Here is a 57,671-nt window from a genome sequence, read left to right as displayed (position 1 = left end):
GGCTCAGCGCGCGCCCAGGAGGTGGTCCATGGCCAGCTGGTCCAGGCGCTCGAACGCCATCCCGCGCTGCGCCGCGGCCTCCGCGTCGAACTCCTCGTACGCGCCGCGGTCCGCGAGCAGTCCGGCGAGGCCGTCCTGCGCCGTGGGCAGGGCGAGCTGGTCGAGGCGTGAGGCGCGCAGCGCCTCCTGGACCTCGGGGTCGGCGCGGAAGGCCGCCGCGTGGTCCTTGAGGATCAGGTAGTTGCGCATGCAGCCGGCCGCCGAGGCCCAGACCCCGTCGAAGTCCTCCGTGCGCGGGGGCTTGAAGTCGAAGTGGCGGCAGCCGTCCCAGCCGGCGCTCTCCAGCAGGTCCACGAGCCAGAACGCGGCCCGCACGTCGCCCGCGCCGAAGCGCAGGTCCTGGTCGTACTTGATGCCGCTCTGCCCGTTGAGGTCGATGTGGTAGAGCTTGCCCGCCCACAGCGCCTGCGCGATCGAGTGCGGGAAGTTGAGCCCGGCCATCTGCTCGTGGCCGACCTCGGGGTTCACGCCGAACAGCTCGGGGCGCTCCAGGCGCTCGATGAACGCGAGCGCGTGGCCGACCGTGGGCAGCAGGATGTCGCCGCGCGGCTCGTTGGGCTTGGGCTCGATGGCGAACCTGAGGTCGTAGCCCTTCTCGGTCACGTAGTCGCCGAGGAGGTCGAACGCCTCCTTCATCCGGTCGAGCGCGAGGCGCACGTCCTTCGCCCCGCCGGACTCGGCGCCCTCGCGCCCGCCCCACGCGACGTAGGTCTCCGCGCCGAGCTCGGCGGCGAGGTCGATGTTGCGCATCGTCTTGCGCAGGGCGAAGCGGCGGACGTCGCGGTCGTTGGCCGTGAAGCCGCCGTCCTTGAACACCGGGTGGGTGAAGAGGTTCGTCGTGGCCATCTCCACGACGATCCCCGTGGCGTCGAGCGCCTGGCGGAACCGCTTGATGTGCGACTCGCGCTCCGTGTCCGACGCACCGAACGGGATCACGTCGTCGTCGTGGAACGTGACGCCGTACGCGCCGAGGTCCGACAGGCGCCGCACCGACTCGGCGGGGTCGAGGGCGGGGCGGGTCGCGTCGCCGAACGGGTCCCTGCCCTGCCAGCCCACCGTCCAAAGGCCGAAGCTGAACCTGTCCTCGCGGGTGGGTGTGAAGCGTTCCGTCATGCCCCTGGCCGCCTTCGCTGCCTCAAGGTCCGTGCGAACCTTTTTGTTTTCTGACATGACTAATATGGCACGGCGCCGCGGGTGCGCAAAAGCCCTCGCGCGTCCGGCCGGCGCACGACCGGCATCCGCGCTCCCACGCGTGACGGGACCGCCCGCTCTCCCGTAATTTGTTCGCCACCGTTCAAAAAGGCGCCGCAAGCCGCCCGTTCGAGAAGAGGTCCCCATGCCGCGATCCCCGCTCGTGATCGGCGTGGACAGCTCCACCCAGTCCACGAAGGCCGCCGTCACCGACGCGGCGACCGGCGAACTGCTCGCGGTGGGCCGCGCGCCGCACCGGGTCACCGGCGAGGCCGGTGCCCGCGAGAGCGACCCCGAGGTGTGGTGGACGGCCCTCGGTGAGGCCGTCGGTGCCGCCCTGTCCGAGGCGGGCGCCGAGCCGTCCGCGGTGACCGGGATCGCCGTCGCGGGCCAGCAGCACGGCCTGGTCGTGCTGGACGGAGCCGGGCGCCCGCTGCGGCCCGCGATGCTCTGGAACGACACCCGCTCGGCGCCGCAGGCCACCGCCCTGACGGACGCGCTGGGCGGGCCCGCGTCCTGGACGGCCCGCGCCGGGTCCGTACCGGTGGCGTCGATCACGGCGACGAAGTGGCAGTGGCTGCGGGAGAACGAGCCGGCCGTCACCAAGGCGGCGGCAGCCGTGCGGCTGCCGCACGACTTCCTCACCGAGCGGCTGTGCGGCGAGGCGGTCACCGACCCGGGCGACGCCTCGGGCACCGGCTGGTACGCCACGGCGACGGGCGCCTACGACCCGGCGCTGCTCGACCTGCTGCACCTGGACGAGGGGCTGCTGCCCACGGTCGCGGCGACGGGCGGGGCGCGGGCCGGCTCGCTCACGGCGGCGGCGGCGAACGCCCTCGGGCTGCCGGCCGGCATCGCCGTGGCGGCGGGCACCGGCGACAACATGAGCGCGGCCGTCGGCCTCGGGCTCGGCGGGCAGGGACTGCTCGACCACCCCGTGCTGAGCCTCGGCACGTCGGGCACGGTCTTCGCCGCGACCACGACGCGCCCCGACTCGGTGGCGCTGAACGGCTTCGCCGCCGCGGACGGCTCGTACCTGCCGCTCGGCTGCACGCTCAACTGCACGCTGGCGGTGGACAAGGTGGCGCGGCTGCTCGGCCTCGACCGCGAGGACGCGGTGCCGGGCGGCGAGGTCGTCGTCCTGCCCTACCTGGACGGCGAGCGCACGCCCGACCTGCCGACCGCGGCGGGCCTGCTGACGGGCATACGGCACGACACGACGCCCCAGCAGCTGCTCGGGGCGGCGTACGAGGGCGCGGCCTTCACGGTACTGCGCGCGCTCGACGAGGTACTGCGCGCGTGCGGCCTCGACCCCGCGGCGCCCGAGGTGGCGGCGCGGCCGCTGCGGCTGATCGGCGGCGGCGCGCAGGGCCGCGCCTGGACGTCGACGGTGCGCAGGCTCTCGGGCCGCGCGGTGATCGTGCCGCAGAGCGGCGAGCTGGTCGCGCTGGGCGCGGCCGCGCTCGCGGCGGCGGCCGCCACCGGCGAGGACCCGGTGGGCCTCGCGACGGCCTGGAACACGGGCGCGGGCCCCGAGCTCGAGCCCGTCGAACGCGACAGTGAGGCGTGGGAGCGGGTGGCATCGGTCCTGGACCGGGCGACCCCCGCGTTGCTGACCTGATGCCCCGGCGGGCGGGCGCAGGCGCGCCGTCGGGGACAACCAGGGCCAGCGCCGCCAGTGCTCGGACCGCCTCCACGTGGTGCGCAGGCCTCACGCGCCCGCGACGCGCCCGTCCCCGGCGGCGGACGCAGGCGCCACCGGGACGACCCGGACTCGCGCCGCCGTACCGCCCTCAACGGGAAGGCCCGGCTACCGCGCCGGGCGGGCACCGGCGATGCCGGACCGCCCGCACGCGGTGCGCGGCCCCGGCGGGCGGACGCAGGCGCGCCGCCGGGGACGACCCGGGCTCGCACCGCTCGGCCTCCGGTCGGGAGGCCGGGCTACCGCGCCGGGCGGCGGCGCAGGCCCCCCACGGCACTCCGGGCGCACAGCCGCCCTGAAGCGGCACGAGCCGTTGAGCCGGCCCGCTCGCCCACGGGGGCCGACGGTGGCCCGCCCGGCAGCTCGCGGTCGCGGTGTGCGCCGGACGGCCGCTCAGCCCGTCGTCAGTCCGTCCGCCGCCGCGTTCAGGGCCGCCAGCACCGGGGCGATCAGGGGGTGCGTCTCGGCGCCCCTGCGCACCGCCGCGAAGACGCGGCGCGTGGCGCGCGGGCCGGCGACCGGGCGTACCACCGCGCCCTTCAGTTCCATGCCGCGAAGCGCTGAGCGCGGTACCAGCGCGACGCCCGCGCCCGCGCCCGCCAGCGCGGCCACCGCGTGGAAGTCGTCCGAGGCGTGCACGAGCCGTGGCGCGAACCCGGCACGCTCGCAGGCGAGTTGCGTGACCTCGTAGCACGGGTTGCCCGGATGCTGCCCGATCCAGTCGTCGGCGGCGAGCGACGCGAGCTCGACCTCCGGGTGCGGCGAGAGGCGGTGGCCGTCCGGCAGGACCGCGTCGAACGGCTCCGCGTACAGCGCCACGCGCGACAGCCGTACGTCGTCCTCGCGCGGCGCGCCCCGGTACTCGACCGCGACCGCCACGTCCGCCTCGCCGTCGAGCACCATCGGCAGGCTCTCGTCGCCCTCCGCGTCACGCACCCGTACCCGTATGCCGGCGTGCGCGGTGGCCAGGCCGCGCACGGCGGGCGCGACGACCTCGGCGATGCCCGTCGCGAAGGACGCCACGGTGACCTCGCCGGCCGCGCCGCCCGCGTAAGCGGCGAGTTCCGCCTCCGCGCGCTCCAGCTGCGCGAGTACCGCGTTGGCGTGGGTCAGCAGGATCTCGCCCGCGGCGGTCAGCCGCACCCCGCGCCCGCTGCGGGTCAGCAGGGCGTGCCCGGTCTCCTGCTCCAGCGCGGCGAGCTGCTGGGAGACGGCGGAGGGCGTCAGGTACAGCGCGGCGGCCGCGGCGGTCACCGTGCGGTGGTCCGCCACGGCCCGCAGGACGCGCAGGCGCTTGGGGTCGATCACTCCCCCATTTTCGCAGGGCGGCGCGGGAGCGCCGGGATGGGCGGCGCCGGGTCAGCCGTGCAGGGCGGCCCGCGCGTCCGCGAACGCCGACACCGCGCGCTCCACGTCTTGCGTCGAGTGCGCCGCGGACAGCTGCACCCTGATGCGCGCCTTGCCCATCGGCACCACCGGGTACGAGAACCCGATCACGTAAACCCCGCGCTCGAGCAGCAGCTCGGCCATCCGGCCCGCCTCGGCGGCGTCGCCGATCATCACCGGGGTGATGGGGTGGTCGCCGGGGAGGATCTCGAACCCCTCCTCGGACATCCGCCGGCGGAAGAGCGCCGTGTTGGCCCTGAGCCGCTCGCGCAGGTCGCCGGCGGTCTCCAGCAGGTCGAGGACCTTGATGGACGCGGCGGCGATCGTCGGCGCGAGCGAGTTGGAGAAGAGGTACGGGCGTGAGCGCTGGCGCAGCAGCGCGACGATCTCCGCACGCGCGGCCACATAGCCGCCCGACGCGCCGCCCAGCGCCTTGCCGAGCGTGCCGGTGATGATGTCCACGCGGTCCATGACCCCGTGCAGCTCGGGCGTGCCGCGGCCGCCATCGCCGACGAAGCCGACCGCGTGCGAGTCGTCGACCATGACCATGGCGTCGTAGCGCTCCGCGAGGTCGCAGATCTCCCGCAGGGGGGCCACGTACCCGTCCATGGAGAACACGCCGTCGGTCACGATCAGGCGGCGGCGCGCCTCTTGCGTCTCCTTGAGCCTGGCCTCGAGCTCGGCCATGTCCCGGTTGGCGTAGCGGTGCCTGGCGGCCTTGGACAGCCGGATGCCGTCGATGATGCTGGCGTGGTTGAGCGCGTCGGAGATGACGGCGTCCTGCGCGTCGAGGAGGGTCTCGAAGACGCCGCCGTTCGCGTCGAAGCAGGACGAGTAGAGGATCGCGTCCTCCTGGCCGAGGAAGGCCGAGAGGCGGGCCTCCAGGTCCTTGTGGATCTCCTGGGTGCCGCAGATGAACCGTACGGACGCCATGCCGTAGCCCCAGCGGTCGAGCGCGTCCTTGGCCGCGGCGAGCACGTCGGGGTGGTCGGCGAGGCCGAGGTAGTTGTTGGCGCAGAAGTTGAGCACCTCGGCGCCGGACCCGTCGGCGCCGACGGCGACCGACGCGCTCTGCGGGCTGGTGATCACCCGCTCCGGCTTGAAGAGTCCTGCCTCGCGGATCTCGTCGAGGGTGGCGCGCAGGTCGTCCCGTACAGACGCGAACATGTGATGGGCTCCCGAGGTCGGTCGTTCAGTCGTTCCAGTTGAGGATGATCTTGCCGCTGCGTGCGGTGGCGGCCTCGTCGAACGCGGCGTCGTAGTCCTCGTACCCGTAGTTCCCGGTGATCACGGGGCCCAGGTCGAGGCCGCCCTCGATCAGCACCTGCATCGCGTACCAGGTCTCGAACATCTCGCGGCCGTAGATGCCCTTGATCGTGATCATGTGCTGGACGATCTTGGACCAGTCGACGGCGAACTCGTCGGCGGGCAGGCCGAGCATGGCGATCCGGCCGCCGTGCGTCATGTTGTCCAGCATGTCGCGCACGGCCTCGGGCCTGCCGGACATCTCCAGGCCGATGTCGAAGCCCTCCTTGAGCCCGAGCTGCTCCTGCGCGTCCGCGATGGTGTGCCGGGAGACGTCGAGGGCGAGCGAGACGCCGACCTTCCGGGCGATCTCGAGGCGCTCGGGGCTCACGTCGGTGATGACGACGTTGCGCGCGCCGGCGTGCTTGACCACCGCGGCGGCCATGATGCCGATCGGGCCGGCACCGGTGATCAGCACGTCCTCGTTGAGCGAGGGGAAGCTGAGCGCGGTGTGCACAGCGTTGCCGAAGGGGTCGAAGATGGCGGCGACGTCCAGGTCGACCTTGGTGCGGTGCACCCAGACGTTGGTGGCCGGCAGCACGACGTACTCGGCGAACGCGCCGTCGCGGCCGACCCCGAGGCCCACGGTGTTGCGGCACAGGTGGCGGCGGCCCGCGAGGCAGTTGCGGCACTTGCCGCACACCAGGTGGCCCTCGCCGCTGACGAGGTCACCCACGGCGACGTCGGCCACGTCGCCGCCCACCGCCGCGACCTCGCCCACGAACTCGTGGCCGATGACCAGGGGTGTGGCGATGGCCTGCTGGGCCCAGCCGTCCCACGCCCTGATGTGCAGGTCGGTGCCGCAGATGCCGGTGCGCAGGACCTTGATCAGCACGTCCCCCGGTCCGTGCTCGGGCTCCGGCACGTCCATGAGCCGCAGCCCTGGCTCGGCGGTCTGCTTCACGAGTGCCTTCATCGGCGGGGCTCCCGGCGGTGGCGAGATGGATGATCGTGTTTCGCCACCAATCTCGCCTCAGTGGGGCTCCGGCGTCCATCGAGGATTTCTTAACCGGGCCCTCAGGCAAGCTTCACGCGCGCTCCGCACGGTGCTTCTCGGGCTGCGCCGGAACCGAGTGCATGGCGCTCGCGCCCGGCCGTCCGCCGCCACCGCGCGGCGCGTTGTCGCTGCTCGGCCGCCGTGCGGGGCGGGCCGAGCGTGCCAGCAGGACCACGCCGCGCGCGGCGAGCACCGATCCGGCGGCGGCCGCCGCGATCCCGAGCGGACCCCCCTGGATCCGTTCGCCCAGCAGGATGAGTCCGATCGCGGACGCGGCGACCGGATTGGCGAGGGTGAGCAGCGCCAGCGGTGCGCCGAGCCCGCCCCGGTAGGCGGCCTGGGCGAGGAGGAGGCCGCCCACCGCGAAGACCGCCACGAGGGCGACGACGATCGCGCTCCCCCATCCGGGCATGCCGCCGTCGCCCGTGAGGGTGACGGTGACGGTCTGGGCCAGCGCGGACGCGACGCCGGAGGCGAGGCCGGACGCGATCGCGTGCCGCAAACCCGGTCGCGCGCCGGGCAGCGAGAACACGAGGAGCGCACAGAGCGCGGCCGCCGTGGCCGAGACGCCGGCCGCCTGCGGCAGCGAGAGTGCTTCGGCGGGGCCGCCGCCGGCGGCCGCGAGCAGGATCGCCGCGAGCCCGGCGAGCGTGTACGCGGTGCCCGCCCACTCCCCCCTGGTGACCCTGCGCCCCGCGCGGTACGCGCCGAGCGGCACGGCGGCGACGAGGGTCAGCGCCCCGAGCGGCTGCACGACGGTGAGCGGCCCGCACGTGAGTGCGGCGACGTGCAGCAGGGCGCCCCCGCCGTTCAGGGCGACGGCCGACCACCACGCCCCGTGCCGCAGCAGCGCGAGCAGGTCGCCACCGCGGCCGGTGCCCGGCCGGTGCTCGCCGCGCGCGGCGAGCCGCTCCTGCGCCACGGCGGCGACGGCGTAGGCGACGGCGGAGACCAGGGAGAGGCCGACGGCGGCCCACGTGCCCCCCGTCACCGGCGATCACCGGCCGGCTGCCGCGACCGCGGCTCGCGGCGCCCGTGCGTGCGACCGCGCGCGACGAGCCTGGTGCCTCGTGGGGCGGTGCCCGGCGGGCGCAGGAAGGCGAGGGCCACGGCCACGAGCGCCGCGGCGACGAGGGTGTCGAGCCAGTAGTGGTTGGCGGTGGCGATGATCACGAACAGGGTGACCAGGGGGTGCAGCAGCCACAGCCACCGCCCGCGCGCCCGGGTCGCGGCGATCAGCCCGAGTGCCAGCACGAGCGCCCAGCCGAAGTGCAGGGACGGCATGGCGGCGAACTGGTTCTCCAGTCCGTCGGCCGCGGGATCGGAGCCGTACACGGAGGGGCCGTACACACGGGCGGTGTCGACGAGCCCGGTCAGCGCGAGCATGCGGGGCGGGGCGAGCGGCACCAGCAGGTGCAGGACGAGCGCGCCGCCGGTGACGGCCGTCAGCACGCGCCGCGCCCACACGTAGTGGCGCGGCCTGCGCCAGTAGAGCCAGGCCAGGAAGAGGATCGTGGCGGGAAAGTGCACGGCCGCGTAATAGGTGTTGGCGATGTGCACGAGCGTGTCGCCGTGCAGCAGCAGGTGCTGGATCCCCGCCTCGCTCGGCAGGTGGACGTCGCGCTCCAGGTGCCAGACGGAGCGCGCGTTGTCCATCGCCTCGCCCGTGCGGCCGCGTGCGAGCTGCCTGCCGAGCTTGTACAGGAGGAACAGCGCGACGACGAGCCCCAGTTCACGCATCAGCGGCGGGCGCGGCGAACGCGCCGGGCCGCCGCCCCCGGGTATTCGCCCGGCGGCGGGTCCATCGGGGACGGACGCGTCGTCGCGGGTGCGTCGTGCGGGGGTGAGCCTGCGACGCAGGTCGGGACCAGTCCGGGCGTTCATTGACCCGACCCCTTCGCGTGGCACGGCACGGCGTCGACGTCGTGGTGCGATGGCGGCTCGGCACACACTCGCGCCAGAAGCCCTTATCGATACGCCAGTGTACCGATACGCCGTCGTATCGGTACACTGGCGTATCGATGTCGCAAGCGTTTTCGATCACACGTCCAGGCGGGGCACGCGCCACGCTGGGAGCACGGGCCCGTCGGTGGTCCGTGGTCGCCTCGTGCGGAAGGGAGAGACGATGACGTCAACGTCGAGCCGCTCCAAGATCACACCCGAGCGCGAGATGGAGTTCTATGCCGCCGCGCTCGACCTGCTCAGGGAGGGCGGGTACGAGGCGCTGACCATGGAGGGCATCGCCGCGCGCACCAAGTGCGGCAAGTCGACGCTCTACCGGCAGTGGCGGTCCAAGCCGCAGCTCGTCTGCGCGGCCCTGCGCGGCACGCGGTGCGTGACGCTCTCACAGATCGACACCGGCACGCTCACCGGCGACCTGCGCGCCGTGGCCCGCGCCACCAGCGCCAACGCCCGCCGGGACACCGCGCTGACGCAGGCGCTCGTGCACGCGGCCAAGCAGAACCCCGAGCTGGCGAAGGCGCTGCGCGAGAACCTGATCGAGCCCGAGGTGGCGAAGATCGACGCGATGGTGCGCAGGGCCGTGGACCGCGGCGAGGTCGCGGCGGACAACCCGGCGATCGAGTTCGTGGCGGTGCAGCTGTTCGGCGTGATGCGCGCAGCGCTGCTGCTGCACGGATCCCACGCGGACGAGGCGTACATGACGCGCTTCGTCGAGGCGGCGGTCCTGCCCGCGCTCGGCGTCACGGCCACGCCTTCCGGCCCCTGAGGGGCCGGTCACGAGACGGCGGCAGGACCCCCGAGCGGAGGGTTCCGCCGCCTGGCGCCGCACCGTGGGGACGGGGGCGGCGCACCCACCGGCCGGTGGGCCCCCGCGACCAGGGGGCCCACCGGCACGCGGGCGGCGGTGGCGGCCTGCGAGAATCGGCCGTGCCCCGCGCCCGCCACCACGGCGGGCCACGCCCGGGCCGGACCACGGAGGCGAGAGATGAGCGGCGCGCCGGAGCGCGAACCCCACTTCGTCCGGTCCTTCGAACGCGGCCTGGCCGTGATCCGGGCGTTCGACGCCGACCATCCCGAGCTGACGCTCAGCGAGGTGGCACGCGCCTGCGACCTGACGAGAGCGGCCGCACGCCGCTTCCTGCTGACGCTGGCCGACTTGGGCTACGTGCACACCAACGGGCGCACCTTCCGGCTCAGCCCGCGCGTGCTGGAGCTCGGATACGCGTACCTGTCCAGCTTCTCCCTGCCTCAGATCGCCCAGCCGCACCTGGAGCGGCTGGTGGCGGAGGTACACGAGTCGTCCTCGCTGTGCGTGCTGGACGGCGACGACGTCGTGTACGTGGCACGGGTGCCGGTCAGCCGGATCATGACGGCGTCCATCACGGTCGGCACGCGCTTCCCCGCATACGCGACCTCTGTGGGGCGTGTGATGATCGCGCACCTGCCGGAGGACCGGATCGAGGAGATCGTGCGGCGCAGCCGGCCCGCGGCGCTCACCGGGCGCACCATCGCCTCGTCCGAACTCCTGCGGGCCGAGCTGGACGTGATCAGGGATCAGGGGTACGCGATCGTGGACCAGGAACTGGAGCCGGGGTTGCGCTCCGTCGCGGCGCCGGTCCGCGACGGCGCCGGGGTGGTCGTGGCAGCGGTGAACATCCCCGTGCACGCGAGCCGCAATTCGATCGAGTCCGTCCGCGAGGACCTGCTGCCGCACCTGCTGGCGACGGTCGCCCGCATCGAGAAGGACCTGCGGGTGGCGGCGCCCCGCTCCTGACCGGCCGGCCCCGCCGCCTGCGCCCTCACGCTGCGTGACGCCGGCCGCGCTCCGTGGTCGGGGAGCCCGACGCCGCGCACGGCCGGGCTCCCCCGCCGATACTGGGGCCATGACCCGACATGGAGAGCTGGGCGCGGCGCTTCATCGCTGGCGTGACCGGATATCACCCGCCGAGGGCGGGCTGCTGGAGGGCGGCCCCGAGGATCCGGGCATGGGGCGTACGGAGCTGGCGCGACTGACCGGACTGTCCGTCGACTACATCACCCGTCTGGAGCAGGGCAGGGCCACCACACCCTCGTCGCAGGTGCTCGCCTCGCTGGCCCGGGCACTGCGGCTGGACGACGTCGAGCGCCGCCACCTGTTCCTGCTCGCGGGACACGCACCGCCGGCCACGGATCGCGTACCGCGCAGGGTGCCGCCGAGCGTGCGGCGCATGCTGGACGGCATGGCCGGCACGGCCGTGGGCGTGCACGACGCCGCGTGGTCGCTCGTCACCTTCAACCCCCTGTGGGCCGCGCTCCTCGGCGACCCGTCGAAGTCCGCGGCGAGCCCGTGCCGCAACGTCGCCTGGCGCCACTTCACGGAGGCGCCGAGCCGTGTCACCCGTACACCTGAGCAGGCGGCCAGGTTCGAGATGGCGCTCATCGCGGACCTGCGTGCGGCGGCGGCCCGCTACCCCACGGACGTGGACCTGCGCGCGCTCGTGGCGGAGCTGCGGCGGGCGAGCGGCCGGTTCACCGAGCTGTGGACGTCCCGCCTGACCGGGTCGCACGAGAGCGAGTCGGTCACGGTCCACCACCCTGACGTCGGACCCGTCACCGTCGACTACGACATCATCACGGTGCCGGGGTGCGACCTGCGTGTCATCGCCCAGTCGGCACCTCCCGGCAGCCGCGCCGCCGAGGCGTTCGACCTGCTGGGAGCATGGTCGGACGGGCCGGTCCCGCTCACCGTCGCGGGCTGGGACGAGGGCCGCGAGCAGGAGCCCGCCGGCGTGTGACGGCGAGGTACGCCGAACACCGGGGCGCGGTCCGCCGCAACAGGCGGGCCGCGCCTTCGCGTATGCGCGGCACGCGCACCGCCGCGCCGGGGTACGCGCTGGGCCCCTCACCGGCCGGAGCCGGGCGCAGCGCCCTGCCGCGTGAGCGCGGGACCCATCCCCGCAGCGTCCCGAGCACCCCGGCCGCGTGCGTTCGGGCGCACACGGGCGACGGGCCGGAAACCCCGCGTAGGGCCGGGGCCCGGTCACGCGAGAGCCTGATCGCCTCCCCGCCCGGGCGCACACGACGCAAGGGCACCGGACCCGCGGTACCACGTGCCGCCACACGCGCCGCTACCGCGGGCGAGGATCACCGCCACGTCGGACCAGGGGCCGCCTCGCGGCGATCCGTGCGCCCGCCGCCGCGTGCGTCGAGCCTGGCCGCCCCCCGCGTGGAGACCAGGCGCACCGCCGCACGAGAGCCTGATCGCCTCCCCGCCCCCGGCGGACACCACGCGTGGGCGCCTGACCCGCAGCACCACGTGCCGCCGCACGCACCGCTCCCGCGGGCGACGATCACCCGGGCGCCGCCTCGCAGCGGCCCGTGCATCGGGCCAGGCCGCACCCCCGCATGACGACCGGGCGCCCCACCACGCGAGAGCCTGCTCGCAACCACGCCCCGGGAGGCGCGCTGCGGTGGGGCCGCCTTGTGGCCGGGCCGCAGGCCCGTGTCGCGCGGCGTCCCCGCGAGTGTGCGTACCTCCGGTCGGCGCACGTGGCCATGCGCGCCCGGCCGGGCGTTCTTACCGTGGCTGAATGTTCATCAGATCCGCGACGCGCTCCGCGCTCACCGGTACGGCCGCGCTTGCCGCAGGCCTGCTCGTGCTCCTGCCCGGGTCCGCCCGGGCGGCCGTACCCGCGCGGTCCGCTCCCGCCCTCGCCGTGTCCCCGCCCGCCCAGCCGCGGGCCGATCCCCTACCGCCCGCGCCCGCTCCCCCCTACGTCGACAGTTCGGCCCTCTACGACAGCGGCACGCAGGCGAAGCCCGCGCCGGGCACACCCGCGCCGCCCGGCGACATCTCCGCGCTGTCCTGGCTGGTCGCGGACGCCGACACGGGCGACGTGCTCGCCGCCGACAACGCGCACCGCAAGCTGCCGCCCGCGTCGACGCTGAAGACGCTGTTCGCCCTCACCGTGATGCCCCATCTGTCCGCCTCCTCACGGCGCACCGTCACCCAGGCCGACCTGTCCGGCATCGATCCGGGCGCCAGCATGGTGGGCATCGTGCCGGGCGAGTCGTACCAGGTGCCCGACCTGTGGCGGGGGGTGTTCCTCAGCTCGGGCAGCGACGCGGTGCACGCGCTGGCGGCCATGAACGGCGGCTGGGACGCCACCGTCACCCAGATGCAGCGGGAGGCGAAGCGGCTCGGCGCGCGGGACACACACGTGGTGTCCTGTGACGGGTACGACCATCCCGGCCAGGTCTCGTCGGCGTTCGACCTCGCCGTCTTCGGCCGCGCCGGCCTCAGCAACCCGCAGTTCGCCGCGTACGCGTCCACCCGCGACGCACAGTTCCCCGGCAAGCCGGGCGAGACCTTCGGCATCCAGAACACCAACCGGCTGCTCAGCGGCGCGCACGGCGTGCAGACCTACCCGGGCATGATCGGTGTCAAGAACGGCTACACCACGCACGCCGGCAACACGCTGATCGCGGCCGCGCGGCACGGCGACAGGACGATCCTGGTGACCGTGATGAACCCGCAGTCGGGCGAGTCGGAAGCCGTCTACAACGAGGCGCGCGAGCTCCTCGACTGGGGCTTCGAGGCCGACGGGCACGCCACCCCGGTGGGCTCGCTCAGGCCCCCGCCGCGCGTGCAGGCGGCGGGCGCCGACGGCACGCGAAGTGCCCACGGCGCGGCGCCCGCGGCCCGGCACGGACGCGTGGCGGAGGCGTCAGGCGCGGGCGGCTCCTCCGGGTTCCTGCTCCCGATGGCGCTGATCGGCGCGGCGGCCCTCGCGTCAGGCGGGCTGTTCGCGCTGCGGCGGGTCAGCAGGCGGCGCAGGACGGCCGGCTGACGCACCGGCGGCCGGCCAGTGGGCGGGGCGGACGAGGGAGGGCGGCAGCGCGGTGGCGCCGTCGCCCTTCGCCGATTCCAGCTGGGCCTGGGTCAGGAACAGCGCGCCCCTCAGGTCCGCGCCCGCCAGGTCGGCGTCCCTGAGGTCGGCGCCGATCAGATCCGCGCACCTCAGATCGGCGGCGCGCAGGTCCGCGGCGATCAGGCGGGCGCCGCGCAGGTCCGCACCCCGCAGATCCGCGCGCACGAGCCGGGCGCCGAACAGGTCCGCGCCCCTGCGGCTCCTCGTCCCGCGGCCCTTGGCGCGCGGGGCATCCGCGCGCACGAGCGCGCTCGCGCGATCGAGCAGCGGGGCCACGACCTGCCCGCGGTGCCCGGCGACGTCCGTGGCGAGCAGCGTGTCCGCGTCAGCGAGCGTGAGGCGCTCCGTCTGCTCGTACGCGCGGGTCAGCTCGGCGCGCAGCGGGCGCGTGCCGGGCAGCGACAGCGCCTCGGCGAGGTAGTACAGCAGTTCCTGGAGCTGCCGCATGACGGGAAGCGCGGCGAACATGGCGGGCGCCGTTTCCGGGGCCCGGCGCCAGTCCGTACCACCGAAGGTGTGGCGGGAGACCTTCTGGCCCGCGCCGAAGCAGTCGTAGACGGCGCAGCCCGCGTAACCGCGCCGCCGCAGTTCGCGGTGGACGCCGCAGCCGAAGTCGGCGCCGAGGTGGCGGCAGGGTTCGCCCGCGTCCTTGTCGGCCGGGAACCCGGCCACGGCCGAGAAGGACAGCGCGACGCAGCACAGGCCGAAGCAGGAGGCGCAGTCGGCGCGCAGACCGGGGTCGTCGGAGGCGGCAGGCACCTGGGCGAGTCTACGGCCTGGCGGCCCGGTCAGTGCCGCAGCCGGGTCGACTCCAGCGCCCTGTTCGCCCGTGCGGCCAGGCCGTCGGCGCCGCACCCGACCGCGAGGTCGTGGCCGAGGGAGAGTTCGGCGGTGAATCCGGTTGCGATGCCGTACTCGACCCGCGCACGCGCCAGTTCGTACCCGGAGGGCGAGGCCTCCAGGTGGTCCACCGCCCGCTCCAGCAGCCCGGTGCGCTCCCGCCCCTGCCGCAGCGACGCCGCGCACACCAGCGCCTCGCCCATGGCGGTCCTGGTACCGAGCCGCGCGGCCTCGTGCTGTACGTACCCGGCGAGCTCGGCTGCCCTCGCGGGGTCGGTGACGGCGAGTGCGCGGGCCAGGTCGAGCGCCCAGGGCCCGGCGACGATGTTGTGCCTGCCGCGCCCCGTGAGCGCGCGTCCCGCGGCCTCCAGCTCGTCGACCGCCTGCTCGGTGCGGCCGAGGGCGAGCAGCAGCCTGCCGTGCACGCACGCGCCGTCGGGCAGCAGCATCGTCGCCGGGTACGGCGGCCCGAAGCCGTAGCGCTCGGCGCACGCGGCGGCGCGCTCGACGTGGCCGCGGGCGAGCAGAGTGTCGACGAGCACGCAGACGGCTTGCGCGCGCACCGGCAGGAGGTCGCCGACTCCGTCGGCGAGCCGTACGCCTTCCCGCAGGTAGCCCTCGGCCTCGGCGAGGCGGCCGCGCCTGCGGTGCGTCAGGCCCATCATGGCGTGCGCGAACGCGAGGTGCCCGCCGCTCCAGCCGGAGAGCTCGAAGTCGCGCAGGGCCTCGGTGAACAGTGCCTCGGCCCGGTCGAGCCGGTCGGTGAGGACGTACGCGAGACCGAGCAGCGCGGGCACCTCGAAGCCCCACTCGGTGTCGGTCCAGTGCAGCCCGGGCGCCGGCCCGCCACCGACGAGGGCGCGCTCCGCTGTGCGGACGCTCAGCGCGGCGCTCTCGCCGCGCACCGCGGCGTCGAAGGCGCGCAGCGTCAGCAGGACGCGCTTTGTGCTCCCCTCTCCCGTCAGGTGCACGGTGGCGTCGGCGAGTCGCCGGGAGCGCTGCGGGCCCTGCGCCTCCCCTGCCTGCAAGCCCTCCCAGAGGAAGCGGACCGCGGTGTACCGGTCCCGCAGCGGCCCCGGTGGGCACAGTTCGGCCTCGGCGGCGAGCATCGCCGCCGCCTCGGCGCCGCGGTCGGTGTGTGCCAGGACCTGCGCGAGTTTGAGTACGGCTTTGACACGGTCGCCGCCGGCGAGCCCCGGGCCCTCCAAGGCGTCGCGCAGGTGGCCGACCGTGGTGGCGGGCGCGGTCAGGAGCGTTGCGCAGCCGAGTTCGTAGAGCACCGCGGCGCGTTCCGCCGCCGGCGGCGGCTCGTCCAGCGCGCGCCGCAGGCAGCGGCGTGCCGCGTCGGGCGCGCCGACGGCGAGGTGCTCGGCCGCCGCCTCACGCAGCTGCCTGACGAGCTCGTGGTCGCCGTCCGGGTGCACTTCGAGCAGGTGCGGCGCGGCGGCGGCCGCTCCCCCGCCACCACGGGTGATGACCCAAGCGGCCCTGCCGTGCAGGGCGGTGCGGGTGGCCGGCGGGATCGCCCGGTAGACAGCGCTCGCGATCAGCGGGTGGACGAATTCCAGCGGGTCGGTGCCGACGAGTATGCGTGCCGCGCGCAGCCGCTCGGCACACCCTTCCGCATCGGCGCCGCCCATGCCGGCGACCGCCATGGCGGTCGCGAGGTGGATGCCGGTGCCGAGGACCGCCGCGGCGCGGGCGAACTGGATGGTGGGGGTGCCGAGTTCCGCCAGGCGCCGCACGAGTCCGCTGCCGCGGGTCGACGCGCCGAGCCCCCGCAGCGCGGCGGCCGACGCCCCGACGGGGTCCATGCCGCTGTCGCGTGCGCGTACGAGGAGCTCGACCGCCTCGTACGCGTTGCCGCCGGTGACGGCCCACACCTCGTGGCAGAACGCCGCGTCGGCGCGCGGTCCGAGCACGGTCCTCGCGAGCCGCGCGGTGGCGTCCGCGGTGAGGGGTTTGAGGGTGCCGACGAGCCGCGCGGACTCGCCGATGGTTGCCAGCAGTTCGGCCGCGGCGCCGATGGCGTCCTCCGTGCGGTAGGCGACGACGAGGAGGACGGGCAGTCCGGGTCCGGGCGCGCGGGCGAAGGACGCGAGCCAGGCCAGGGTCTCCAGGTCGGCCCACTGCGCGTCGTCGACGAGCAGCAGCAGGGGCCCGTAGGCGTCCGTGAGACCGTGCGTCAGGGCTTCGAGGCCTTCCCTGACCCGGTGGGGGTCGCCGTACTGCGCGCCGGGCGGCGCGACGCCGAGCGCCGGGCCCGCCGCCTCGTACCACTCGCCGAGCAGTTCGCCCGGGCCCGCGGTGAGCGCGGGCTGGAGCAGTTGGCGTGCGACGTGGAAGGGCACCGAGGACAGCGCCTCGCCGCAGCGGGCCGACCACACGACGCAGCGCTCCGCGGCGATCGCCCGGACCTCGGCGAGCAGGGCGGTCTTGCCGAGGCCCGCCGCGCCGCGGTAGACGAGCACGCCGCCCGTGGGCGCGGCGCGCGTGCCCGGGTCCCCGCGGCCGTCCGCGGCGGCCGCCGTGCCCGCGGCGGTTCCCGCGCACAGGGCCCGCACCGCGCGCGCCGCGGCCGCGAGTTCCGGCTCGCGCTCCAGCAGGGGAAGGCCTCGGGAGAGGCCGGGGCCGGCGACCATCCGCTGCGCCCCCTCTCGCTCCGTGCCTCGCCACGCGACGAACCCGTGGCTGCCGAGGTTAGCGCCGGCGCCGTGCGCGGGGCAGCGATCCGGATCGATTCCTGCCCGTGTTCGGCGTGTCGATCCCGCGATGAACATCGGCGGAGTATCGTGCGCCGCCGCACGGGCCGGTGCGGCCTCGCCGCGATCAGGCGGGCACGGCGGCCGCGCCGTCGGAGTGGGCGCCGCCCGCGGCCAGTTCGAAGGCGGCGCACACGACCCTGAACTGGTGCTCGACCTGGTCCTCGACGGGGATCCAGCGCGGCCTGCACCGTTCCTCGAACGCGGCGCAGCGCGCGGTGAGGAACCGGTCGAGGCGCTCCCGCACGTCCCGCGCCCCGGGCCCGCACGCCTCGACGGCCTGGTAGAGCATGCCCGCGGTGCGCAGGACGAGCCGGCGCGCGGCGATGGTCAGCGCGAGCACCTGCGCCCGGTTGAAGCCCCCGAGGCCGCCGGGGAACGCGGCGAAGGACTCGGGCCGCCACTCGTCGACGAGCGAGGGGCAGCTGCGCAGGAACTCGTCGACGGTGAGCAGCAGCGGCATCCCGTGGTCCGGGATGCGCGGCCTGACCCGCTCGGCCGTATCGGCGAGGAACGCCGCGTCGCGCTCCGTGGTACGGCTCGCAAGCGCCATGGCTCCGCACGGGTCGGGGTGCGGCGAGGGGTCGGCTATCTCGTCGGCCGCCCACATCGGCGCCTCGACGATCGCGGTGACCGTGCCGTACGCGTAGGGGTGGTACCAGGTGGAGGCGTGGCTCGACGACAGCGCGACCGCGAACTGGTCGCGCCTGCTCGGGGGCGGCATGTCGAAGACTCCGGTGCCGGGGCTCGGCCAGAAGAAGGCGTCGAACGGGGAGAGTTCCACGGGAATGCCCAGCCGCGCGGCGGACCTCGCGAGCGGCCGCGCGATCCCCGGCAGGTCGCGCGTGAGCTGCACGAAGCTGCCGCCGACGTCGACACCGTGCAGCGAGCACTGGAGGAAGGGGCGCACCTCGTCCTGGAGGTCGATCAGGGCGCGGGTCTCCGGCAGCAGTTCGGCCTCGGAGCGCGCGTGCAGCCACTCGGGCTGCTCGTAGAAGTTGGGCCGGAACATGCGCCTGAAGTGGTGGTCGAACGTCATCGGCCCGTTCAGCCAGCGCTCGTTGCGGCGTGCGCCGTCGGGGTCGAGGCACAGCAGCAGGTGCCAGGTGGCGGCGCCGGGGCCGTCGTCGCGCTCGCGGGAGACGAGGTGCTCGGCGATCCTCAGGGCGGTCGCGCCGCCGACGGGCTCGTTGGCGTGCGGCCCCGCGACGACGAGGACGTCGCGGTCGCCACCGCCGCCGACGGTCAGCAGGGTCAGCGGCTCGCCGCCGCGTGAGGAGCCGATGCGGCGCACGGTGGCGCGCCCGGGGTGGGCGGCGGCCAGCGCGCCGGCACGCGCGGTCAGTTCACCGACGGTGGGATAGCGCGGCGGCACAGCGCTCCGATCTGTCGTCCTCAGGTGCACGGCCGGCCCGCCGCGCACCGTGCGATAGTCAGTCACTGGAAGGCACGACGTCAACACTGCCCGTCACGTCACCCGCACGGTTTGGGGAGACCTTGGGGTGGGCCCGGCCCTGCCGTGGCCGCCCGTGAGGCAATACGCTGTGGCCGCCCAGCGGTACACGGCACGTCCGGGACGAAGGGGACGGTGCCGGTGGTGGAGATGGAGGGGGATCGCGTGGACGAGGCCGCGGAGGCCGACGGGACCGGTTCGGCCGGCGCGGCCGCCCCGGGGGCCGCCGGCTCGACGTTCAACTCGGTGTCGGGCCACGCCGTGGTCTCCGGCATGGTGATGGCCGAGCGGATCGGCGCCCTGACCATCAACGCGCAGCCACCGCGCGAGCTGCCGATCCCCCGGCAGGTGCCGCCCCCGCGCGGCGTGTTCGTCAACCGGGTGCGGGAGCTGGCCGGGCTGCGCGCCTCGGCCGCCACGCCCGCCGGCGGGCGTGGCGGCTCGTCCATCGTCGCCGTGACCGGACTCAGCGGGGTCGGCAAGACCGCACTGGTGGCCCAGTGGGTGCACCGCGATCTGCGCGAGAGCTACCCGGACGGCCAGCTGTACGTGGACCTCGACGACTTCAGGCGCGACGGCGTCGTCGACGTGACGGGCGTGCTCGCCGGCTTCCTGCGGGCGCTGCAGCCCGGCCGCGCCGAGGCGCCCGGTCATCCCGCCGCGTGCGCGGCGGAGTTCCGCAGCGTCGCGGCGGGTCGCCGCCTGCTGGTCGTCGCGGACAACGCGCGCCAGGCTCCCGAGGTCAGGCCGCTGGTGCCGCCCGACGGGCTGCTGGTGGTCACGAGCCGCACCTGGCTGCCCGCGCTCAGGCTCGACGGCGCCGCGCAGATCACGGTGGACCCGCTGGACGAGGCGGCGGGTGTCGCCCTCGTACGCAACTGGCAGGTGACGGCCGCGGCGGGAACGGCGGCCGAACTGGTGCGGCTGTGCGGCGGATTGCCGTTCGCACTGCGCGCCGCGGGCGAGTGGCTGGCCGGCCGGCCGCATCTGGGGCTCGACGCCGTCGTGCGGGCGCTCACCGCGCAGGGGCACGGATCCGGCGGGGAGATCGAGGGGGTCGGCGTGGTCCTGGACGCGGTGCTGGCGGAACTGCCGGAGCACTCACGGGCGTTGTACCGGCTGATCGGCTGCCTTCCCGGCAACACCGTCACGGTCGCCGTCGCCGAGGCGGCCGGTGCGCCCCGGGTGGACGACGCGTTCGGCGACCTGGTGACGGCGCACCTGGCGCAGCTCACCGAGGCGCGGAGCGGGCCGCGCAGGTTCCGGATGAACGACGCGGTCAGGAGCCACACGCGGCAGGCCGCGGCCGCCCTGCCCGAGGCGGAGCGCACGGCGGCGCTGCGGCGCGTCGTGGACTTCTACGTCGAGGCGGTGGCGCACGCGGACGCCGTCGTGCTGCACACCCGCTTCCGCATCCAGCCGCCGCCGTCCCGCACCATGGCGGAACTGTCGCCCTCGGGACCGCTGTTCGGCGACACCGGCGAGGCGCTCGACTGGCTGGACGCGGAGCGCGCCAACGTCCTCGCGGTGCTGCGCGCCGCCTCGAAGGAGCGGTGGTACGACGCGGTCTGGCGGCTGTGCGAGTCCCTGTGGGCGCTGTACCACAGCCGCGCCCACTGGGCGGACGCCCTGGAGGCGTACCTGCTCGGCATCGAGGCGGCACGCTGGGAGCGTCGTGACGACGTCGAGGTCAGGATGCGCAACCATCTGGCCCGCGTGCACGACGGGCTGGCCGAGTACGACGAGGCGCGCGCCCAGCTGGCGGCCGCGAGCGAGCTGCTGCCCGCCGTTTCCGACCCTCGGCTGACGGGCGTCGTGCGCGAGACGCAGGGGCTGATCGCGCTCAGGCTCGGCCGGCCGGGCGAGGCGGTCGGCCTGTTCCGCGAGGCGCTGCGGGCCAACGAGGGCGACGAGCACGGCATGGTGGTGCAGGCGTACCAGGTCGGCCAGGCGCTCCTCGCCTCGGGTGACGCCTCCGGGGCACTCGACGTGCTGGCGGAGGCGGCGCGGCGGGCCGAGGCGACGGGCGACCTGGCGATGCGCACCCGGCTCGGGATCGTGACCGCGCGGGCGCTTGACGCGCTCGGACGCACGGACGAGGCGGTCGCGACCGCGGTCACCGCCGCGGAACGCGCGTACGCGCAGCGCCTGATCCCCAAGCTCGACCAGGCGCTCGACCTGCTGGCGTGGCTGGCGGAACGTGCCGACCAGGCGGTGCTGCGCGAGAGGGCGGCGGGCAAACTGCGCGAGCTGCGGCAGGCGCGCGAGGACGGGCAGCCGGACGTGCTGGGCTGAAAAGCGGCGCCCGCTCGCGCTCGAAGCTGAACGGCGGTGATCAGGCCCGCGAGCCCCTCGTGGCGCGAGGCGGAGTGCGGTGCCGGCGGGCGGTGGCCCCGAGGGCTGCGCCCAGAACTCCGCCGCTCGGGCTGCAGCGGACTGCGTGGCGTCGATGATCACGGCGTACGCACGGCTGCGGTGCAGGGCGTCAGATCGGCCCGTGGCCGGCGCCCTGCTGGTGGCGTGGCGTCCACCATTCCGTGAGACCCCACACCGCGAGCGCGAGCACCGCCAGGGCCACCAGCGGCGCGGCCCACGGGCGGCGCACCCACCTGCCGGCCAGGGCCCAGGCGAGGAGCGGGACCAGCGCGCCGCCGAGCACGACGAGCGGCAGGTCGACGAAGAGCACGCTCAGGTCGCGGGCCTGGCCCTCGAACCCTCCGCCGACGCTGATCGCGGCCCGCGGCGCCCAGGCGAGCGGTGCGGCCACCGCGCCGAGTCCGGCGAGCAGGCAACCGGCGCCGTCGTTGCGCTTCGGGGCCCTGCGCGCCGTTGGCCACTCGGTCTGTTCCGCGGTCCTGTCGTCCATGCCCGCAAGGGACGCGGTGGTGCGGTGAGCGGTTCCGGCGGGCGGCGGCCGCGCGGCGCCGCGCCTGATCCGCACTAGAGTCACGTGCGACGACCGCGGGAGCCGCCGGCGGGAGACCGCACCGGGGCAGTACGCACCGACGAGGACACGTAGAGGCCGCACGCAGATGACGAGACTGGTGCCCCTGCCGCGGGCGCTGCGCCGCCGCCTCGCCGCGCCGCCCGCGCGCTCCCGCTGGGACACCTTCGAGCCGCCGCGTGCCTCGGTCATCGGCGTGGCGCGCAATCTGACGTCCGCCACGCGCGTGCTCGACGTGCTGCGGCTGCTGCGCCGCGAGGACGGCATCGAGAAGTACTGCGCGGTGAACCCGGGTTCCGCGTTCGGCGAGGGCCTCGGCGAGTACCTGGCGTCCACCGGCGTGCGGGTGCTCAGCTGGCGCGAGGCGACGCGCCGGTCGTTCGACCTGGCGGTGGCGTGCTCGGTGCACAGCTCGATGCGGCGCCTCGACGCACCGCTGATGGTGCTGCCGCACGGCGCCGGCTACAACCGGCTGGTCACCGAGTCGACGGGCGACGCCTCCTCGCCCGCGGGGCTCTCGCGCAGGGAGCTGATGCGGCACGGCAGGGTCGTTCCCGCGGCGATCGGCGTCTCGCACGAGGAGCAGATCGAGCGGCTGGCGCGCACCTGCCCCGAGGCCGTGCCGTACGCGACGGTCGTGGGCGACTGGTGCTTCCAGCGGATCCTGGCGAGCCTGCCGCACCGCGATCTGTACCGGGCGCGGCTCGGCGCGGTGGGCGGCAGGCGGCTCGTGGTCGTGCACTCGACCTGGAGCGAGCACTCGCTGCTCGGCAGACGGCCGGACCTGCCGCTCGACCTGGTGACGGCGCTGCCCGCCGACGAGTTCGTGGTCGCCGCCGTCCTCCACCCCAACGTCTGGGCGCGCGAAGGCGCCCACGGGGTGGCGGAACGGCTGGGCGCCGCGCTCGACGCGGGGCTGCGGCTGATCCCGCCGCACGAGGGGTGGCGGGCCGCGGTGGTCGCGGCGGACTGGGTCGTCGGCGACCACGGCAGCACGACGTTCTACTCGGCGGCCGCCGAGCGGGTCACCGTGCTCGCGGCGACCGGGCTCGAGGAGCTCGACCCGCGCTCCCCCGCCGCCGAGTTCGGCCGCCGCGCCCCGCGGCTCGACCCGGACGCCGACCTGTACGGGCAACTGCTCGCGGCGGAGGCCGCGCATGATCCCGGCCTGTTGCGGCCGGTGGTCGACCGGCAACTCGGCGGCGTCGACTCGTCCGGAGAGTCCACCAGGCGGCGGATGTACGAGTTCCTGCTGGAGCGCGGGGTGCGCCCACCCGCGAGGCCGCCGCGCCCCGACCCGGTGCCGCCGCCCGAGCCGGCCGAGCCGCGCCGTCCGACCGTGTACGACGTGACGGGGCGGGTCACCGACGACGGGGCCGTGGAGGTGCGCAGGTGGCCCGTGGTGGCGGACCACCACGACCGGGCGCGCGGCTTCTACGCGGTCGCGGCCGAGGAGACCCTGCGCCACTGGCTGGGCAGCGCGGACGTCATCGCCCGCACGACAGCGGACGCGGAGGTGCCCGCGGCCGAATGGGTACGTGCCGCGGCGGCGCGGCACCCGGGCGCGGGAGTGCTGGTGGCGGCGCTCGGCCCGCACCGCTGCCTGGTGGCGCTGCGCGGCGGAACGGTCGTGGAGGCGGCGTCCGAGCGCGCCTGGGGCACGCGCAGGGCGGAGCTCGATCCGCTGCTGCTGGGCTCGGCGGTCCACCTGTGGCTGGTGGACGGACGGCACGGCGACGGGCATGCGGGCCTGGCCGGGCAGGAGCTGACGGTGCGTACGGGCCGGATATCGGTACGGGTGGTGTGCACCGGGCGGCCTTGACACGGGTACGCCACGAGCATTCGTCACACTGTCAGACCGGCCCTGTGGACAAAGACGCGCCTGGTGGAGCCATGGCTTGAGAGGATGAGGCAGCAGATCGATCGCGGGACGACCGAGACGGAGGAGTGGGCAGATGGCGCACGAGCGAGCGGGCCGACCGGCCGGGCCGGAGGACCTCACGGACGTGGCCCGGCTGGTGACGGCGTACTACGCGCTGCATCCGGACCCGGGCGAGCCCGGACAGCGCGTGGCGTTCGGTACGTCCGGGCACCGGGGGTCCTCCCTGGCCGCCGCGTTCAACGAGGACCACATCGCGGCGACGAGCCAGGCGATCTGCGAGTACCGGGCGCGCCGGGGCACGGACGGCCCGCTGTTCCTCGGCGCCGACACCCACGCGCTCTCCGAGCCCGCGAAGGTGACGGCGAGCGAGGTGTTCGCGGCCAACGGCGTGCGGCTCCTGATCGACTCGGCCGACGGGTACACGCCGACGCCCGCGGTGTCGCACGCGATCCTGGCGCACAACCGCGGGCGCTCCTCGGGCCTCGCGGACGGCGTGGTGGTGACGCCGTCGCACAACCCGCCGGCCGACGGCGGGTTCAAGTACAACCCGCCGAGCGGGGGCCCCGCCGGCTCAGAGGCCACGGGCTGGATCCAGGACAGGGCCAACGAGATCATCGCGGCCGGCCTGGGCGACGTGCGGCGCGTGACGTACGCGCGGGCTCTCGCCGCCGATACCACGGACCGCTATGACTTCCTCGGCCGTTACGTCGCGGACCTGCCGTCCGTGCTCGACCTCGACGCGATCCGCGGGGCGGGCGTGCGGATCGGCGCCGACCCGCTGGGCGGCGCGTCCGTCGCCTACTGGGGCCGCATCGCCGAGGAGCACAGGCTCGACCTGACGGTCGTCAACCCGCTGACGGACCCGACGTGGCGGTTCATGACGCTGGACTGGGACGGCAGGATCCGGATGGACTGCTCGTCACCGCACGCGATGGCGTCGCTGATCGGGCAACGTGACAGGTTCCAGATCTCCACGGGCAACGACGCGGACTCCGACCGGCACGGCATCGTCACGCCCGACGCGGGCCTGATGAACCCGAACCACTACCTGGCCACGGCGATCCAGTACCTCTACGGCCACCGGGACCGGTGGCCGGCGGGCACGGGGATCGGCAAGACGCTGGTGTCGTCCTCGATGATCGACCGGGTCGCGGCGGATCTCGGCCGGAGCCTGGTGGAGGTCCCCGTCGGCTTCAAGTGGTTCGTGGACGGTCTGCTCGACGGATCGCTGGGGTTCGGCGGCGAGGAGTCGGCGGGCGCCTCCTTCCTGCGCAAGGACGGCTCCGTGTGGACGACGGACAAGGACGGCATCATCCTCGCGCTGCTCGCCTCCGAGATCCTCGCGGTGACGGGCAGGAGTCCGTCGGAGCACTACGCGGAGCTGACCGGGCGCTTCGGCGAGCCCGCGTACGCGCGCATCGACGCGCCGGCCACCCGCGAGGAGAAGGCGGTACTCGCGAAGCTGTCGGCGAAGCAGATCTCGGCGGACCGGCTGGCTGGCGAGCCGGTCACGGGCGTGCTCACCGAGGCGCCGGGCAACGGCGCCGCGATCGGCGGCATCAAGGTCACCACCGACTCCGCCTGGTTCGCGGCGCGCCCTTCGGGCACGGAGGACGTGTACAAGATCTACGCGGAGTCCTTCCAGGGCGCCGGCCACCTGGCCCGGGTGCAGGAGGAGGCCAAGGGGGTGGTCGCGACCGCGCTCGGATCCTGACCCGAGGGTCCGCCAGGGTGCCTACGCGGCGGCCGCGCGGGCGGCACGGTCCTCCGGGCCGGACACGCCGGAAACGGGGACGCCGAGCGGCCGGGCGAGGCCGATGACGCCCTCGTCCAGCCGCTGCAGGTGGCGCAGCACGCGGAAGGTGACCGATCCGGTGCGCAGGGCCTCGGAGTCGGTCTCCTCCAGCATCGAGGCGATGCTGGCACCGGATTCGACCTCGCCGCCGGCGCGTTCGTCGGCGACGTGCGCCGCGAGCACGGCGATGTTGTGGGCGAGGCGGTCCCCCGCCCCGGCGAGCCGGGGGTCGGCGGCGATCCGCTTGCTGTACGGGACGAGTTCGGCTGTCGCCGCCAGCGACCTGGCGTGGTAGGCGCCGCTCTCCAGCAGCGCCACGAGGTAGCGGGCGCTCTGGCGCCGCTCCCGCAGGGGCGTGAAGGGATGCGTGAGGGGCAGAGTCGAGCGGCGCAGGTCGTCGAGCGCGGTGTCCAGGTCGCGGGCCATGTCGAGCAGGTCGGCCGGGGCACCGCCGCTGAGCTGGGCGACCGCCGCCGACGCCACCTCACCGAGCCGCAGCAGCACGGTGCGCAACTGCTGGTCCGTGCGCCGTCCGGTTCTCACGGGCAGCACGATCAGGGCGGCGAACATGCCGCAGGCCGCGCCGAGCGCGGTCTCCTCGATCCGCAGGACGAGCACGGCGACGCTGTAGGTGTGCAGCAGCGTGTAGAGCAGTCCGAGCATCGAGGTGACGAAGAAGGACATCAGCGCGTAGCTCAGCGGCGCCGTGAAGAACATGCCGAAGATGCACAGCAGCACGAGGCCGAACGCGGTGTAGGTGTGGTTGCCCACCAGACCCGCGAGCGCGACACCCGCGACGACGCCGCAGACGGTGCCGATGAGGCGGCGGTAGCCCTTGACGAGGATCTCGCCGGTGGAGGAGGTGTTGAGGAAGACCACCCAGCAGGTGAGGACCGCCCAGTACCAGCGCTGTGAGGAGAGGAACTCCCCGCCTGCCATGGCCAGGACGGAACCGGCGCACACCTGGAAGGCGGCGCGCGTGGAGCGCCTGCGCAGCCCGGTCTCGTCGTCCTCGCCCGTCTCGGCGCTGCCCGCGGAGACGGCCTCGGCCTCGAACTCCTCGCGGGACCTCGCGGTCTCGGCCGTGTCGTCGGACTCGTCGCCCGGGCCGTCGAGGGCGAGCCTGAGGCCGAGCACGGCGCGGGTGGCCTCGCCGACGCCGCGGAAGACGTCCTGCACGGCGGATGGCCCGGCCGGCAGGTTCTCCTCCTCCCGGTAGCCCAGGAGCCGGTTGCGCAGCCGGACGTGCGCGGTGCCGCGGTGCTCCGGGCCGAGGCGGCTGATCAGCAGGTGGAGGGCGGCCAGGTCGCGGCGCAGCAGCGCGGTGGTGTCGGCGCCCAGCGGTCCTGTGGTGGGCTGGCGCGGCACGGGCGCGCCCGGCAGGTGCATCGTGAGGGTGTCGGCGCGCTCGGCGCTGCGCGCGTTGAGCAGCAGCACGCCGAGGCGCTCCGCGGCGATCTCGGCGTCGGCGATGCGGCGTTGCAGCACGTCGGCCCGTGCCACGCTGTCGGGCTCGTCGTCCAGCCGGCCCTGGATCATCAGGGCGGCCTCGTGCAGCCGCGCCGTGTCCCTGCGCAGGCCGGCGAGCACCTTCTCCAGCTCGTCGGGGGTCGCGTCGAACATCTCGACCTGTGTCGCGACGAGTTGGGCGAGCCGTGCGCGGAACGCGTTGCGCAGGCGGCCGAGCGTGCCGACCGTGGTCTGCCGGAAGAGGACGAAGCGGGAGACCGCGCTGGACGCGAAGGCCACGGCGATGGCCAGCCAGAGCTGGGGCAGGGCCGAGGGAGAGGCGTGCACGAACAGCGAGACGAAGTAGAACTGGAAGGCGAACAGCCCGATCGTGTAGCCGCGGTCGCCGAACCTGCGTGCGTAGACGGCGCAGAAGATCAGCGCGAGGAACACCAGGTCGCTGGGGATGCGGTGGCTGGCGAGGACGGCGCCGAGCGACACGGAGACGCACGCCGTGAACAGGCCGAGCACAAGGGTGAGTGCCTGCTTGGGCCGCGTCTTCTCGCGGACGCCGAAGGTGGCGACCATCGCCGCCATCGCGCCGGCGACGAGGTGGAAGACGACCGTGTGCAGCGCGAACAGCACCACGAGCGTCAACGCGATGGCGCAGACGGTGCGCAGCGCGGACGTCAGCCGGATGTATCCGGGGTCGGACGCGGCGAAGCGGTCGAAGACGCCGCTCCTCGTCCGCCTCGAAGACCGCGGTGTCGCTGCCATCGTCTCCCCGTACGCTCTTTCCGGCCATGGTCAGAGTTGGACCCAGCATCGCACGAGAACCTGGCGGGGCAATGCGCGGTCCCGCCCTCAGGGCCCTGAGTGGCGGGGCTAGCCTCGTGGCCATGTCGAAATTCCTGCTCGTCCTGCATGTGCTCGCGGTGATTGTCGGGCTGGGGCCCGTGATGGTCGCGTCGAGCATGTTCCCCTCCGTGCTGCGGCGTGCCACGACCGGTGCGGACGCCGCGGGCGCACGCGGCGCTCTGGGTGTCCTGAACCGGATCTGCCGCGTCTACGCGGCCATATCCATCGCCGTGCCGGTCTTCGGCTTCGGCCTTGCGAGCATGCACGGCGGAATGGGGAAGCCCTGGCTGATCGCGTCGATCATCCTGACCGTCGTGGCCGCGGGCGTCCTCGTCTTCCTGCTGCCCGCACAGCAGAGCGCGCTCGAGGCACTGGGCGGCGGCCCGGCGGCCGAGGCGGCGCCGGCCGAGGGCGGCGCGGCCACGGCGACTGCGACCGCCGAGGCGGTCTCGCCCGGCAGGCTCGCCATGCTGGCGGGGATCTTCAACCTGCTGTGGGTGGTCGTCGCCGTCCTGATGATCGTGCGTCCGTAGCGACCATCCACGGCGCCTGTCCCCAGCACCCCGGCGGGCGGGCGGTTCAGCGTTCGGCCGGCCGCGCCCGCACGTGCATGCGCTCGCCCTGGGGGCCGAACAGGGCGAGGTACTCCGCGGGCCGGTCCCCCGCGTTGACGAACCCGTGCGGGGTGCGGGTGTCGAACTCGGCGACCTCGCCCGCGGCCAGCGTGAGGTCGTGGTCGCCGAGCGCCAGCCTGAGCTGCCCGTTCAGGATGTACAGCCACTCGTAGCCCTCGTGGCTGCGCTGTTCCAGCCGCTCGTCCCGGGCGCCCGGCAGGCCGGGAGGGACGATGGCCTTGTAGGCGAGCAGGCCGCCGAGGTGCCGGGTGAGCGGGAAGAAGGTCGTGCCGTGCCGCACGAAGGGCCGGGACCGCACGCGCGGATCGTCCCGCTCCTGCGTGCCCACCAGCTCGTCGAGAGGCACGCCGTACGCCTTCGACAGCGGCAGCAGCAGTTCGAGGCTCGGCCTGCGCCCGCCCGACTCCAGGCGGGAGAGCGTGCTCAGGGAGATGCCTGTCGTCTCGCTCAGCGCGGCGAGCGTGGTGCCGCGGCTCTGCCGCAGTGCCCGCAGGCGCGGGCCGACCGAGGTCAGCACATGGGCGAGGTCGTCGTCAGCCATGGTTCCATTTGCCGACTCGGCAATACCTTTTGTCAAACGCTCCCCTGCCGTTCCACCATCGCCCCGATGGATCAGGAACGGGAGAACAGGCAGGAGAGCGGCATGTCGGCATATGCGGACCGTTATGACGTGGTGGTGATCGGCGGTGGCGCGGCCGGTCTCGGCGGCGCCCTGACCCTGGCGCGGGCGCGCCGCTCCGTGCTGGTGGTGGACGGGGGCGAGCCGCGCAACGCGCCCGCCGAGGGGGTCCACGGCTATCCCGGCCGCGAGGGCACCCCTCCGGCCGAGCTGCTCGCCGCCGCCCGCGCGGAGGTGGCGGGCTACGGCGGCGCGTTCGCCGACGGCACCGTCGCGTCGGCGACGCCGCTGCCGGGGGGAGGCCGCTTCCTCGTCGTGCGGGACGACGGCACCGAGGTGGTGGCGCGCCGTCTGCTGCTCGCGACGGGCCTGGTCGACGAGGTACCCCGGCTGCCGGGCATCGACCTGCTGTGGGGCAGGGACGTGCTGCACTGCCCGTACTGCCACGGGTGGGAGGTCCGCGGCACGCCGATCGGCGTCCTCGCCACGGGTCCGCTCGCCGCGCACCAGGCGCTGCTGTGGCGGCAGTGGAGCGACGACGTGACGCTCTTCCTGCACACGGCGCCCGAACCTGACGACGAGACCTACGAGCGGCTGGCCGCCCGGGGCATCTCGGTGGTGGACGGCGAGGTGACGGCATTGGAGGTGGCGGACGGCCGGCTCGCAGGCGTCAGGGTGGGCAGGGAACTCGTGGTGCCACGCACCGCCCTGGCGATCGCCCCGCGCTTCACGGCGCGCGACGCCCTGCTCGACGGCCTCGGCCTGACGACCGCCGAGCAGACCATGGCGGGGCATGTGGTCGGCAGCTGTGTGCCGTCCGACCCGACGGGCGCGACCGACGTGCCGGGCGTCTGGGTGGCGGGCAACGCCACGGTGCTCACGGAACAGGTCATCGGCGCCGCGGCGGCGGGCGTACGCGCGGGCGCGGCGATCAACGCCGACCTCGTCACCGAGGACACCGAGGCCGCCGTCATGGCGTACCGCGCGAGCGGGGCGTCCCAGGGCGAGCCGCTCGGCGGTCAGGACTTCTGGGACGCGCGCTACCGGCGCAGTGAGCGCATCTGGAGCGGCGAGCCCAACACCGAAATGGTCAAGGAGGTCGCCGGTCTGAGGCCCGGCCGCGCGCTCGACCTGGGCTGCGGCGAGGGCGCGGACGCCGTGTGGCTGGCCGCCCGCGGCTGGGACGTCACGGCCGTGGACATCTCTCCCGTCGCGCTGGAGCGCGCCCGTGCGCACGCGCGCGATGCCGGGGTGGCGGACCGTATCGACTGGCGCGCGGCCGATCTCGGCGCCGGCTTCCCCGCCGGCACATTCGACCTGGTGTCGGCGCAGTTCCTGCACTCGCCGGGCGAGATGGACCGGGAGACGGTCCTGCGCTCGGCCGCGGCGGCGGTCGCTCCCGGCGGTGTGCTGCTGATCGCCGGGCATTCGGGCGGGGCGCCGTGGGAGCCGGGCCACGCCGACCTGGTGCTGCCGACGCCCGCCGAGGTGGTGGCCTCGCTGCGGCTGCCCGAGGGCGAGTGGGAGGTGGAGCGCTGCGAGGACCACGAGCGCGTGCAGCAGGCGCCGGACGGCACACACATGGTGCGCACGGACAACACCGTCAAGGTGCGCCGCGTCGCCGGATGATCTCGCGGCCCGCGGGCATCCCGCTCCGCTCGCCCGGCGCGTAAGGTCCGGTGCGCGATGGAGAGTGGATCAGCCGGCGGCCTCCTGCTGCTTCGCGTCCACGGCGGAGGAGGCAGTCGACGCGTTGGGGGTACCCGGTCGGAGGCTGGGGGAGGACCGCAAGGTGTCGGGAGCCCGCTCGCCACCGCGCACCAGGCCGTTAGGATCGGCAGGGCCGGGAAGGCGCGGTCTCTCGCGGGCCGCGGGCCGCGGGCCCGGCACGAGCGAACGGGAGAGCGGATTGACGGTCGAACCAGCCACGGGCCCGGAGCCGCAGCCGGTGCTGAGCCCGCTCACCACGGTCGCGATCTTCCTGGTCGCCACGGTCGACGAGGGCGGCGAGCAGTCCGTGCGCGAACTGCTCGCCGACCTGCCCGGCCTCCGGCGCAGCTACGGCTTCGGCGCACCGGACGGCCGCCTCAGCTGCGTCGCCGCAGTCGGCTCCGAGGTGTGGGGGCGGCTGTTCGGCGGCCCGCGCCCGGCCGAGTTGCACCCGTTCGAGGAGCTGTCGGGGCGGCGCCACCGGGCCGTGGCCACGCCGGGTGACCTGCTGTTCCACATCAGGGCCACGCGCCAGGACCTGTGTTTCGGCCTCGCCTCCGAGATCATGGCCAGGCTGCGCGGGTCGGTCACGGTCGCCGACGAGGTGCAAGGGTTCAAGTACCTGGACGTCCGCGACCTGATGGGGTTCGTGGACGGCACGGAGAACCCGCAGGGCAGGGCGGCGGTCGACGCGGTGCTCGTAGCGGGCGAGGACGCGGACTTCGCGGGCGGGAGCTACGTCATCGTGCAGAAGTACCTGCACGACCTGGACGCGTGGAACGCGCTGCCCGTGGAGGCGCAGGAGAAGGTCATCGGCCGCACGAAGCTCACCAATGTCGAACTGGACGAGCCCACCTCGCACGTCTCGCTGAACACGGTGACGGACGAGGACGGCGGGGAGCGGCAGATCCTGCGCGACAACATGCCGTTCGGCAGCCCGGGACGCGGCGAGTTCGGCACGTACTTCATCGGCTACTCGCGCACGCCCGAGGTGACCGAGGAGATGTTGCGCAACATGTTCCTCGGCACGCGGGACGCGACGCACGACCGGATCCTGGACTTCTCCACGGCGGTCACGGGCACGCTCTTCTTCGCCCCGTCCGCCGACTTCCTCGACGACCTGCCCGACCCGCCGGCGGCCGCCGGCGAGCGTCCCGTACCGCACACCCGCACCGAGAGCCCGGAAGGCGCCGGCGCCGACGGCACCCTGGGCATCGGAGACCTGAACAGGAGCACCGCCCCGTGAACAACCTGCACCGCGAACTGGCACCCGTTTCCGCCGCGGCCTGGGCCGACCTGGAGGACGAGGCGCGGCGTACCTTCAAGCGCAACGTGGCAGCCCGCCGGATCGTGGACGTCCCCGATGCGGCGGGCGCCGAACTCGCGGCCGTCGCCACGGGGCACCGGGACACGGTCGCGCCGCCCGCGCGCGGCGTGCTCTCCCACACGCGCCGCTCGCAGCCGCTGGTGGAGCTGCGGGTGCCCTTCACCGTCGACCGCGAGCAGGTCGACGACGTCGAGCGTGGCGCGAAGGACGCCGACTGGGGACCCGTCAAGGACGCGGCGCGGCGCCTCGCCTTCGCCGAGGACCGTGCGGTCTTCGAGGGCTACGCGGCGGCCGGCATCGCCGGCGTCCGCGAGAGCTCGTCCAACCCGTCGCTCGCGCTGCCCGCCGAGGCGCGTGACTACCCGGGCGCGATCGGCCAGGCGATCAGCGCGCTGCGCCTGGCCGGTGTCGAGGGCCCGTACACGCTGGCGCTCAGCGCCGACGCGTACACCGCGGTCAGCGAGACGTCGGACCACGGCTACCCGATCCACGAGCACATCGCGAGGCTGCTGGACGGCGAGATCGTCTGGGCCCCCGCCATCGACGGCGCGTTCCTGCTGTCCGCGCGCGGCGGCGACTTCGAGCTGTGCCTGGGCCAGGACGTGTCCATCGGCTACCTCGGCCACGACGCGACCAGCGTGGAGCTGTACTTCCAGGAGACGTTCACGTTCCTCGTCCACACGTCCGAGGCGGTCGTCCCGCTCACCCCGCACCAGGGCTGACGGGTCGCTCGGCGGGTGGACCGGATACGGAGCTCTTCGGCGCGCGAGGGGTGGCGCGGCGGCGGCGCGGGCAGTGGGATGGTGTGGTGACCTCCCAAGCGTCGAGACCCCTTCCGGGCCGGTGGGCCGTGCCCGGCCACTGGTGGGCCGAGCTGCCGCCCGCCGCCGGCGGCTGCGTGATGGCGACCGGCATCATCTCCATCGGTCTCGCCCTGTCGGGGTACGAGGCGGCGTCGCTCGCGGCGCTCGCGGTCGGCGGGCTGCTGTGGCTGCTGCTCGCCTACGACTTCGCGGCGCGGCTGCTGCGCGACAGGGCTCGGTGGCGTTCCGAGGCCGACACACCGCCCGCGCTGACGGCGGTCGCGGCGACGACGGTGCTGGGCACGCGGGTCGCGCTACTGGGCGGGCTGAGCGTCGCGGAGGCGCTGCTCTCGCTGGCCGCGGTGGCCTGCCCGTACCTGCTGTACGCGGTGATGGCACGGTGGCGCTCGCGCGTGCCGGGGGCGGCGTTCCTGGTGTGTGTGGCGCCGCAGGGCATGGGCGTGCTCGCGGGGACGCTGGCGCTGGCCGGGGTCGGCGTCTGGGCGGCGTGGGCCGGGCTCGCCTGCCTGTGCGCGGGGCTGCTGCTGTACGTGGCGGCGCTGGTCCGCTTCGACCTGCGGGAGCTGCGCACCGGGCGCGGCGACCAGTGGGTGGCCGGCGGCGCGCCGGCCATCTCGGCGCTGTGCGCGTCGAAGCTGGCCGCGTACTCCGTCTGGCACGGGGCGTCGCACGGAGTGCTGCGCGGGGTGACGCTCATCCTCGTGGCGCTGTGTCTCGCCTGGTACGCGGTGCTGCTGGCGTCGGAGGTGCGGTGGCCGCGGCCGGACTTCGACATACGGCGCTGGTCGACCGTCTTCCCCCTCGGGATGACGGCGGCCGCCTGCCTGTCCGCCGCCGCGCCGACGGATGTCCCCGCGCTGCACACGCTGGGCGAGGTGCTGCTGTGGGTGGCGGTGGCGGCATGGCTGTTCACCGCGGCGCGGCTGGCGGTGACGCTGCGCTCCGCCGCTCCGGCCGGCCCCTGAGCGGGGCGGCCGGGGCGGCGGCCGCGTGCGCTACGGGAGGGCCGGGCGTCCGGGCGCCTCGAGCCAGGTGTGGAAGAGGCCGCGCAGGTCCTGGTGGGAGACCTTCTCCGCCAGCGCCTCGAACTGCTGGGTCGTGCCGTTGCCGTAGCGGTGGGCGGCGGTCCAGGCAGGCAGCAGCTTGAAGAACGCGGTGTCACCGATGCGCTCGCGCAGCGCCTCGAGCGTCATCGCGCCGCGCGTGTAGACGGCGTCGGCGAACATCGTGTCGTGCTTCGGGTCGTCCACCTGCCGCTGCCAGAAGTCGCTGCTCGCGGGGCGGGCGTTGTACGCGTCGACGAAGTCCTCGCGCGTCGTGTGCGTGCCCTTGTGCTCGTCCCACAGCCACTGGGCGTAGGTGGCGAAGCCCTCGTTCAGCCAGACGTTCTGCCAGGTGGCGACGGACACCTCGTCACCGAACCACTGGTGTGCCAGTTCGTGGACGATGGTCGACTCGCTGCGGACGGCCGAGTAGGCGGGCTTCGACTGGACCTCCAGCGAGAAGCCGGCCTGCGGCATGTCGTCCACGATGGCGCCCGTCTCCTCGAAGGGGTAAGGGCCGAACAGCTTGGTCCAGTAGTCGGTGGCCTCGGCGGTCACCTTGTAGACGTCGACGTTGCCCTTCGGCAGCACCGGGTCGGTCGCGACGTAGATCGGTATGCCGCCCGGCGTCCTGCCCTGCTGCACGTCGAACTTGCCGATGGTGGCGGTCGCGAGGTAGGTCGCCATCGGCTTCGACTCGCGCCAGTGGAAGTACGAGCGGCCGTGCCGGGTGTGCGAGTTCACCAGGCGGCCGTTGGAGACGCCGGTCAGCCCCTTGGGCGCGTCGATGCGTATGTCGTAGGTGGCCTTGTCGCTCGGGTGGTCGCTCGAGGGGAACCAGGTGGAGGCGGCGTTGGGTTCGCAGGCGACGAAGACGCCGTCCTTCGTCTTCATCCAGCCGTACTGCGAGCCGAAGACGATCGGGCCGCTGAGGGCCTGCGGCACGCCGTGGTAGGCGACCGAGACGCGGAATCGGCGATGCTTGGCGAGGTGTTTCGCCGGGGTGATGACCAGTTCGTCGCCCGATCTCGTGAAGTGGGCCCTGCGGCCGTCGACCCTGACCGTGTCGACGGTCAGCTTCTGCAGGTCGAGGTCGAAGGAGCTGAGATCCTTGGTGGCTTTCGCGGTGAGCGTGGTCGTGCCGTCGAGGACGTCGGTGTCCGGGTTGTACGTGACGCCCAGGTCGTAGTGGAGCGCGTCGAAACCGCCGTTGCCGAGGTCGGGGAAGTACGGGTCGCCGATGCCCGGCGCGCCGGGTGACGCGGCGCCGGGGGCCGCGGCGATGGCGAACGCGCTGGCGACGGCCGTCGCCAGCGCGAGCCAGCGGGAGGTACGGCGGACCGAACGTGACAGAGCCATGACAGCCTTTCGGATACACGATACCGGTGATCGGACGTGCACACTCTGCTCCGTTCGGCGCCCCCTCACTCCATGAACGGGACACTTTTTCTTGCGAGTGCCTTGAAATAGCGGGGAGTTGACCTGGTTGCACCCGACTTGTCAGCCGGGCACGGGCCCCGTCGTCCCGCGGACCACCAGGCTCGGCGAGACGGACATCAGCACCGCGCGCGTGCGTCCGTCGATCCGTTCGAGCAGCAGCCGCGCCGCCGTGGACCCCATCAGCCCGCCCGCCTGGTCCACGCTCGTCAGCCGCACCGGCGCCATCGCGGCGACCGCCGTGTTGTTGTACCCGGCGAGCGAGACGTCCTCGGGGATGCGGAGCCCGAGCTCGCGCGCCGCTCGGAACACGCCCATCGCCGCCACGTCGGCCCCCGCGAACACCGCCGTGGGCCGGCCGGGGCCCGCGAGCAGTTCCATGCCCGCCCGGTACCCGCCCTCCTCCGAGTACGCCGTCGTCGCCACCCGCGCGCACTCGTCCAGGCCGTGGAGCCGCATCGCCTCGCGGTAGCCGCGCCGCTGCACCCGCTCGGGCGTGCCCGACCAGCCGGCGCTGTCGTTGCCGTGGGCCGACGTCAGGGCTATCCGGCGGTGCCCGAGCGCGACGAGGTGGTCGACCACGAGAGCGGCACCCTCCGCGTCCGCGTCCACCACCGAGTCGTAGGCGTCCGCCGTGTCGTGGTGGCCGATGACGACGGTCGGCACCGTGGCCGCGGCGCTGACCACCTCCGCGCGCGAGAACCCGGGGCCGATCAGGATGAGCCCGTCCATCTGGCGGTCGACCATCGCGCGCGCCAGCCGCAGCTGGTCCTCCGCGCCGAAACCGGCGGCACCCAGCAGCATCTGGTAGTCCGTGGAGCGCAGCCGCTCGTTGACCCCGTCCAGGATGTCGGCGAAGAAGGCGTTGCGCAGGTTGTCCAGGAGCACGCCGATCGTGTACGTACGGCCGCGCATGCCGCGCGCCGCCGCGTGCGGCCGGTAGTCCAGCGCGTCCATCGCCTCGCGCACCCGCTCGCGCATCGCGTCGCTGACCCCGTACGCGTTCCTGAGCACCTTGGAGACGGCCGAGGTGGACACGCCCGCATGCCTCGCCACGTCCGTGATCGTCACACGGCGCCCGCCGCCGACCGGGTGCATTGAAGCGCCTCCGCTTTCCGGCCCGCCCGGATCGGGTAAGGCCAAGGTTTCACACAACGTTCTACAACCTTACGCACGTGTCTTGACGTCGAACGGGCGCTCGACCCTACGGTGGCCTCCCCTTGGTTGGAGAACGTTCTACGACGAGGAGCGGCAGCATGGGACAACCGGCAGCCGGCGGCCGTACAGCCGGAGACTCCCCCGATGACGTGCAGACCACGGACGGCGACCCGGCCGGTGGCATCAGCCGCCAGCAGTGGAAGTGGTCCGCGCTCGCCGGCATGGCGTCCTATCTCGACGCGGGCTCGATCGTGGCGATCGGCTCGGGTCTCGCGCTGTTCCAGGACCACCTCCATCTCGCCACCTCGGGCCTGACGGGCGTGGGCGCGCTCGCCGCCATAGGGCCCAACGCGATCGGCGCCGCCGTCGGTTCCTTCATCGGCGGCAGGCTCGGCGACAAGCTCGGCCGCAAGCGGATCTACCAGTACGACCTGCTCGTGTACGCGGCGGCCGTGCTGCTCATCGCGCTCTCGGTGAACGCGTGGATGCTCTTCCTCGGCACGTTCGTCGTGGGCGTCGCCGTCGGCGCCGACGTCCCGACATCGCTCGCGCTCGTCGGGGAGTTCTCGCCCGTCAGGGCGCGCGGCAAGCTGCTGGGGCTGACCCAGGTCGCGTGGAACATCGGCCCCATGATCGTGCTGCTGCTGGCGCTCGCGCTGTCGCACCTGAACCTGCTGGGCATCAGGATCGTGTTCCTGCACCTGGTCGTGGTCGCGATCGTCACGTGGGCGATGCGCCGGGGCATGACCGAATCCGCCATGTGGAAGAAGGCGGCCGAGAAGGGCGCCGCGAGCAGGGCTCGGATGCGCGCGCTGTTCAGCGGCGCCCACCTGAAGGCGCTCGCCTGGACGGGCAGCTTCTACGTCTTCCAGGGGCTCGCCGCGGGCACGGCGGGCCTGTTCACCCCGTACATGGTCAAGAACCTGGGTGCGGGCGACCAGACCGTCTCCGTCGCGCTCGCGTGCGCGGGATTCGGCATCGGGATCGTGGCGACCGTCTTCGTCTACATGCCGCTGAGCGACCGCAACCACCACACGCGCAAGCAGTTGTGGGCGGCGGGCGCGGTCATGCAGATCGTCGCGTACGCGCTGTTCCTGTGGTTCCCGTTCACGGTGCCGACGATCCTGCTGAACACCTTCCTGTTCGGTGTCGGTGCCTCGCTGGCGGGTGACGCGTTCTACAAGACCGTCAGCCAGGAGCTCTTCCCGACGATGCTGCGCGGCACCGCCCAGGGCTTCACGTTCGGCGTGGCACGCGCGTGCCTCGGCGTGTGGAGCTATTACGTGCCGCACCTGGCGAGCGCGGGGATCACGACGGTGGCGGCGCTGCTGTGCGCGTTCTTGATCATCAGCGGCTGCGTGGGCTTCTTCTTCATGCCGAACACCGTCGGCAAACCGCTCGACTCCATCCAGCTCGAACGCGCCCACTGAACGACGGGCGGTCAATGCGCGACCCGCACTGCACGCACGACCCGCACGTCAGAAAGGCCCCCGCTCGTGACCGACCCGGCATCGCGGCTGCTGTCCCGCTTCACCGACCCCGCCCCCGAGTACGGTCCGCTGCCGCTGTGGTGGTGGAGCGGCGCGCCGGTCACGAGGGAGCGGCTGCGCTGGCAGATGGAGCAGATGCTCGCGCAGGGGGTGCGCCAGGCGGTCGTGATCTGCCTGGCGCCGACCGGGCCGATGTTCGGGTCCCTCGCGGACGATCCGCCGTACCTGAGCCCCGAGTGGCTGTCCCTGCTCGACGACGCCTGCGCGGATGCCGACGAGCTGGGTTTCACCCTCTGGATGTACGACCAGATCGGGTTCTCCGGCGCCAACCTGCAAGGGCGGCTGACGGCGGACCGCCCCGAGTTCGCGGGGCTCGCCCTGTACCGCACCACCGCGGACACCGACGGGGGGCCCGCGGTGGTGCGCGCGCCGGCCGGCCACACCGCCCTGGCCGCGTACGCGACGCCGTACGCGGGGGGCGAGGCGAGGCACGTGCCGGTGCCGGTCGCCGGCGGTCAGGCGCACTGGGAGGGCGAGCCCGCGTGCCTGGCCCTCGTGCACAGCGGCATCAGCGGCTTCGACTACTTCGGTGTGGAGGCGTGCGCCGCGCTCCTCGACCAGGTGCACGGCACGCTGGAACGGCACGTCGGCAAGTGGTTCGGACGTTCCGTCGGCGGGTTCTTCCAGGACGAGCTGCCCGCCCTGCCCACGTGGGGCCGGGACTTCGCGGACACCTTCGCGGCCCGCTACGGCTACGAGCTGGTGGAGCGGATCGCCGCGCTGTGGGAGGGCGGTGACGACGACGCGGTGCGGGTGCGGCGCGACTACCACGAGCACCGGGCGGCGCTCGGCCGGCGCGCGTTCTTCGGGCCGCAGCGCGCCTACTTCGAGCGGCACGGCCTGATCTGCGGCTTCGACCAGCCGTCGCCCGCGCGCGAGGGCGACCCGGTCGGCGGCGTCACGGTGTACGGCGACTACCACGCCACGCACCGGGGGTACGGCGCGCCGGGCAGCGACCACTGGGGCGACGCCAAGGTGCACAGCTCGATGGCGCACGCCAACGGCGAACCGCGCACCTGGATCGAGGCGTTCCACTCCTCCGGGTGGGGCGGCACGCCCGAGGAGACGTACGACTGGCTGTCGCCGTTCCTGCGCCGCGGCGCCAACCTCTACGACCCGCACGCCGTCTACTACGCGACGCCGGGCGGCTGGTGGGAGTGGGCGCCGCCGTCCACCTGCTGGCGCCAGCCGTACTGGCCCGTCTACCACGTGTTCGCGGGCGCGGTGGCGCGCCTGTGCTCGGTGCTGACGGCGGGCCACCACGTGTGCGACACGGTGCTGCTCTCCCCCACCACGACCGCGCAGGGCCACCTCACCCTCGACGGGCCGCTCGCAGCCGCCACCGAATCGGCCGAGCTGTACCACCGGCTGAACGGCGTGGGCACCTGGTTCGCCGAGCGGCGCGGCGTGCTGGAGAGCGCCGGGATCGACCATGACGTCCTCGACGAGACGGCGCTCGCGGGCGCGCGCCTCGCCTCGGACGCGGCGGGCGCGGCGCTGGCCGTCGGCGCGGAGACGTACCGGACGGTGGTGGTGCCCGGCGCCCGGGCGCTGCACGCGGCGGCGGCCCGCACGCTCGCGGAGTTCGCGCGTGCGGGCGGCCGTGTGGTGTGCGTGGGCCGGGCACCCGAGCTGTTCCTCGGCGGCGAGGGTGAGAACGGCGCGGGCGCCGACGGGGGCTTCGCGGCCGCGCTGGCTGACGGTCTCGTCACGGTGGTCGCGGACCCCGAGCTGGTGCCCGGCACGGTCGCCAGGGGCCCGGTTCGGGTCACCGCCGACGCCCCGTACCTGCTGCGGCGCGACGGCGACACGCACGTGCTCGCGCTGGTGGCGCACGACGAGGACACGGGCACGCGCGCCCCGATCGTCGCGCTCGACGCGCGCGGCTGGACGACGCAGGACAACTTCTCCTGGTCCGAGTACTGGCGCCAGTTGCGCGAGGACGGCTACACATACGTGCCGCCCACGGGGCGCACCGCGGCCGTGTCCGTCGAGGGGCTCGACGCGGCGCCGCGCGCCCAGCGCTGGGACCCGGGCACGGGCGCGCGGACTGAGCTGGCGGTCTCACCGGGCGCGGACGGCTGCTGGCGCTTCGACGTGCCGTTCGAGGACGGCGCCGTGGCGCTCGTCGTCCTCGGCCGGGATCTGCCGGAGCCGAGCGGACGCCCCCTGGGTCCCGTCACGGGAGCGGTGGAGGTGACGGGCCCGTGGCGGGCGCTGGCGCTGTCCACGCTCGACAACGACTGGGGCGACCTGGCGGCCGCGGACCGGCGCGGGACGCTGCCGGTCGAGGTGTGGCGCATGGAGCACCGCGCGGACGAGGAGGGCCCCTGGGTCCCCGTGACGGCCGGGTTCGGGCCGTTCGCCGAGGTGCGCGCGGGGACGGGGGCGTACGAGCCCGGCGAGTGGTCGCTGTCGCGCGGCATCCGCAACGATCCGGTCCACGACTACCGGCTCGGGCCCAAGGGCTACGTGCCCGAGGAGTTCATCGACCTGCGCCACGCCGCCGAGGGCGACACGGCGTCGGTGCGCACGCACCTCACGCTGCCCGCCGGGTCGGGATCCCGGTGGCTCGCGGTCGGCGCCAACACGGCACGGCGGGTGCGGGTGGACGGCGCGGAACTGCCGGTGGAGGGCGACGGCTACCAGTCGTTCAGCCCCCTGCCCGAGGCGTCGGCCGGCCGGACGGTGGCGCTCGACCTCACCCTGACGGCCCTCGCCGACGGGCCGGTGCGCGCCTCCTTCGCGGTGGTGCGCGACCCCGACGCGTACCGCCGTCCCGAGTGGCTGTCGGCCGGCGCGGGCGGCGTGCCGGGCAGGACGTACGACCTGACGCTGCGCGCGACGCTCGAACAGCTGCCGCAGGACACGACGGTGCAGGTCAGCAGCGACGGGGCGTGCGCCGTGCTCGTCAACGGCGCGGAGGTCGGGCGCCAGGGCGACTTCAACCCGTACCCGGGCCATCGGGAGGTGAGGGTCCACCCGTACGACATCGGCGCGCACCTGCGCGCCGGCGAGAACGAGTTGACGCTGCGCCTGACGGACGCGGACGGCGCCCCGACCGCCGGGGCCCTGGACTCGGCCCCCGTGGCGCAGGGCGGCCTCGGCTGGCGCAGCGGTGCGCACTGGACGGCCGCCTCGGACGGCGCCGGGCTGCCGCTCGTGCCGCGCCCGACGCACCTGGGGCGCGACCCGCGGTTCGTCTGCGCCTGGGCAAGGCCGCACCCGCTGCCGGGCGCGCACTGGCTCGAACCGGCGGCGGCCCAGGGCGCTGTGGTGGAGCCCGTGGTGCCCGACACGGCACCGGGCCCGCCGCGTGAGGAGTGGCTTCGCTTCACGGCGCCGCTCGGCGCGACGGCGCTGCGCGTACCGACGGACCTGCAGACGGCTGTCCTGGTGGACGGCCATGAGCTCGTGCCGGACGCCACGGGCCGTGTGGTGCTGCCGGAGCCGGCCGCCGCCGGGTGCGAGGTGGTGCTGCGTGTGACCGCGGTCGACGGCCGGCGCGGCGGCGCGCTGCTCGACGCGGCGGTGGCGGCCGAGGTGGCGGAGGCCGTGGCGCCGCTGGCGCGTTGGGAGGACCTCGGGCTGCGCGCGCTGGGCGGCGCCGTGCGCTACCGGGCGGAACTGCCGCTGCCCGAGGTCCCGGCGGGCCGTGCGGTGCTCGACCTGGGCGAGGTGCGCGGCACGGCGGAGGTCACGGTCAACGGCGTGCCGTGCGGCGAGCGGGTGTGGGCGCCCTGGACGGTGGAGGTGACGGGCGCGCTGCGGCGCGGCGCCAACACCGTGGAGGTCGTGGTGCGCGGCACGCTCGCCGGCTACCTCGAAGAGGCGTCGCCGACGCGCGCGATCGCCGCGGGCCAGGTGCGTACGGGCCTCTTCGGACCGGTATGTCTGCGTACGCACGAGGCGTGAGGGAATAGACCAAGATCCGACTTTACGCACACTTTTATACGCCCTTAAGAGTGATAAAGCTGTTTCTTTCGGTCTCTTCGGGCTCGCGCCGTGCCATTAAAGAAGGGCACAGCAACTCCAGCGAAAGAAGGACTCCATGCACGCATCGCGTGTTGGGCGCCGGGCAGCCACCGCCCTTGCCGGGATTCTGATCGCGGGCGCGGCCTCCCTGGCCGCCGCACCCGCGAACGCGGCCTCCCCCGTCCCCGACGGGCAGGCGACCCCGACCCATGCGCAGACCGCACAGAACGCGGCCTGGCAGCACCCGCGCGGCAGGGTCGTCGCGCGGCTGCCCCTGTCGATCCGCGCGCGGGCCACGACGAACTCCAGCTACCTGGGCAGCCTGCGCCCCGGTTCGATCGTCGAACTGCGCTGCAAGAAGCGCGGACAGAACGTGGACGGCAACAACCTCTGGTACAAGCTGGAGAACCACCGCGGCTACTCCGCGGCGCGCTACATCCAGAACCTGTCGCACGTCCCGTGGTGCTGATCGGCTCAAGCAGCACCGCGTGACACGTCCTCTGCCGCCGAGCGCTCCCCGCGCGCGGCGGCAGAGCCGTGTCCCGCACCTGGTTCGGGGCGGCCCGAAAAGATTTCCCTGCGGAAAGTATTGTCATGGGGATCCGGGGCAGAAGACGGTCTGCCCCACCCCGTTCTTGAAGGGAACGCTCATGGTCTCCACCACCGTCGGCCCCGCGGCACGTGTCGGCGAGCTGCCCCGGATCGAGGACCCTGAGGCAGTCTCGCCCGTCGACGCACGTGCGATGTCGAAGCTGTTCTTCGACCGGCTCCAGGAACTCGAAGAGGGCTCCCACGAATACGCGTACGCACGCAACACCCTCATCGAGATGAACATGTCCCTGGTCCACTTCGCCGCGCGCAGGTTCAACAGGCGCGACCAGGTCGAGGACATGATCCAGGTCGGGATGATCGGCCTGATCAAGGCCATCGACCGGTTCGATCTGAGCCGGGAGAACGAGTTCGCCACGTTCGCCGTGCCGTACATCGTCGGGGAGATCAAGCGGTTCTTCCGTGACAGCACCTGGGCCGTGCACGTGCCGCGCCGCCTCCAGGAGATGCGCGTCGAGCTGGCCAAGGCCAGGGACCGCCTCTCCCTGAGCCTCGACCGGGAGCCGACGGTGGCCGAGCTCGCGGCGGAGCTCGGGCGCCCCGAGGAAGAGGTCGTCGACGGCCTGATCGCCGCCAACGGCTACAGCACGGACTCGCTGGACATGCCGTACGACAGCGGCGAGGGCTCGGCGCGCAAGTCCGCCACGCTCGCCGACTCCTTCGGTGCCTGCGACCCGGGCATGGAGCTGGTGGAGGACCTCGCCTCCCTCGCGCCGCTGCTCGCCGAGCTGGACGGCCGCGACCGTACGATCCTCGAGATGCGCTTCGGCAGGGAGTGGACGCAGTCCGAGATCGGCGAGGCGCTCGGCATCTCCCAGATGCACGTGTCGCGCCTGCTGGGCCGCACGCTCAAGTCGCTCCGCTCGGGCCTGCTCACGGAGGACTGAGCCTCGGCGTTCCCCCTCCTTACCGGCTGCTCGGCCCGGTGCACGGTCTGCCGACCACGCACCGGGCCGGGGCGTACTCAGCCCCGCGTCAGACAGTGGCGACCCCGTTCGAGTACGCCTTCATGTTGTACGTACCGAAGCCGTTCTCGACGGGGTCACCGGCATTGTTGATGCAGTGCAGGATGCCGCCACCGCCGGCGTCGTTGAGGCAGACGGTCATCAGCGAGGTGAACACGACGCCCGGGGTGTCGGGGACCTCGTAGGCGCGGTCGGTGTAGATGTTCGCGTTGAGGTTGAAGAAGGCGTAGCTGCCCAGGCCCCACGCGTGGTGCTCCCTGACGTGGTCGCCGACCTTGTAGGCGGCGAACCCGTTCGTACTGCCGTGCCTCCACGCGGACTGCGTCGGCACGTCGTACGGGTGCTCGTTCTGGAAGAAGTAGGTGCGGCCGTGGTCGCCGTTCCAGAGCACCTCGTAGTTCTGGTGGTGCTCCACGAACAGGCCGTACGTGGTGACACGGTCACCGCCGACGAGGAAGCCGACGCCCGCGGGGTTGACCGACCAGCCGACCGTGCCGTCGAGCCCGTGGTCGGCGCGCCAGACCCAGACGTGGTCGACGATCACGTCGTTGCTGTCGATCTGGAGGGAGACGTCCGTCCCGCCGGCGACGGCGCCGCCGATGCGCGGGAAGACGTCGAAGAGCGCGGTGGGCCGGTGCGCGTGGCTCCTGCGGCTGCGGCCGCGGCCGACGCGCAGCAGGACGGGCGAGTGGGGCGTGGCGGGTTCGAGGATCACGCCTGCCACGGACACGTCGTCGACGTCGGCGACCTCGATGAGCGAGTTGCCGTGGGTGGCCTGGAGGGTCGCGAGCCCGAGGCCGAGGACGACGGTGCCGGGCCGCGAGACCCGCAGCGGCGCGGAGAGCGGGTAGATGCCCGGGGTGATCAGCAGGTGCTTGCCCCAGGCGAGCGCGCGGTTGATGCTCTCGGCGGAGTCACCCGGGTGCGCGACGTGGAACTCGGTCAGCGGGACGCTGCGGCCCGCGGCCCGTCTGCGATGCCAGGAGGTCCCGGTCGTCTCGCGCCGCAGCGCGGGCACGAACACGTGGTAGCCGCCATGGCGGTCCATGGTCAGGAACGGCTTCTCGCGGACCACCGGGGTACGGTCCACGCTCGTGTAGGGAGGGGTCGGGAAGGACGTGGCGGGCGCGCCCTGGACGCCGACGAAGACCATGTTCCAGTTGGAGCCCTTCCAGCTGCCGATGGTGTCGTTGCGCGACAGCCACTGCTGCTGGGAGCCGGAGTCGATCTGGCCGTCCACCACGCTGTCGGCGAGGAAGCCGCCGCTGGACCAGCCGTTGCCGGGCGGGCTCGGCATGAGGATCATGTCGCCCTTGACGTGCACGCGCCGCAGCGGCCCGGCCTGGGCGACGGCCCAGCGGTCGAGCCCGTCGGGCGGCACGATGGTCAGGTTCTCGGCGGCCCGCCAGAAGTCCTGGGTGCCGTTGCCGTCGAACCACTGGGCGTCGACGGTCACATGGCCGTTGATCACGACGTCCTCGGGGCTGTCGCCGAGCCCGAGCACGTGGGTGTAGAAGCCGACGTTGACCTCGACGTTGTACGTGCCCGGCTTGAACGCCAGGGCGTACCGCTCGGTGCCGAACTGGTTGGACGCCTGGACGGCGAACACGGCGTCGATCTGCTTCTGGATCGCCGCGTCGCCCATCGACGGGTCGAAGACCAGGACGTTCTGCCCCAGGTCGGTCCGCCCATGGCAACCGGCCCCGCCGCCGCCGTGGCCGCGCGAGCGGCCGGCGGAGACGGGGGACGACGCGAAGGCGGATCCGGCGGTGGCACCGGCCAGCGGCACGGCAACGGCGGCGACCGCCGCCCCGCGGAGCATGGCACGACGAGAGGAGTTCACGGACACGGCTCTCCCTGGAGGTGGTGAACTGAACGGGTCGCGGCTGGTTCGCAGCAGCGAGAGAGCGCTCTCAGTACCGGAGTGAATCACCGCAGGTACACACCGTCAATAAGTCTGCACCGCACGCGTCCCCAGGAACCTCGCTCGCTCCACTTGCCTTCCCCCGGCCCCCGCCGCCCGCGGCGGTCGGCCCGCATGTCCCCACGCAACCGCACATGGCACCGGCGGATGCCTGCGCACCGGCCTCGACAGAGGCCGCGGCCCACGGCGTTGGGACTCTGAGTAGCGTGGACCCGGGCAGGGCCACCCATCCCGCCACCCCGCCTGCCGCCGGAGCGTGTGCGCCCGGCGCTCCGGCCACCGAGGAGGAGCCGTGCCACCACTGCCGGACGAGAGCGACGTGTTCAGATTCGAGTTGCGGCGCTCGGCGCCCGGCCACGGCGAGTGGGCACCTGCCCCGCCACTGACGGTGCACGTGGGCGAAGCCGGTGCCCGGCCCCTTGCGCGGCTGTCCTGGGCCACGGCGGACGGCACGCGCTACGCCATGGCCTTCGCCCCCGGGATGGCGCAGTGCGTCGGGCACCGCCGGGCGGCTGACGGCGGTGTGACGGAACTGCGGGGCGAACTCGCGGACAGTGGACCCTGCTCTGCCTACGGGGACGCCGCCGGGCCCCGCGCGTACGCCTTCGATGTCGAGGAGGGCGGGCAGGGCACGCTGCACCTGTGGATCGACGACGGGGGCACGGCGCCGCTGTGCTCCGCCGAGTGGTCGGACGCCTCGGGCGACTCGCGCTCCCTCGCGCTGTGTTCCGCCACCGCGTCCGGTACACCCGACGTCACGCATCTGGTCGGTGAGGTTCTGGCCACTGCCCAGCACGTGCGCGCGGGCGAGGTCGCGGGGAACCTGATCGACCCGTCGAGGAGCAAGTGGTTCGCGCCTCACGACCGCGTCACGATCGATTTCCGTCTCACCGAGCCGGTCGCCGTGGAGCGCTACCTCCTCACCTCCGCGAACGACGCCGCCGACCGCGACCCCTCGGCGTGGACCCTGAACGGCTCGGCGGACGGCGGCTCCTGGAGTGTCCTCGACTCCCGATCCGGCGTGTCGTTCACCGAGCGGCACCAGTCGAAGGAGTTCCGGATCGCCGCGCCAGGGGCGTACGACCACTACCGGCTCGACATCACCCGCAGCAGCGGCTCACCGCACCTCCAACTCTCGTCCGTCCGCTTCCTGGCCGCCGCGGGCGCCCGCTTCGTCGGCCACCGGGGGCACGCCGGTGGTCCCCCGGTCGTGTACCGGGGGACGCGCACGGCGCCGCCCGGACGCCGTACCGCCCTTTCCGGCACTGCCGGGGCGGGCATGGTGGTCCACGGCCACGACGGCATGTACCCGTTCGTCGTCCGCACCGACTTCGGCGACGACGGCGCCTGGGCCCGAGTGATCACGGGCCTGCGCGAGCCGATCGAGGAGGACGACGAGGTCGAGCCATGGATCATCGAGGACCGCGGGTACGAGGGCGCCCCGGTCGAGACACTGCTGCAAGACCTCCGCGCGGCCGCGCCCGCGCCGCTCGACATCCCGGGCGTGATCTTCGTGGCCGACGGCCCGACCATGCGGGAGGCGCGGCACCCGCTGCTCGCCGTGCGGACCGAGACGTACGACGAGGCCGCGGAGTACGGGGCCGCGGGCCCCGAAGACGCCGACGAGCCGATCATGTCGTTCCGCATCGCGCCCGACGCGGCCGTCGAGCTCAGCGTGAACCTGGGCCTCGGCAACATGGATTTCGAGGACTTCGCGGGCGAGGGCGTCACCGAACGCATGAACTGACCCCGGCGGGCGTCGCCCGCGGACGATGCGCCGCACGAACATGACGTGAAAGCATCGTCCATCACTATTTTGATGTTGAATCACGCTGTAGAGTGTGACCACGTCGACCACCGAGCCAGGACCTGATCCATGCCGCAACCCCCCACACCGCCCGCCCAGGTGACCGCCGCCGAGATCTCCCGCATCGCGGGCGTCACGCGCGCCACCGTCAGCAACTGGCGCCGCCGGCACGACGACTTCCCCGCGCCCTCGGGCGGCACGGACAGCAGTCCGCTGTACGACCTGGAAGAGGTCCGTGCCTGGCTCGCCTCACGCGGACAGCACACGGCTGCCACGCCAAGCGCGGAGCTGCGCACCACCCTGCGCCTGCGCGAACGTGCCGGCGCCGGGGCGTCCGACCTGCTCCTGATGGTCCTGGCCGCGGCCCGCCGCCCCGCCGACGACCTCACCGGTCTGCACACGTTGCCCGACGCCGATCTGGTGAAGCGGGCGAACGACGCGTCTGCCGAGGTCGCGGACGTGGTGCCGGACACGGAACCGGTCCGCTTCACCGCCGCCGACACCACCGTCCTGCGCGCGCTACTGCTCTGTGTCCGCGACGAGGGCGCGCAGACGGCGCTGGGCGTGCTGGCGGAGCGGGAGTTGGAGGACAGCGCCGCCAGCGGCGCCTACCGGACCCCGGCCCCACTGGCCGACCTGCTGGCCCGCCTGATCCCAGGCTCTCCGCTTCGGGTTCTCGATCCCGCCTGCGGCAGCGGCACCTTGCTGTCGGCCGCCGCCGCGCGGGGCGCGCGCGAGCTGTACGGGCAGGACAGCCTTCCCGTACAGGCACGGCGGTCAGCGGTCGGGCTGACGCTGACAGCCGGGGAGGGTACGGACGTCACCGTGCGCACGGGCGACAGCCTGCGCGCCGACGCATTCCCCGACCTCACCGTCGACGCCGTACTGTCCAACCCGCCCTACGGGGACCGGGACTGGGGCCACGACGAGCTGGCCTACGACCCGCGCTGGGCGTACGGGTTCCCGCCGCGCGCCGAGTCCGAACTGGCCTGGGTCCAGCACGCGCTGGCCCACCTCGCACCGGGCGGCCACGCCGTGCTGCTCCTCCCGCCGGCCACGGCGTCCCGCTCGTCCGGGCGCCGCGTACGCTCCGAGCTGATCCGCACCGGCGCGCTGCGGGCGGTGGCGGCCCTGCCGCCGGGTGCGGCGATCCCGCTCCACATCGGCCTGCAGGTGTGGGTGCTGCAGCGGCCGGAGCCCGACCGGCCGGCACACCAGTCGGTCCTCTTCGTCGACACCGCGGGCGAGTCCACGGCCCCGGCGCGCGGCGGGAGCCGTGCCGGGGCGGCGGTGGACTGGGCGCGGGTGAGCCGGCAGATCGTCTCCGCGTGGACGGCGTACGCCGAGGACCCTGATGGGTTCGAGCCGCAGGCCGGTGTGGCGCGTGCGGCGAGCGTGGTCGACCTGCTCGGTGAGGTGGTCGACGTGACACCCGCGCGGCAGGTGCGGGGCTCCCAGGCGGATATCGCGCCGCAGGACCTGGCCCGGGAGGCGGTGGCGGCCCGCGAGGGGCTTGCGGCGGCGGTGCGGACGGTGGGCGAGCTGGCCTCCACGGGGATGTGGAAGGCCGCGGGGACTTCGGCCCGCGCCTGGCGCACGGCCACCGTCTCGGACCTGGCACGGGGCGGGGCGCTGAAGGTCCTGCGTGCGGCGCCGGGCTCGGCCCCGGGCTCGTCGCGGACGACGGTCGCCGAGACGAAGGGCGCGGATACGGGCGCAGCCGGCGGGAGCGGGGAACGCCCGCCGGCCCTGACGGGCGGCGACATCGCCCGGGGGACGGGGCCGACGGGGCGTGCCCCGGGGGGCCAGGCGCAGGGGGCACATGGAGCGAAGGGCGAGCGGGACGCGCAGGCCGAGCGGCTGCCGGAGATCGCGGTGGGCGACGTCCTGGTCCGCAACCTGGTCGGCGGCACGGGCCCGGTGGCCCGAGTCGCGGGCGAGGCGGAGGCCGGTGTCCTTCTCGGCACGGGCGTCCACCTGTTCCGGCCGGACCCGGCGCGGCTCGACCCCTGGTTCCTCCTCGGCTTCCTCAGCTCCGAGGCCAACCTGGCAGGCGCCTCGACCGGCAGCTCGACACTCCACCTCAGCCCGGGACGGCTGCGCGTGCCGCTGCTGCCGCTCGCCGAGCAGCGACGGTACGGCGAGGCCTTCCGGCACGTGGAAGCACTACGCGAACAGGCCCGGCGCATAGGAGACTTGGCGGAGGAGACGACACGGCTCGCGAGCGGGGGGCTCACGGGCGGACAATTGGTACCAGAGCCCACAGAGGCTTGAGAAGTACCCCATTCTTGAAGCGGGCGGCGGACGGACGAAGACATGCCGGTCTGTCCGCGCCGCACCATCATCCGTACTGGCGGCCCCGGAAGGGAAGCGGAAGAGGCCTTGAACAGCAGCAAGCACACGGAGTTGGCGAACCACGCGTGGTCGGTCGCCGATCTCCTGCGGGGGGACTACAAGCAGTCGGACTACGGCAAGGTCATCCTGCCGTTCACAGTGCTGCGGCGGCTGGAGTGCGTGCTGGAGCCGACCCGCGAGAAGGTCACGCAGATCACCGAGCAGTACAAGGACTGCGACATCGACGCGGACCGATTCCTGCGCCGGGCCTCGGGCCACTCCTTCTACAACACGTCCAACCTGACGCTGAAGAAGATCGCGGCGGACCCGCAGAGCGCGGCGAAGAACCTCACGGTGTATGTCGGGGCGTTCTCGGACAATGCCCGTGGGGTGCTGGACCGCTTCGAGTTCGCGCAGCAGATCAAGCGGCTGGACAGCGCTGGACTGCTCTACCAGGTCATCGGCAAGTTCACCGACCTGGATCTACGCCCCGAGGTCGTGCCCAACCACAACATGGGCTACATCTTCGAGGAGTTGATCCGCCGCTTCTCCGAGCAGTCCAACGAGACGGCCGGTGAGCACTTCACGCCGCGCGAGGTCATCCAGCTCATGGTGCGGCTGCTGGTCGCCCCGGACGGCGACGCGCTCCAGCTCCCGGGCGCGGTCCGCACGGTCCTCGACCCTGCGTGCGGCACGGGCGGCATGCTCTCCGCGATGGACGACCTGATCACGGAGCTGAACCCGGACGCGACGGTTGAGGTGTTCGGGCAGGAGCTCAACCCGGAGTCGTGGGCGATCTGCCGGTCCGACCTGATGATCAAGGGCCAGGACCCGGAAAACATCCGCTTCGGCAACTCGTTCTCCGACGACGGCCACCAGCGCAAGTCCTTCGACTACATGCTGGCGAATCCGCCGTTCGGCGTGGAGTGGAAGAAGGTCAAGGACGAGGTCACGGCCGAGCACGAGCAGCTCGGCGACGCGGGACGCTTCGGCGCAGGACTGCCGCGCATCAACGACGGCTCACTGCTGTTCCTGCAGCACATGATCTCGAAGATGAAGCCGGTGGACGTGGAGGGTGGCGGCGGCTCGCGTATCGCGATCGTCTTCAACGGCTCGCCCCTGTTCACGGGCGCGGCGGGCTCGGGCGAATCTGAGATCCGCCGCTGGATCCTGGAGAACGACTGGCTTGAGGGCATCGTCGCTCTTCCGGATCAGCTCTTCTACAACACCGGCATCTCGACGTTCTTCTGGATTTTGACGAACAGGAAGAGCCCGGACCATAAGGGCAAGGTCGTGCTGCTGGATGCACGGGACCAGTGGCAGAAGATGCGCAAGTCTCTGGGCGACAAGCGCAAGGAGCTGGGCAAGGACCACATCGCGGCGGTGGTCAAGCTGTACGGCGAGGCGCTGGAGGCGGCGGGGGATGCGGAGCATCCGCTGCACGGCAAGGTGAAGGTCTTCCGGAACGAGGACTTCGGGTATCAGCGGATCACGGTGGAGCGGCCACTGAAGCTGCGGTTTGAGGTGACGGATGAGACGCTGGCGGCGCTGGAGGCGTCGAAGGTCATCCAGAAGCTTCCCCAGAAGCAATCCATCGTCATGTTCGACGCCTTCGAGTCGATGGACGTCACGAGCTGGGCTACAAAGCAGGAGGCGTGGCTCGCCCTCAAGGACGCGGTCGTCGCGGCCGGCTCGACGTGGCCCACGGGGGCGCCGTTCAACAAGGCGCTGCGTGACGCGATCGGCGTACGGAACCCGGAGGGCGAAGTGCAACTCGTGAAGGGCCAGCCCGAGCCGGACCCGGAGCTCCGGGACTACGAGAACGTTCCGCTGGGCGAGGACGTCGAGGAGTACCTCACCCGGGAGGTCCACCCGCACGTGCCGGATGCGTGGATCGACCACAGCAAGACGAAGATCGGGTACGAGATCCCGTTCACGCGGCACTTCTACGTGTACGAGCCGCCGCGGCCACTGGCGGAGATCGACGCGGACTTGAAGGCGCTGGAGGCCGAGATTCAGGGACTGCTGAGGGAGGTCACCGAATGAGGCGGACGACTCTACGCGCTGCCGCCGAAGTAGTTCTCGGACGCCAGCGTTCACCCCAGCACGACTCAGGTTTGCATATGGTTCACTACCTGCGAGCCGCCAACGTCCAAGATGGGGCGCTCGACCTGACGGACGTCAAGCAAATGAACTTCACCCCAGCCGAGCAACAAATCTTCTCACTTCGTGCTGGCGATGTTCTTGTCACTGAAGGCAGCGGAAGTCTGCGATCCGTGGGTGCATCGGCTGTCTGGCGGGGAGAAAGTGACGGAGCCGTGTGTTTTCAGAACACCCTTCTAAGGATGCGCCCCCGCTCCGGCATTACTGACGGGCGTTTTCTCGAGTGGTGGGCTCGGTCGGCGTTCGGAAGTGGTCTCTTCGCCTCCATCGCAACGGGTGCGAACATCTACCACATCAGCGCCGAGCGGGCGCGGGCGGTGCCCATCGACCTGCCACCCATAGACGAGCAACGCCGCATCGCCAACTTCCTCGACGCCGAGACCGCCCAGCTCAGACTGATCGAAAATCGCTCCCATCGACTGACGGGTCTGCTCGAAGAACGCAAGTTTTCTTTGACTGCAGAATGTTTCACGTTCGAGAGGCCTGAAGACGCGCTCCTTATCCCGCTACGAAGAGCGGTCCGGCAGTGGATCGACTACCGCGGCGCCACACCAACGAAGACAGCTTCCGGAACTCCCCTTGTCACAGCGAAGAACATCAGGAACGGCCTAATTGATCTTAAAATAAGCCGTGAATATATTGCCACAGATTCCTATACGGACTGGATGCGCCGAGGCCTACTCGAGGGGAAAGACGTACTCCTCACCACGGAGGCCCCGCTCGGGCAGGTTGCCATGGTGAACGATACGTCGATTGCACTTGCGCAACGCATCATCGTGCTCCGGGCCAACCAAGATGTCTGCTCACCCGAGTGGCTCTACTGGTATCTGCGATCGCCTCAAGGGCAATCTGAACTGGAACGCCGGGCTACTGGCTCCACGGCCTTGGGCATCAAGGCGGACAGACTGCGCGGCGTTCCGATTCCGTTGCCCCATCCGAATGAAGCTGCCGGACGACTTAATCGACTGAGCGCATGTGTTACCCGGGTCGAACTCTTGGAACGGCAACTGATCAAGCAAAAAGCACTCTTGGCAGAACGCCGCCAAGCCCTCATCACCGCCGCCGTAACCGGCCAGTTCGACGTCACAACCGCCAGCGGACGCAACGTAACCGAAGGAGTCACCGCATGAGTCCCGTGCACGACGAGTCCTCCTTCGGCTCGGCCATAGTCGCTGCCCTCTGCAACCGTGGCTGGCGCGAGGCGAACCCGGCGGACTACCGTCCTGACCTCGGCCTGGACACCAACGAACTCTTCACCTTCATCGGCGCCACCCAGCCCGACGAGTGGAACGAGCTCCTCACCGTCTACGGCGGCAACCCGAACGAAGCCCAGCGCGGCTTCGCACAGCGCCTCGACCGGGCCATTGCCGACGACGGGCTGCTCCACGTCCTCCGCAACGGCGTCAAGGATCGCGGGGTCCGCCTCCGCGTCGCCTATTTCAAGCCCAACCTCATCTCCGCCGACTCTGTCCTCGACGGCTATCGGGCGAATCGCCTCACCGTCGTCCGCGAACTCCCGTACGCGACCAAGCAGGCCGACTGGGGCCACCGCCTCGACCTGACCTTGTTCCTCAACGGCATCCCCGTCGCCACCGCCGAGTTGAAGAACCCCCTCACCGGCCAGGGTGTCGAGCACGCCAAGGAGCAGTACCGGACCGACCGCGACCCCACCGAGCTGATCTTCACGCGTCGCGTCATCGCCAACTTCGCCGTCGACCCCGACCTCGTCTTCATCACCACCCAACTCCGCGGCAAGAGCACCCACTTCCTCCCCTTCAACAGCGGGTCCAATGGCCCCGGCCAGCCCGGCGGCGCCGGTAACCCCACCCCCACCGCCCACGGCACCTACTCCACGTCCTACCTGTGGGAGCAGGTCTGGCAGCGAGACAACTGGCTCGACCTCCTCCAGCGCTTTGTGCACCAGCAGAAACACAAGACGCCCGGCGGCGGCACGACAAAGTCGACGATCTTCCCCCGCTTCCACCAGTGGGATGTAGTCCGCAAGCTCACCGCGCACGCGTCCGTCCACGGCGCCGGTCAGAACTACCTCGTCATGGCCTCCGCCGGCTCGGGCAAGTCCAACACCATCGGCTGGCTCGCCCACCGCCTCAGCGACCTGCACGCCCGCAACGATCCCGCCGTCCTGCGGCCCGACGCCCTCGCCGACGGCCGTATCAAGCCCGGCGAGCCCGTCTTCGACAAGGTCATCGTCATCACCGACCGCCGCGTCCTGGACGCCCAGCTCTCGGCGACCGTCGGCAGCTTCTCGCAGACGGACGGCCTGGTCGTGAAGGTCGACGAGAAGCACGGCGCGAAGAGCGAGCAGCTCGCCCGCGCGCTCTCCCGGGACACCGGGAAGATCGTCACGGTCACCCTGCACTCGTTCCCGGCCCTGCTCGACTACATCAAGCGCAACCCGACCGAGATCAAGGGCACCCGGTTCGCGATCATCGTCGACGAGGCACACTCGTCCCAGTCCGGCGACGCCGCCACCGCCGTGAAGTCGGCCCTGCGCGACCTCGGTCTGGACTCCGACTCGGACGACGAGGGCGCGACCACGGTCACCGTGGACGACAAGCTGAAGGCGAAGGCGGTCGAGCGCTCCCAGGCCGCCAACCTCTCCTACTTCGCCTTCACCGCCACCCCCAAGGCCAAGACGCTCGAACTATTCGGCACGGAAGGTGTGGAGAACGGCAAGACCGTCTACCGCCCCTTCCACACGTACTCCATGCGCCAGGCCATCGAGGAAGGCTTCATCCTTGACCCCCTGCGCAACTACGTCACCTACAACACCTACTGGAAGCTCGCGAACCTCAACCACGACGAGAAGGAGGTCGACCCCTCCAAGGCGAACAGCCTGCTCGCCCGGTTCGCGCTCATGCACGAGCACACGGTGTCGCAGCACGCCCAAGTGATCGTCGAGCACTTCGTCGCCCACACCCGCGGCCGTCTCGGCGGACGAGCAAAGGCCATGGTGGTCACGGCGTCGCGCCACTCCGCTGTGCAGATGGCCCGCGCCATCCGCAGCTACATCGCCGACCGCGAGTACGACAGCAAGTACCCGGACCTCGGCGTTCTCGTCGCGTTCTCCGGCTCCCTCACCATCGACGGTGAGGAGACCACCGAGAGCAAGGAGAACGGTGGTCTGTCGGAGAGCGGGCTTCCCAAGGCGTTCGCGTACACCCGCGCCGACGACAAGGCCGCCAAGGCTGGTGGCAAGGGCCAGCAGGAGTACCGGATCCTCGTCGTCGCCGAGAAGTACCAGACCGGCTTCGACCAGCCGCTCCTCACGACGATGTACGTCAACAAGACGCTGACCGGCATCGCCGCCGTGCAAACGCTCTCGCGCCTCAATCGCACCGCCGACCGCAAGTCGCAGGCCGACCTGGCCGTCCTGGACTTCGTCAACGACGCCGAGGACATACAGGACGCCTTCCGCCCGTACTTCGAGGAGGCGCATACCCTCCCCTCCGACCCGAACCTCCTCTACACGGCCCAGAGCCGGGTCATGTCCGCGCCGATCGTCTCGGAACAGGACATGGACGAGTTCGTCTCCGCGTACTTCGAGGCGCAGGAGAAGGCCGAAGGCTCGCAGGCCAAGTGGGAGAAGCTGCACGCCGAGCTGTACCGGCTCCTCTCCCCCGCCGTTACCCGCTTCACCGCTCTCCTGGAGAGCGACGACGAGGAGGACGCCGAGGTGGCAGAGGAGTTCCGGGCCAACCTCAACGACTACGTCCGCAAGTACGGCTTCCTCGCGCAGATCGTGCCCTACCAGGACCCCGACCTGGAGCGGCTGTACCTGTACGGGCGCTACCTGCTCAACCGCCTGCCACGCCTGGCGGACGGCGGCGTCGACATAGGGGAGGTCGACCTCAGCCACCTGCGCGTCGAGAAGACGGGCGAGCACGACAAGTCCCTGCTTCCCGAGGGCGCTGCCGAGCTCAAGGGGTTCGGCGACGGGGCCGGCGGCGGCAAGGACGCGGAGAAGTCACTGCTGTCCGAGCTGATCGAGAGGTTCAACGCGAAGTTCGGCACGGAGTTCACCGAAGAGGACGTGCTCCCGGCGTTCAACGCGACGAAGAAGGACCCGAAGGTCCGGGCCGCCGCCCTCGTCAACGACGAGGAGAACTTCGGCGTCGTCTTCGACAAGAAGTTCGAGGAGAACATGATGGACCATGTCTCCACGATCGACACGCTCGGCAAGCGGTACTTCGGAGCGGACCGCGACTTCAAGTCCAACCTCGACCGCAGCGCGCGCCGCGCGGCCTGGCGGATGATCCGCCGGGAGGAGGGCTTGGAGGAGTTCTAAAAGTTGGGGCCCCGGCGCCAGCCGGGGCCCCAACTTGGTTCGGCGTCAGCCGCGGGCGGCTCGCTTGACGAACACACCCCAGGCTTCGGCTCCGACTGCCAGCGTGCCACCAGTGGGCCGCTTCGAGTCCCGAACGAGAGCAACTTCGGGAGTTGCGGCAACCTCAACACACTCGCCGCCCCCGCCGCTGCTGTAACTACTCTTGAACCAGGCTGACTCCGGCACGGTCAACTCACTGCATTGAACTGTCATTCCGCTCCCAGCAGTTCCTCAATGAAGGCCAGCGACTCACAGGGAGTGAGCGCCTGTGATCGCAGGATGCCATATCGAGCCTCGAGCTCACGGATCTTCCCGGCGCTGGTGTACATGCGACTGTCGTCCTGGACCTCGGTGTAGGCGAGACGTTGCCCGTCGGCATCGTCGATCAGGTTGAACGGGCCGCCCAGTGCCGCGTGGTCCTCTCGGTCCGTCGGCATCACCTGAATCTCCACATTGCGGTTCTGTCCGACAAGCAGGATCTGTTCCAACTGTCCACAAAGCGCTGTCCGTCCGCCAATCGGTTTGCGCAGCACAACTTCTTCGATGATGAAGCTCAGCAGCGGCGCCGGGCGTCGCGTGAAGATGTCCTGGCGCATCATCCGAGCAGTCAGACGCTGTTCGATGACAGCGTCATCCAGTAGCGGGCGCTGCATCTGGAAGACGGCCCGGGCGTAGTCCTCTGTCTGCAACAGGCCAGGCGCGGCATGAGTGGCATATACGCACAGGCCGACTGCGCTGGCCTCCAACCGAGCCATGTCTCGGAAAAACGCCGGGTACTGAGCCCGACCGACCTCCCCCTTCATAGCCGTCAGTAGACCACCCGCATCCAGCACCTCGTCTGCCTGCTGGATGAACCGTGGCTGCGGGACGCGCCGTCCCTGCTCGTACGAGGCGATGGTGTCCGCGGAGTACCCAACTCGCCTGCCGAGTTCGGCCCGCTCCATGCCCGCCCGCGTCCGCAGCAGCTTTAACTGGCGTCCAAACGCGCCGATAAGGCCCCTGGCCGACTCCTCCTCGCTGCGCCGTTGTCCCGGCACCTCGGTGTCGACTCCGCTCTCGCTCTCACTCTCGTCCAGCACCGCACACCTCGCTTCCCGCCCACCCGGCCGTACCGTCCCGTACACGGCGTGCGCCCGCGAGTACTCCACATCGCGTCAGCGCGTCACCACTGGTCACGGTATGACATAACTCACCACGCTGTGTGCATGGATCTCACAGAACAACCCTCACCGGCGACCCCGGCGGCCTCCGCCCGCCCCCACTCCTGCTTTTCCCTCTGCTTCAGCTCGACGCCCCGAGGCGCGCGCCTGGCCCGCCGGCTCTGCGGGGAGCGGCTCGACTCCTGGGGCGTGCCGTACGGCAGCGAGGCGCACGACACGCTGAGCCTGCTCGTCGCCGAACTCGGCGCCAACGCGATCACCCATGGCCGCGTTCCCGGCCGCGACTTCCGCGTCCGGCTCCTCGCACTCTCCGCGCCCACCGCCTCGCCCCTCACCATCCGCCTGGAGGTCACCGACACGCGAGGCGACAGGCTTCCCGCGCCCGCCGCCGATGCTGCCGCCGTCTGCCCCGCCCGTACTGGCGGACGCGGCCTGCTCCTCGTCGCGGCCCTCGCCGACTGCTGGGGCTGCGACCCGCGCCCGGATGGCCCAGGGCTTGCGCGAGTTCCCGGGATCGCCCAACTGACGTGAAGATGCCGCAGGTCGGGGCGGATGACAGAGCGGACACGGGATCCGTGATCATTCAG

The 57,671-nt window shown here is 72.8% G+C and carries 40 protein-coding genes; 23 read left to right on the top strand and 17 right to left on the bottom strand.

Features of this window, described 5'->3' with window-relative positions; all coding sequences use genetic code 11:
• Positions 1 to 3: 3 nt before the first annotated feature.
• The gene (gene xylA, locus IH48_RS0130795) at positions 4 to 1,173 is read right to left on the bottom strand and encodes a xylose isomerase (protein ID WP_030912078.1); all 1,170 of its coding nucleotides are present in this window, start codon (positions 1,171 to 1,173) and stop codon (positions 4 to 6) included.
• Positions 1,174 to 1,396: 223 nt separating this feature from the next.
• On the opposite strand from xylA, the gene xylB reads away from it, so the two are divergent.
• Complete coding sequence (gene xylB, locus IH48_RS0130790) at positions 1,397 to 2,872, top strand: xylulokinase (RefSeq protein WP_030912075.1); 1,476 nt, start codon at positions 1,397 to 1,399, stop codon at positions 2,870 to 2,872.
• A 474-nt stretch (positions 2,873 to 3,346) separates the two neighbouring features.
• Here the strand turns inward: xylB and IH48_RS0130785 are convergent, their stop codons facing one another.
• From IH48_RS0130785 to IH48_RS0130765, 5 genes are all read right to left on the bottom strand, one after another.
• Positions 3,347 to 4,261, bottom strand: a complete 915-nt coding sequence (locus IH48_RS0130785; protein WP_030912072.1) for a LysR family transcriptional regulator — start codon at positions 4,259 to 4,261, stop codon at positions 3,347 to 3,349.
• Positions 4,262 to 4,312: 51 nt separating this feature from the next.
• Complete coding sequence (locus IH48_RS0130780) at positions 4,313 to 5,506, bottom strand: glycine C-acetyltransferase (protein ID WP_030912068.1); 1,194 nt, start codon at positions 5,504 to 5,506, stop codon at positions 4,313 to 4,315.
• 25 nt (positions 5,507 to 5,531) lie between these two features.
• Positions 5,532 to 6,560, bottom strand: coding sequence for an L-threonine 3-dehydrogenase (tdh, locus tag IH48_RS0130775; protein WP_030912065.1), 1,029 nt, complete (start codon positions 6,558 to 6,560; stop codon positions 5,532 to 5,534).
• Positions 6,561 to 6,672: 112 nt separating this feature from the next.
• A complete protein-coding gene (locus IH48_RS0130770; protein WP_030912062.1) occupies positions 6,673 to 7,632 on the bottom strand; it encodes a DMT family transporter in 960 nt (319 codons plus the stop codon).
• Complete coding sequence (locus IH48_RS0130765; protein WP_051840909.1) at positions 7,629 to 8,381, bottom strand: phosphatase PAP2 family protein; 753 nt, start codon at positions 8,379 to 8,381, stop codon at positions 7,629 to 7,631. Before IH48_RS0130765 ends, IH48_RS0130770 begins: the two co-directional genes overlap by 4 nt.
• Positions 8,382 to 8,766: 385 nt before the next feature.
• On the opposite strand from IH48_RS0130765, the gene IH48_RS0130760 reads away from it, so the two are divergent.
• The 4 genes from IH48_RS0130760 (at position 8,767) to IH48_RS0130745 (ending at position 13,432) form a co-directional block, all read left to right on the top strand.
• Positions 8,767 to 9,369 carry a TetR/AcrR family transcriptional regulator gene (locus tag IH48_RS0130760; RefSeq protein WP_030912054.1) on the top strand — a complete coding sequence of 201 codons (603 nt, stop codon included), beginning with the start codon at positions 8,767 to 8,769 and terminating at the stop codon, positions 9,367 to 9,369.
• A gap of 219 nt (positions 9,370 to 9,588) precedes the next feature.
• Positions 9,589 to 10,377 carry an IclR family transcriptional regulator domain-containing protein gene (locus IH48_RS0130755; protein WP_030912051.1) on the top strand — a complete coding sequence of 263 codons (789 nt, stop codon included), beginning with the start codon at positions 9,589 to 9,591 and terminating at the stop codon, positions 10,375 to 10,377.
• Between the two features lie 109 nt (positions 10,378 to 10,486).
• Positions 10,487 to 11,377: a helix-turn-helix transcriptional regulator gene (locus IH48_RS0130750; protein ID WP_078850160.1), complete on the top strand. Its 891-nt coding sequence runs from the start codon at positions 10,487 to 10,489 to the stop codon at positions 11,375 to 11,377.
• 795 nt (positions 11,378 to 12,172) lie between these two features.
• Positions 12,173 to 13,432: a D-alanyl-D-alanine carboxypeptidase family protein gene (locus IH48_RS0130745; RefSeq protein WP_030912046.1), complete on the top strand. Its 1,260-nt coding sequence runs from the start codon at positions 12,173 to 12,175 to the stop codon at positions 13,430 to 13,432.
• Here IH48_RS0130745 and IH48_RS0130740 read toward each other — a convergent pair.
• From IH48_RS0130740 to IH48_RS0130730, 3 genes are all read right to left on the bottom strand, one after another.
• The gene (locus IH48_RS0130740; RefSeq protein WP_051840906.1) at positions 13,376 to 14,272 is read right to left on the bottom strand and encodes a pentapeptide repeat-containing protein; all 897 of its coding nucleotides are present in this window, start codon (positions 14,270 to 14,272) and stop codon (positions 13,376 to 13,378) included. The genes IH48_RS0130745 and IH48_RS0130740 overlap by 57 nt on opposite strands.
• A gap of 29 nt (positions 14,273 to 14,301) precedes the next feature.
• The gene (locus tag IH48_RS0130735) at positions 14,302 to 16,995 is read right to left on the bottom strand and encodes an AAA family ATPase (protein WP_030912039.1); all 2,694 of its coding nucleotides are present in this window, start codon (positions 16,993 to 16,995) and stop codon (positions 14,302 to 14,304) included.
• A gap of 187 nt (positions 16,996 to 17,182) precedes the next feature.
• Positions 17,183 to 18,538: a M14 family zinc carboxypeptidase gene (locus IH48_RS0130730; protein ID WP_158710382.1), complete on the bottom strand. Its 1,356-nt coding sequence runs from the start codon at positions 18,536 to 18,538 to the stop codon at positions 17,183 to 17,185.
• A 195-nt stretch (positions 18,539 to 18,733) separates the two neighbouring features.
• On the opposite strand from IH48_RS0130730, the gene IH48_RS0130725 reads away from it, so the two are divergent.
• Positions 18,734 to 20,863, top strand: a complete 2,130-nt coding sequence (locus IH48_RS0130725; RefSeq protein ID WP_158710381.1) for a hypothetical protein — start codon at positions 18,734 to 18,736, stop codon at positions 20,861 to 20,863.
• A 190-nt stretch (positions 20,864 to 21,053) separates the two neighbouring features.
• On the opposite strand, the gene IH48_RS33770 is transcribed toward IH48_RS0130725, so the two are convergent.
• A complete protein-coding gene (locus IH48_RS33770) occupies positions 21,054 to 21,434 on the bottom strand; it encodes a hypothetical protein (protein WP_037843773.1) in 381 nt (126 codons plus the stop codon).
• Between the two features lie 166 nt (positions 21,435 to 21,600).
• Between IH48_RS33770 and IH48_RS0130715 the strand changes: the two genes are divergently transcribed.
• Both IH48_RS0130715 and pgm read left to right on the top strand, forming a co-directional pair.
• Positions 21,601 to 23,334, top strand: coding sequence for a hypothetical protein (locus IH48_RS0130715; RefSeq protein ID WP_030912028.1), 1,734 nt, complete (start codon positions 21,601 to 21,603; stop codon positions 23,332 to 23,334).
• Between the two features lie 133 nt (positions 23,335 to 23,467).
• Positions 23,468 to 25,108, top strand: coding sequence for a phosphoglucomutase (alpha-D-glucose-1,6-bisphosphate-dependent) (pgm, locus tag IH48_RS0130710; RefSeq protein ID WP_030912026.1), 1,641 nt, complete (start codon positions 23,468 to 23,470; stop codon positions 25,106 to 25,108).
• A gap of 21 nt (positions 25,109 to 25,129) precedes the next feature.
• Here pgm and IH48_RS0130705 read toward each other — a convergent pair whose 3' ends face one another.
• A complete protein-coding gene (locus IH48_RS0130705; protein ID WP_030912024.1) occupies positions 25,130 to 27,415 on the bottom strand; it encodes an FUSC family protein in 2,286 nt (761 codons plus the stop codon).
• Positions 27,416 to 27,537: 122 nt separating this feature from the next.
• Between IH48_RS0130705 and IH48_RS0130700 the strand changes: the two genes are divergently transcribed.
• On the top strand, positions 27,538 to 28,029 hold the full coding sequence (locus tag IH48_RS0130700) for a membrane protein (protein ID WP_030912021.1): 492 nt from the start codon (positions 27,538 to 27,540) through the stop codon (positions 28,027 to 28,029).
• A 46-nt stretch (positions 28,030 to 28,075) separates the two neighbouring features.
• Here the strand turns inward: IH48_RS0130700 and IH48_RS0130695 are convergent, their stop codons facing one another.
• Positions 28,076 to 28,672, bottom strand: coding sequence for a helix-turn-helix domain-containing protein (locus IH48_RS0130695; RefSeq protein ID WP_030912018.1), 597 nt, complete (start codon positions 28,670 to 28,672; stop codon positions 28,076 to 28,078).
• A 66-nt stretch (positions 28,673 to 28,738) separates the two neighbouring features.
• On the opposite strand from IH48_RS0130695, the gene IH48_RS0130690 reads away from it, so the two are divergent.
• The 4 genes from IH48_RS0130690 (at position 28,739) to IH48_RS0130675 (ending at position 33,576) form a co-directional block, all read left to right on the top strand.
• A complete protein-coding gene (locus tag IH48_RS0130690) occupies positions 28,739 to 30,379 on the top strand; it encodes a methyltransferase domain-containing protein (protein WP_234434444.1) in 1,641 nt (546 codons plus the stop codon).
• Positions 30,380 to 30,659: 280 nt separating this feature from the next.
• Positions 30,660 to 31,706 carry a Dyp-type peroxidase gene (locus IH48_RS0130685; RefSeq protein ID WP_030912012.1) on the top strand — a complete coding sequence of 349 codons (1,047 nt, stop codon included), beginning with the start codon at positions 30,660 to 30,662 and terminating at the stop codon, positions 31,704 to 31,706.
• Positions 31,703 to 32,509 carry a family 1 encapsulin nanocompartment shell protein gene (locus IH48_RS0130680; protein WP_030912009.1) on the top strand — a complete coding sequence of 269 codons (807 nt, stop codon included), beginning with the start codon at positions 31,703 to 31,705 and terminating at the stop codon, positions 32,507 to 32,509. The genes IH48_RS0130685 and IH48_RS0130680 overlap by 4 nt, the downstream gene beginning before the upstream one ends.
• A gap of 86 nt (positions 32,510 to 32,595) precedes the next feature.
• Positions 32,596 to 33,576, top strand: a complete 981-nt coding sequence (locus tag IH48_RS0130675) for a tellurite resistance/C4-dicarboxylate transporter family protein (RefSeq protein WP_234434443.1) — start codon at positions 32,596 to 32,598, stop codon at positions 33,574 to 33,576.
• A 30-nt stretch (positions 33,577 to 33,606) separates the two neighbouring features.
• Here the strand turns inward: IH48_RS0130675 and IH48_RS0130670 are convergent, their stop codons facing one another.
• Both IH48_RS0130670 and IH48_RS0130665 read right to left on the bottom strand, forming a co-directional pair.
• Positions 33,607 to 35,013 (bottom strand): M1 family metallopeptidase, encoded by a 1,407-nt coding sequence (locus tag IH48_RS0130670; protein WP_030912003.1) that lies wholly within the window; start codon positions 35,011 to 35,013, stop codon positions 33,607 to 33,609.
• 141 nt (positions 35,014 to 35,154) lie between these two features.
• Entirely contained in the window at positions 35,155 to 36,189 is a 1,035-nt protein-coding gene (locus IH48_RS0130665) for a LacI family DNA-binding transcriptional regulator (protein WP_030912000.1), read from the bottom strand.
• 158 nt (positions 36,190 to 36,347) lie between these two features.
• On the opposite strand from IH48_RS0130665, the gene IH48_RS0130660 reads away from it, so the two are divergent.
• From IH48_RS0130660 to IH48_RS0130645, 4 genes are all read left to right on the top strand, one after another.
• On the top strand, positions 36,348 to 37,679 hold the full coding sequence (locus IH48_RS0130660) for an MFS transporter (protein ID WP_078850158.1): 1,332 nt from the start codon (positions 36,348 to 36,350) through the stop codon (positions 37,677 to 37,679).
• Between the two features lie 66 nt (positions 37,680 to 37,745).
• A complete protein-coding gene (locus IH48_RS36720) occupies positions 37,746 to 41,714 on the top strand; it encodes a hypothetical protein (protein WP_078850157.1) in 3,969 nt (1,322 codons plus the stop codon).
• 136 nt (positions 41,715 to 41,850) lie between these two features.
• Positions 41,851 to 42,243 (top strand): SH3 domain-containing protein, encoded by a 393-nt coding sequence (locus IH48_RS0130650; RefSeq protein WP_030911994.1) that lies wholly within the window; start codon positions 41,851 to 41,853, stop codon positions 42,241 to 42,243.
• A gap of 181 nt (positions 42,244 to 42,424) precedes the next feature.
• On the top strand, positions 42,425 to 43,270 hold the full coding sequence (locus IH48_RS0130645) for a SigB/SigF/SigG family RNA polymerase sigma factor (RefSeq protein WP_030911990.1): 846 nt from the start codon (positions 42,425 to 42,427) through the stop codon (positions 43,268 to 43,270).
• A gap of 88 nt (positions 43,271 to 43,358) precedes the next feature.
• On the opposite strand, the gene IH48_RS0130640 is transcribed toward IH48_RS0130645, so the two are convergent.
• Entirely contained in the window at positions 43,359 to 45,170 is a 1,812-nt protein-coding gene (locus IH48_RS0130640; protein WP_037843768.1) for a hypothetical protein, read from the bottom strand.
• Between the two features lie 394 nt (positions 45,171 to 45,564).
• On the opposite strand from IH48_RS0130640, the gene IH48_RS34600 reads away from it, so the two are divergent.
• From IH48_RS34600 to IH48_RS0130620, 5 genes are all read left to right on the top strand, one after another.
• The gene (locus IH48_RS34600) at positions 45,565 to 47,019 is read left to right on the top strand and encodes a DUF6924 domain-containing protein (protein ID WP_051840903.1); all 1,455 of its coding nucleotides are present in this window, start codon (positions 45,565 to 45,567) and stop codon (positions 47,017 to 47,019) included.
• 129 nt (positions 47,020 to 47,148) lie between these two features.
• A complete protein-coding gene (locus IH48_RS0130630; protein ID WP_234434441.1) occupies positions 47,149 to 49,353 on the top strand; it encodes an N-6 DNA methylase in 2,205 nt (734 codons plus the stop codon).
• Positions 49,354 to 49,461: 108 nt separating this feature from the next.
• The gene (locus tag IH48_RS0130625; protein WP_030911978.1) at positions 49,462 to 51,459 is read left to right on the top strand and encodes a type I restriction-modification system subunit M; all 1,998 of its coding nucleotides are present in this window, start codon (positions 49,462 to 49,464) and stop codon (positions 51,457 to 51,459) included.
• Positions 51,460 to 51,536: 77 nt separating this feature from the next.
• On the top strand, positions 51,537 to 52,706 hold the full coding sequence (locus IH48_RS35415) for a restriction endonuclease subunit S (protein WP_158710380.1): 1,170 nt from the start codon (positions 51,537 to 51,539) through the stop codon (positions 52,704 to 52,706).
• Positions 52,703 to 55,885, top strand: a complete 3,183-nt coding sequence (locus tag IH48_RS0130620) for a type I restriction endonuclease subunit R (protein WP_030911975.1) — start codon at positions 52,703 to 52,705, stop codon at positions 55,883 to 55,885. Before IH48_RS35415 ends, IH48_RS0130620 begins: the two co-directional genes overlap by 4 nt.
• Positions 55,886 to 55,930: 45 nt before the next feature.
• Here IH48_RS0130620 and IH48_RS35410 read toward each other — a convergent pair whose 3' ends face one another.
• The gene (locus IH48_RS35410) at positions 55,931 to 56,137 is read right to left on the bottom strand and encodes a DUF397 domain-containing protein (protein ID WP_078850155.1); all 207 of its coding nucleotides are present in this window, start codon (positions 56,135 to 56,137) and stop codon (positions 55,931 to 55,933) included.
• Complete coding sequence (locus IH48_RS0130615; protein ID WP_078850175.1) at positions 56,134 to 57,000, bottom strand: helix-turn-helix domain-containing protein; 867 nt, start codon at positions 56,998 to 57,000, stop codon at positions 56,134 to 56,136. The genes IH48_RS35410 and IH48_RS0130615 overlap by 4 nt, the downstream gene beginning before the upstream one ends.
• A 129-nt stretch (positions 57,001 to 57,129) precedes the next feature.
• On the opposite strand from IH48_RS0130615, the gene IH48_RS0130610 reads away from it, so the two are divergent.
• The gene (locus tag IH48_RS0130610) at positions 57,130 to 57,615 is read left to right on the top strand and encodes an ATP-binding protein (RefSeq protein ID WP_030911969.1); all 486 of its coding nucleotides are present in this window, start codon (positions 57,130 to 57,132) and stop codon (positions 57,613 to 57,615) included.
• Positions 57,616 to 57,671 lie beyond the last annotated feature (56 nt).

The organism is Streptomyces sp. NRRL F-5126 (assembly GCF_000721265.1).
Taxonomy (GTDB): domain Bacteria; phylum Actinomycetota; class Actinomycetes; order Streptomycetales; family Streptomycetaceae; genus Streptomyces.
The sequence above is the reverse complement of the archived record's forward strand: the minus strand, read 5'-3'. Positions and strand labels throughout refer to the sequence as shown.

Excerpts from the sequence above, each read along its gene's own strand:
- xylA (WP_030912078.1), bottom strand. The coding sequence starts at position 1,173 with ATGACGGAACGCTTCACACCCACCCGCGAGGACAGGTTCAGCTTCGGC.
- xylB (WP_030912075.1), top strand. The coding sequence starts at position 1,397 with ATGCCGCGATCCCCGCTCGTGATCGGCGTGGACAGCTCCACCCAGTCC.
- IH48_RS0130780 (WP_030912068.1), bottom strand. The coding sequence starts at position 5,506 with ATGTTCGCGTCTGTACGGGACGACCTGCGCGCCACCCTCGACGAGATC.
- tdh (WP_030912065.1), bottom strand. The coding sequence starts at position 6,560 with ATGAAGGCACTCGTGAAGCAGACCGCCGAGCCAGGGCTGCGGCTCATG.
- IH48_RS0130765 (WP_051840909.1), bottom strand. The coding sequence starts at position 8,381 with ATGCGTGAACTGGGGCTCGTCGTCGCGCTGTTCCTCCTGTACAAGCTC.
- IH48_RS0130760 (WP_030912054.1), top strand. The coding sequence starts at position 8,767 with ATGACGTCAACGTCGAGCCGCTCCAAGATCACACCCGAGCGCGAGATG.
- IH48_RS0130755 (WP_030912051.1), top strand. The coding sequence starts at position 9,589 with ATGAGCGGCGCGCCGGAGCGCGAACCCCACTTCGTCCGGTCCTTCGAA.
- IH48_RS0130750 (WP_078850160.1), top strand. The coding sequence starts at position 10,487 with ATGACCCGACATGGAGAGCTGGGCGCGGCGCTTCATCGCTGGCGTGAC.
- IH48_RS0130745 (WP_030912046.1), top strand. The coding sequence starts at position 12,173 with ATGTTCATCAGATCCGCGACGCGCTCCGCGCTCACCGGTACGGCCGCG.
- IH48_RS0130735 (WP_030912039.1), bottom strand. The coding sequence starts at position 16,995 with ATGGTCGCCGGCCCCGGCCTCTCCCGAGGCCTTCCCCTGCTGGAGCGC.
- IH48_RS33770 (WP_037843773.1), bottom strand. The coding sequence starts at position 21,434 with ATGGACGACAGGACCGCGGAACAGACCGAGTGGCCAACGGCGCGCAGG.
- IH48_RS0130715 (WP_030912028.1), top strand. The coding sequence starts at position 21,601 with ATGACGAGACTGGTGCCCCTGCCGCGGGCGCTGCGCCGCCGCCTCGCC.
- pgm (WP_030912026.1), top strand. The coding sequence starts at position 23,468 with ATGGCGCACGAGCGAGCGGGCCGACCGGCCGGGCCGGAGGACCTCACG.
- IH48_RS0130705 (WP_030912024.1), bottom strand. The coding sequence starts at position 27,415 with ATGGCAGCGACACCGCGGTCTTCGAGGCGGACGAGGAGCGGCGTCTTC.
- IH48_RS0130700 (WP_030912021.1), top strand. The coding sequence starts at position 27,538 with ATGTCGAAATTCCTGCTCGTCCTGCATGTGCTCGCGGTGATTGTCGGG.
- IH48_RS0130695 (WP_030912018.1), bottom strand. The coding sequence starts at position 28,672 with ATGGCTGACGACGACCTCGCCCATGTGCTGACCTCGGTCGGCCCGCGC.
- IH48_RS0130690 (WP_234434444.1), top strand. The coding sequence starts at position 28,739 with ATGGATCAGGAACGGGAGAACAGGCAGGAGAGCGGCATGTCGGCATAT.
- IH48_RS0130670 (WP_030912003.1), bottom strand. The coding sequence starts at position 35,013 with ATGGCTCTGTCACGTTCGGTCCGCCGTACCTCCCGCTGGCTCGCGCTG.
- IH48_RS0130665 (WP_030912000.1), bottom strand. The coding sequence starts at position 36,189 with ATGCACCCGGTCGGCGGCGGGCGCCGTGTGACGATCACGGACGTGGCG.
- IH48_RS0130660 (WP_078850158.1), top strand. The coding sequence starts at position 36,348 with ATGGGACAACCGGCAGCCGGCGGCCGTACAGCCGGAGACTCCCCCGAT.
- IH48_RS0130650 (WP_030911994.1), top strand. The coding sequence starts at position 41,851 with ATGCACGCATCGCGTGTTGGGCGCCGGGCAGCCACCGCCCTTGCCGGG.
- IH48_RS0130645 (WP_030911990.1), top strand. The coding sequence starts at position 42,425 with ATGGTCTCCACCACCGTCGGCCCCGCGGCACGTGTCGGCGAGCTGCCC.
- IH48_RS0130640 (WP_037843768.1), bottom strand. The coding sequence starts at position 45,170 with ATGCTCCGCGGGGCGGCGGTCGCCGCCGTTGCCGTGCCGCTGGCCGGT.
- IH48_RS0130630 (WP_234434441.1), top strand. The coding sequence starts at position 47,149 with ATGCCGCAACCCCCCACACCGCCCGCCCAGGTGACCGCCGCCGAGATC.
- IH48_RS35415 (WP_158710380.1), top strand. The coding sequence starts at position 51,537 with ATGGTTCACTACCTGCGAGCCGCCAACGTCCAAGATGGGGCGCTCGAC.
- IH48_RS0130620 (WP_030911975.1), top strand. The coding sequence starts at position 52,703 with ATGAGTCCCGTGCACGACGAGTCCTCCTTCGGCTCGGCCATAGTCGCT.
- IH48_RS35410 (WP_078850155.1), bottom strand. The coding sequence starts at position 56,137 with ATGACAGTTCAATGCAGTGAGTTGACCGTGCCGGAGTCAGCCTGGTTC.
- IH48_RS0130610 (WP_030911969.1), top strand. The coding sequence starts at position 57,130 with ATGGATCTCACAGAACAACCCTCACCGGCGACCCCGGCGGCCTCCGCC.